The sequence below is a fragment of the Candidatus Allofournierella merdavium genome, from assembly GCF_944382735.1.
Classification (GTDB): domain Bacteria; phylum Bacillota; class Clostridia; order Oscillospirales; family Ruminococcaceae; genus Allofournierella_A; species Allofournierella_A merdavium.
In genome coordinates this window covers 1-56,555 of record NZ_CALWND010000011.1, presented here as the reverse complement: position 1 = coordinate 56,555, position 56,555 = coordinate 1, and the positions used below count along the sequence as shown (strand labels likewise).

52 protein-coding genes and 2 tRNA genes (1 of these 54 running past the window's edge) are annotated in these 56,555 nt (G+C 62.7%); 32 read left to right on the top strand and 22 right to left on the bottom strand.

Features of this window, described 5'->3' with window-relative positions; all coding sequences use genetic code 11:
* The 12 genes from ACH2A7_RS10260 to udp form a co-directional block, all read left to right on the top strand.
* Window positions 1-607, top strand: the 3' portion of a protein-coding gene (locus ACH2A7_RS10260; protein ID WP_394961818.1) for a YeiH family protein. It extends 404 nt beyond the left edge of the window; 607 of the gene's 1,011 nt are visible here — the last part of the coding sequence; the start codon falls outside the window, past its left edge; its stop codon occupies window positions 605-607.
* A gap of 125 nt (window positions 608-732) precedes the next feature.
* Window positions 733-1,608, top strand: a complete 876-nt coding sequence (locus ACH2A7_RS10255; protein WP_394961817.1) for a YitT family protein — start codon at window positions 733-735, stop codon at window positions 1,606-1,608.
* Window positions 1,609-1,901: 293 nt separating this feature from the next.
* On the top strand, window positions 1,902-2,567 hold the full coding sequence (locus ACH2A7_RS10250) for a Rhomboid family protein (protein WP_394961815.1): 666 nt from the start codon (window positions 1,902-1,904) through the stop codon (window positions 2,565-2,567).
* A 99-nt stretch (window positions 2,568-2,666) separates the two neighbouring features.
* On the top strand, window positions 2,667-2,990 hold the full coding sequence (locus ACH2A7_RS10245) for a cyclic-di-AMP receptor (RefSeq protein WP_394961814.1): 324 nt from the start codon (window positions 2,667-2,669) through the stop codon (window positions 2,988-2,990).
* Entirely contained in the window at window positions 2,990-3,895 is a 906-nt protein-coding gene (locus tag ACH2A7_RS10240) for a hypothetical protein (RefSeq protein WP_394961813.1), read from the top strand. Before ACH2A7_RS10245 ends, ACH2A7_RS10240 begins: the two co-directional genes overlap by 1 nt.
* A 194-nt stretch (window positions 3,896-4,089) precedes the next feature.
* A complete protein-coding gene (locus ACH2A7_RS10235; protein ID WP_394961812.1) occupies window positions 4,090-4,938 on the top strand; it encodes a stage 0 sporulation family protein in 849 nt (282 codons plus the stop codon).
* 195 nt (window positions 4,939-5,133) lie between these two features.
* Window positions 5,134-5,304: a DUF362 domain-containing protein gene (locus tag ACH2A7_RS10230; RefSeq protein WP_394961811.1), complete on the top strand. Its 171-nt coding sequence runs from the start codon at window positions 5,134-5,136 to the stop codon at window positions 5,302-5,304.
* A gap of 118 nt (window positions 5,305-5,422) precedes the next feature.
* The gene (locus ACH2A7_RS10225; protein WP_394961810.1) at window positions 5,423-6,127 is read left to right on the top strand and encodes a tRNA1(Val) (adenine(37)-N6)-methyltransferase; all 705 of its coding nucleotides are present in this window, start codon (window positions 5,423-5,425) and stop codon (window positions 6,125-6,127) included.
* A 5-nt stretch (window positions 6,128-6,132) separates the two neighbouring features.
* Window positions 6,133-6,981 carry a 16S rRNA (cytidine(1402)-2'-O)-methyltransferase gene (rsmI, locus tag ACH2A7_RS10220; protein WP_394961809.1) on the top strand — a complete coding sequence of 283 codons (849 nt, stop codon included), beginning with the start codon at window positions 6,133-6,135 and terminating at the stop codon, window positions 6,979-6,981.
* Entirely contained in the window at window positions 6,978-7,466 is a 489-nt protein-coding gene (locus tag ACH2A7_RS10215) for a YfcE family phosphodiesterase (RefSeq protein WP_394961807.1), read from the top strand. The genes rsmI and ACH2A7_RS10215 overlap by 4 nt, the downstream gene beginning before the upstream one ends.
* Window positions 7,459-8,193 carry a biotin--[acetyl-CoA-carboxylase] ligase gene (locus ACH2A7_RS10210; RefSeq protein ID WP_394961805.1) on the top strand — a complete coding sequence of 245 codons (735 nt, stop codon included), beginning with the start codon at window positions 7,459-7,461 and terminating at the stop codon, window positions 8,191-8,193. The genes ACH2A7_RS10215 and ACH2A7_RS10210 overlap by 8 nt, the downstream gene beginning before the upstream one ends.
* A 1,357-nt stretch (window positions 8,194-9,550) precedes the next feature.
* Window positions 9,551-10,336 (top strand): uridine phosphorylase, encoded by a 786-nt coding sequence (udp, locus tag ACH2A7_RS10205; protein WP_394961804.1) that lies wholly within the window; start codon window positions 9,551-9,553, stop codon window positions 10,334-10,336.
* A gap of 87 nt (window positions 10,337-10,423) precedes the next feature.
* On the opposite strand, the gene ACH2A7_RS10200 is transcribed toward udp, so the two are convergent.
* The 7 genes from ACH2A7_RS10200 to ACH2A7_RS10170 all read right to left on the bottom strand — a co-directional run bounded on the left by ACH2A7_RS10200 (window position 10,424) and on the right by ACH2A7_RS10170 (window position 17,694).
* Complete coding sequence (locus tag ACH2A7_RS10200; RefSeq protein WP_394961803.1) at window positions 10,424-11,071, bottom strand: nuclease-related domain-containing protein; 648 nt, start codon at window positions 11,069-11,071, stop codon at window positions 10,424-10,426.
* A 158-nt stretch (window positions 11,072-11,229) separates the two neighbouring features.
* Window positions 11,230-11,306, bottom strand: a tRNA-Arg gene (locus tag ACH2A7_RS10195).
* A gap of 354 nt (window positions 11,307-11,660) precedes the next feature.
* Complete coding sequence (locus tag ACH2A7_RS10190; RefSeq protein WP_394961801.1) at window positions 11,661-13,442, bottom strand: ABC transporter substrate-binding protein; 1,782 nt, start codon at window positions 13,440-13,442, stop codon at window positions 11,661-11,663.
* Window positions 13,443-13,542: 100 nt separating this feature from the next.
* Window positions 13,543-14,583, bottom strand: a complete 1,041-nt coding sequence (locus tag ACH2A7_RS10185) for an ABC transporter ATP-binding protein (protein ID WP_394961800.1) — start codon at window positions 14,581-14,583, stop codon at window positions 13,543-13,545.
* Window positions 14,580-15,689 (bottom strand): ABC transporter ATP-binding protein, encoded by a 1,110-nt coding sequence (locus tag ACH2A7_RS10180; protein ID WP_394961798.1) that lies wholly within the window; start codon window positions 15,687-15,689, stop codon window positions 14,580-14,582. The genes ACH2A7_RS10185 and ACH2A7_RS10180 overlap by 4 nt, the downstream gene beginning before the upstream one ends.
* A gap of 7 nt (window positions 15,690-15,696) precedes the next feature.
* Window positions 15,697-16,764, bottom strand: coding sequence for an ABC transporter permease (locus tag ACH2A7_RS10175; protein WP_394961796.1), 1,068 nt, complete (start codon window positions 16,762-16,764; stop codon window positions 15,697-15,699).
* Window positions 16,765-16,779: 15 nt separating this feature from the next.
* Window positions 16,780-17,694, bottom strand: coding sequence for an ABC transporter permease (locus tag ACH2A7_RS10170; RefSeq protein WP_394961795.1), 915 nt, complete (start codon window positions 17,692-17,694; stop codon window positions 16,780-16,782).
* A 524-nt stretch (window positions 17,695-18,218) separates the two neighbouring features.
* Between ACH2A7_RS10170 and ACH2A7_RS10165 the strand changes: the two genes are divergently transcribed.
* The gene (locus ACH2A7_RS10165) at window positions 18,219-19,289 is read left to right on the top strand and encodes a branched-chain amino acid aminotransferase (RefSeq protein WP_394961794.1); all 1,071 of its coding nucleotides are present in this window, start codon (window positions 18,219-18,221) and stop codon (window positions 19,287-19,289) included.
* Between the two features lie 222 nt (window positions 19,290-19,511).
* On the opposite strand, the gene ACH2A7_RS10160 is transcribed toward ACH2A7_RS10165, so the two are convergent.
* Window positions 19,512-21,782: an N-acetylmuramoyl-L-alanine amidase gene (locus ACH2A7_RS10160; protein WP_394961793.1), complete on the bottom strand. Its 2,271-nt coding sequence runs from the start codon at window positions 21,780-21,782 to the stop codon at window positions 19,512-19,514.
* 227 nt (window positions 21,783-22,009) lie between these two features.
* Here ACH2A7_RS10160 and ACH2A7_RS10155 point away from each other — a divergent pair, with 227 nt between their 5' ends.
* The 5 genes from ACH2A7_RS10155 to ACH2A7_RS10135 all read left to right on the top strand — a co-directional run bounded on the left by ACH2A7_RS10155 (window position 22,010) and on the right by ACH2A7_RS10135 (window position 28,244).
* On the top strand, window positions 22,010-22,828 hold the full coding sequence (locus ACH2A7_RS10155; protein ID WP_394961792.1) for an MYG1 family protein: 819 nt from the start codon (window positions 22,010-22,012) through the stop codon (window positions 22,826-22,828).
* A 14-nt stretch (window positions 22,829-22,842) separates the two neighbouring features.
* Window positions 22,843-23,715 carry a GNAT family N-acetyltransferase gene (locus ACH2A7_RS10150; protein WP_394961791.1) on the top strand — a complete coding sequence of 291 codons (873 nt, stop codon included), beginning with the start codon at window positions 22,843-22,845 and terminating at the stop codon, window positions 23,713-23,715.
* A 250-nt stretch (window positions 23,716-23,965) separates the two neighbouring features.
* The gene (locus ACH2A7_RS10145) at window positions 23,966-25,186 is read left to right on the top strand and encodes an argininosuccinate synthase (protein WP_394961790.1); all 1,221 of its coding nucleotides are present in this window, start codon (window positions 23,966-23,968) and stop codon (window positions 25,184-25,186) included.
* Between the two features lie 19 nt (window positions 25,187-25,205).
* Window positions 25,206-26,591: an argininosuccinate lyase gene (argH, locus tag ACH2A7_RS10140; protein WP_394961789.1), complete on the top strand. Its 1,386-nt coding sequence runs from the start codon at window positions 25,206-25,208 to the stop codon at window positions 26,589-26,591.
* A gap of 351 nt (window positions 26,592-26,942) precedes the next feature.
* Window positions 26,943-28,244, top strand: coding sequence for a nitrate/nitrite transporter (locus ACH2A7_RS10135; protein ID WP_394961788.1), 1,302 nt, complete (start codon window positions 26,943-26,945; stop codon window positions 28,242-28,244).
* 13 nt (window positions 28,245-28,257) lie between these two features.
* Here ACH2A7_RS10135 and ACH2A7_RS10130 read toward each other — a convergent pair whose 3' ends face one another.
* A complete protein-coding gene (locus tag ACH2A7_RS10130; protein ID WP_394961787.1) occupies window positions 28,258-29,112 on the bottom strand; it encodes a MerR family transcriptional regulator in 855 nt (284 codons plus the stop codon).
* A gap of 101 nt (window positions 29,113-29,213) precedes the next feature.
* On the opposite strand from ACH2A7_RS10130, the gene dhaL reads away from it, so the two are divergent.
* Genes dhaL through ACH2A7_RS10105 form a run of 5 tightly spaced genes read left to right on the top strand, consistent with a single transcriptional unit; the run spans window position 29,214 to window position 34,533 of the window.
* Window positions 29,214-29,846: a dihydroxyacetone kinase subunit DhaL gene (gene dhaL, locus ACH2A7_RS10125; protein WP_394961785.1), complete on the top strand. Its 633-nt coding sequence runs from the start codon at window positions 29,214-29,216 to the stop codon at window positions 29,844-29,846.
* A gap of 29 nt (window positions 29,847-29,875) precedes the next feature.
* Window positions 29,876-30,883 carry a dihydroxyacetone kinase subunit DhaK gene (locus ACH2A7_RS10120; RefSeq protein ID WP_394961784.1) on the top strand — a complete coding sequence of 336 codons (1,008 nt, stop codon included), beginning with the start codon at window positions 29,876-29,878 and terminating at the stop codon, window positions 30,881-30,883.
* Window positions 30,884-30,914: 31 nt separating this feature from the next.
* The gene (locus ACH2A7_RS10115) at window positions 30,915-31,760 is read left to right on the top strand and encodes a class II fructose-bisphosphate aldolase (protein ID WP_394961783.1); all 846 of its coding nucleotides are present in this window, start codon (window positions 30,915-30,917) and stop codon (window positions 31,758-31,760) included.
* Between the two features lie 36 nt (window positions 31,761-31,796).
* Window positions 31,797-32,960, top strand: a complete 1,164-nt coding sequence (locus ACH2A7_RS10110) for an iron-containing alcohol dehydrogenase (RefSeq protein WP_394961782.1) — start codon at window positions 31,797-31,799, stop codon at window positions 32,958-32,960.
* A gap of 46 nt (window positions 32,961-33,006) precedes the next feature.
* Window positions 33,007-34,533, top strand: coding sequence for a BCCT family transporter (locus ACH2A7_RS10105; RefSeq protein WP_394961781.1), 1,527 nt, complete (start codon window positions 33,007-33,009; stop codon window positions 34,531-34,533).
* Between the two features lie 106 nt (window positions 34,534-34,639).
* Here ACH2A7_RS10105 and nifU read toward each other — a convergent pair whose 3' ends face one another.
* On the bottom strand, window positions 34,640-35,071 hold the full coding sequence (nifU, locus tag ACH2A7_RS10100; RefSeq protein ID WP_394961779.1) for a Fe-S cluster assembly scaffold protein NifU: 432 nt from the start codon (window positions 35,069-35,071) through the stop codon (window positions 34,640-34,642).
* Window positions 35,058-36,245 (bottom strand): cysteine desulfurase NifS, encoded by a 1,188-nt coding sequence (gene nifS, locus ACH2A7_RS10095; protein ID WP_394961778.1) that lies wholly within the window; start codon window positions 36,243-36,245, stop codon window positions 35,058-35,060. The genes nifU and nifS overlap by 14 nt, the downstream gene beginning before the upstream one ends.
* A 173-nt stretch (window positions 36,246-36,418) precedes the next feature.
* On the opposite strand from nifS, the gene ACH2A7_RS10090 reads away from it, so the two are divergent.
* The 4 genes from ACH2A7_RS10090 (at window position 36,419) to ACH2A7_RS10075 (ending at window position 38,421) form a co-directional block, all read left to right on the top strand.
* A complete protein-coding gene (locus tag ACH2A7_RS10090) occupies window positions 36,419-36,841 on the top strand; it encodes an RrF2 family transcriptional regulator (protein ID WP_394961777.1) in 423 nt (140 codons plus the stop codon).
* A 651-nt stretch (window positions 36,842-37,492) separates the two neighbouring features.
* Window positions 37,493-37,584, top strand: a tRNA-Ser gene (locus tag ACH2A7_RS10085).
* Between the two features lie 66 nt (window positions 37,585-37,650).
* The gene (locus ACH2A7_RS10080) at window positions 37,651-37,815 is read left to right on the top strand and encodes an antitoxin VbhA family protein (RefSeq protein WP_394961776.1); all 165 of its coding nucleotides are present in this window, start codon (window positions 37,651-37,653) and stop codon (window positions 37,813-37,815) included.
* 9 nt (window positions 37,816-37,824) lie between these two features.
* Entirely contained in the window at window positions 37,825-38,421 is a 597-nt protein-coding gene (locus ACH2A7_RS10075) for a Fic/DOC family protein (protein ID WP_394961774.1), read from the top strand.
* A gap of 46 nt (window positions 38,422-38,467) precedes the next feature.
* Here the strand turns inward: ACH2A7_RS10075 and ACH2A7_RS10070 are convergent, their stop codons facing one another.
* The 8 genes from ACH2A7_RS10070 to ACH2A7_RS10035 form a co-directional block, all read right to left on the bottom strand.
* A complete protein-coding gene (locus tag ACH2A7_RS10070; RefSeq protein WP_394961773.1) occupies window positions 38,468-39,655 on the bottom strand; it encodes a tyrosine-type recombinase/integrase in 1,188 nt (395 codons plus the stop codon).
* Window positions 39,656-39,825: 170 nt separating this feature from the next.
* On the bottom strand, window positions 39,826-41,199 hold the full coding sequence (locus ACH2A7_RS10065; RefSeq protein WP_394961771.1) for a relaxase/mobilization nuclease domain-containing protein: 1,374 nt from the start codon (window positions 41,197-41,199) through the stop codon (window positions 39,826-39,828).
* Window positions 41,180-41,476, bottom strand: coding sequence for a plasmid mobilization protein (locus ACH2A7_RS10060; RefSeq protein WP_205491904.1), 297 nt, complete (start codon window positions 41,474-41,476; stop codon window positions 41,180-41,182). Before ACH2A7_RS10060 ends, ACH2A7_RS10065 begins: the two co-directional genes overlap by 20 nt.
* Window positions 41,473-42,633: an AAA family ATPase gene (locus ACH2A7_RS10055; protein ID WP_394961769.1), complete on the bottom strand. Its 1,161-nt coding sequence runs from the start codon at window positions 42,631-42,633 to the stop codon at window positions 41,473-41,475. Before ACH2A7_RS10055 ends, ACH2A7_RS10060 begins: the two co-directional genes overlap by 4 nt.
* Window positions 42,634-42,814: 181 nt before the next feature.
* On the bottom strand, window positions 42,815-43,057 hold the full coding sequence (locus ACH2A7_RS10050) for a helix-turn-helix domain-containing protein (RefSeq protein ID WP_394961768.1): 243 nt from the start codon (window positions 43,055-43,057) through the stop codon (window positions 42,815-42,817).
* Between the two features lie 1,811 nt (window positions 43,058-44,868).
* A complete protein-coding gene (locus tag ACH2A7_RS10045) occupies window positions 44,869-45,921 on the bottom strand; it encodes an abortive infection system toxin AbiGii family protein (protein WP_394961766.1) in 1,053 nt (350 codons plus the stop codon).
* Between the two features lie 2 nt (window positions 45,922-45,923).
* The gene (locus ACH2A7_RS10040) at window positions 45,924-46,862 is read right to left on the bottom strand and encodes an abortive infection system antitoxin AbiGi family protein (protein WP_394961764.1); all 939 of its coding nucleotides are present in this window, start codon (window positions 46,860-46,862) and stop codon (window positions 45,924-45,926) included.
* 148 nt (window positions 46,863-47,010) lie between these two features.
* On the bottom strand, window positions 47,011-47,616 hold the full coding sequence (locus ACH2A7_RS10035) for a metallophosphoesterase (RefSeq protein WP_394961762.1): 606 nt from the start codon (window positions 47,614-47,616) through the stop codon (window positions 47,011-47,013).
* A gap of 370 nt (window positions 47,617-47,986) precedes the next feature.
* On the opposite strand from ACH2A7_RS10035, the gene ACH2A7_RS10030 reads away from it, so the two are divergent.
* Entirely contained in the window at window positions 47,987-48,496 is a 510-nt protein-coding gene (locus ACH2A7_RS10030; protein WP_394961761.1) for a hypothetical protein, read from the top strand.
* A gap of 162 nt (window positions 48,497-48,658) precedes the next feature.
* Here the strand turns inward: ACH2A7_RS10030 and ACH2A7_RS10025 are convergent, their stop codons facing one another.
* Window positions 48,659-49,294 (bottom strand): hypothetical protein, encoded by a 636-nt coding sequence (locus tag ACH2A7_RS10025; RefSeq protein WP_394961759.1) that lies wholly within the window; start codon window positions 49,292-49,294, stop codon window positions 48,659-48,661.
* Between the two features lie 714 nt (window positions 49,295-50,008).
* Window positions 50,009-51,028: a LacI family DNA-binding transcriptional regulator gene (locus tag ACH2A7_RS10020; protein ID WP_394961757.1), complete on the bottom strand. Its 1,020-nt coding sequence runs from the start codon at window positions 51,026-51,028 to the stop codon at window positions 50,009-50,011.
* A 203-nt stretch (window positions 51,029-51,231) separates the two neighbouring features.
* On the opposite strand from ACH2A7_RS10020, the gene ACH2A7_RS10015 reads away from it, so the two are divergent.
* The 4 genes from ACH2A7_RS10015 to ACH2A7_RS10000 all read left to right on the top strand — a co-directional run bounded on the left by ACH2A7_RS10015 (window position 51,232) and on the right by ACH2A7_RS10000 (window position 56,056).
* Window positions 51,232-52,494 (top strand): extracellular solute-binding protein, encoded by a 1,263-nt coding sequence (locus ACH2A7_RS10015; protein ID WP_394961756.1) that lies wholly within the window; start codon window positions 51,232-51,234, stop codon window positions 52,492-52,494.
* Between the two features lie 74 nt (window positions 52,495-52,568).
* On the top strand, window positions 52,569-53,441 hold the full coding sequence (locus tag ACH2A7_RS10010; RefSeq protein WP_394961755.1) for a carbohydrate ABC transporter permease: 873 nt from the start codon (window positions 52,569-52,571) through the stop codon (window positions 53,439-53,441).
* A 3-nt stretch (window positions 53,442-53,444) separates the two neighbouring features.
* Window positions 53,445-54,299, top strand: a complete 855-nt coding sequence (locus ACH2A7_RS10005; protein WP_204658013.1) for a sugar ABC transporter permease — start codon at window positions 53,445-53,447, stop codon at window positions 54,297-54,299.
* 11 nt (window positions 54,300-54,310) lie between these two features.
* Entirely contained in the window at window positions 54,311-56,056 is a 1,746-nt protein-coding gene (locus tag ACH2A7_RS10000; RefSeq protein WP_394961754.1) for a glycoside hydrolase family 13 protein, read from the top strand.
* A gap of 292 nt (window positions 56,057-56,348) precedes the next feature.
* Here ACH2A7_RS10000 and ACH2A7_RS09995 read toward each other — a convergent pair.
* On the bottom strand, window positions 56,349-56,555 hold a 207-nt coding region (locus ACH2A7_RS09995), incomplete at its 5' end, for a hypothetical protein (protein ID WP_394961753.1).

Sequence of the window (56,555 nt, the reverse complement as noted above, 5' to 3'; positions counted from 1 at the left end):
CGCCACCGTCTCCCCGGTGGTGGGCGCGGACAGCAAGGACAAGGGCATCTCCATCACCATCGTCAACGTCACCGGCACCGTGCTCATGGTGCTGCTGCCGGTCATCACCGGCCTTGTCTATGGCCACGCCATGCTGCCCACCACCGCCATGATCGGCGGCGTGATGCAGTCCATCGGGCAGGTCATCGCCTCCGCCGGGCTGGTGGGGCCGGAGTTCGTGCCCGACGCCACCATCTTCAAGATCATCCGCATCGTCTTCATCGTGCTGGTGGCGCTGGTATTCTCCCGCCTCAACCCCGAGGAGGAGGGCGGCCTCTTCGCCGGCGGCAAGGCGGCGGCGGGCGTCAAGGCCGGGGTGCCCTGGTTCATCATCGGCTTCTTCATCCTGGCGGTGCTCAACACCCTGGGCGTCATCCCCGGCGTGGTGAGCCTGGCGGCCAAGCAGATCAGCGGCCAGTTCGAGATCATCGCCCTGGCGGCCATCGGCATGCGGGTCAAGTTCCGCGACCTGGTGAAGGAGGGCCCCCGGGCGCTGGGCTACGGCCTGTCGGTGGGCGCCTGCCAGGTGCTCTTCGCCCTGGGCCTCATCCGGCTGTTCCTGCTGTGAGTTTTTCCGGCGCGCGGCGCCCCGAAAGGGACGCCGCTTTTTTGTGCGCCGGCGGGCCGCCCTTTTCATTTTCCGCCCCATACGGTATAATGATGCTATATTGCCATCGGAGAGGGGGGCGGCCCATGGGGCGCGTGAACTGGAAGGAACTGGCCACCGATCTGGCCTTCGACCTGGCGGGCAGCCTGCTCTACGGGGCGGGGGTCTACACCTTCGCCCTCAAAGGCGGCTTTGCCACGGGGGGCGTGTCCGGCCTCGCGCTCATCTTCAACTACCTGTGGGGGCTGCCGGTGGGCGCCATGAGCCTGGGGCTGAACCTGCCGTTGGTGCTGCTCACCTGGCGCACCCTGGGGCGGGGCTTCTTCCTCAAAAGCCTGCGCACCATGGTCATCAGCAACCTTGTCATCGACCTGCTGTTCCCCCTCTTCCCCGTCTACGAGGGCAGCCGCCTGCTGGCCGCCGGCTTCAGCGGCGTGTTGATGGGGGCGGGGCTGTCCCTCATCTACATGCGGGGCTCCTCCACCGGCGGGTCGGATTTTGTCATCCACGCCGCCAAGCGCAAGGCGCCCCACATCAGCTTCGGCAGCCTGAGCCTTGCCATCGACGCCTCCATCATCCTGCTGGGCATCCCCGCCTTCGGCGACATCGACGCCGCCCTCTACGGCATGGTCAGCGCCTTCGCCCTCACCATCGTGATGGACAAGATCATCTACGGCGCGGGCAGCGGCAAGCTGGTGCTGGTGATCACCACCGAGGGCCAGGCGGTGAGCCGGGCCATCGACAAGGCGGTGGAGCGGGGCAGCACCCTGGTGGACGTGACCGGCAGCTACTCCGGCCTGCCCCGGCGGATGGTGATGTGCGCCTGTTCCAACAACGAGGTGTTCAAGGTGCGGCAGGCGGCCTACCGGGTGGACCCCGGCGCGCTGGTGATGATCTGCGAGGCCAGCGAGGTGTTCGGCGAGGGCTTCCGGGCGCCGGAGGGGGGGGAAAAGGCGGGCTGACCCCTCCGCGCGGTGCATCAAAAATCTATATTTCTTCCGAAATCGCGCCGCGGCGTTTACAATGTGTATAAACCCCCTCTTTCCACAGAAATGTTGAAAACTCTGTTGAAAGTGTTAAGAACCCCGGCCCAACCCATTAGTTTTCAACATTCAAAGGCAAAAATTCAAGGTCGGATAACTTTTTGTTGAATGCCGGGCCGGAAAATGCCAAAAATGCGGGTGAAAGTGCCCCACCCATCCATACAACAAAACAACAACCCGCGGCCGGGCCGCGGCAAAGGAGGATCCCAACGATGAAATGGCTGGCAAAACTGCAATACCGCTACGGCCGCCGCGCCCCCAAAAACCTGATGCTGGTGGTGGCCGGCGGGCAGATCGTGGCCTGGCTGGCGATCATGCTGTTCTACGGCGGCCTGTACGAGAAGCTGCAACTCACCCGGGCGGGCCTGGCCCATCTGGAGCTGTGGCGGCTGGTGACCTTCGTGTTCAGCCCCAGCCTCACCACCAACCCCCTGTTCTTCGCGCTGGAGGTCTACCTGATCTACATGATCGGCACCTCGCTGGAGCGGGCCTGGGGGGCCTTCACCTTTGACGTCTACTTCCTGATCGGCATGGCGGGGGCCTGGGTGGCCTGCCTGCTCACCGGCTACGGCAGCACCTCCTCCCTCTACTACTCCCTGTTCTTCGCCTTCGCCTGGCTCTACCCCGACATGCAGCTGCTGCTCTTCTTCGTGCTGCCGGTGAAGGTGAAGTGGCTGGGCTGGATCGCCGGCGCGCTGTACCTGGTGAACCTGGGCTTTCTGCTGCTCACCTTCCAGCTGGCCCAGGCGGCGGCCCTGGTGGTGGGCCTGGCGGGTTTCCTGCTCTTCTTCGGGCCGGGGGCGGTGGGCCGCCTCAGGAGCGAGGCCGCCGCCCGCCGGCGCCGCCGGGAGTGGCAGAACCAGTGGCGGGGCCGGTGACGGGCGCCGTTTTGTGTGGAAATCCGCCGCGGCGTGTGCTATAATGAAGATACAAAAACGGCGCCGCCCCTTTCCGGCGGGCCCAAGGGGGTATAATCCATGAAACTCGTCACCGCCATCGTCAACAAAGAGGACGCGAAGCAGGTCTGCAACCACCTGATCCAGGAGGGCTTTTCCGTCACCCGTCTGTCCACCACCGGCGGCTTTCTGATGGCCGGCAACATGACCCTGATGATCGGCACCGAGGATGAGAAGGTGGATCCCTGCATCCAGATCATCGCCCAGCACTGCAAGCAGCGCACCGAGGTGGTGCCCAGCACCGCCAGCTACGGCATCGGCGTGGCCACGGCCTATCCGCTGCAGGTCACCGTGGGCGGGGCCACCATCTTCGTCACCAACGTGGAGCGCTTCGAAAAGCTGTGATGCTGGAGCGCGTCGTCGGCAACGAACCCTTCAAACAAAGCGTTCAGGCCGCCCTGCAGGCAGGGCGGCTTTCCAATAGTGTGCTGCTGTGCGCCGAGGCGGGCTGCGGCGCGGGCTTTGCCGCCCGCTGCCTTGCCGCCGACTTCCTCTACCCCGCCGGGGGCGAGGGGGCCGAGGCGGTGCTGGCCGGCCGCAGCCCCGAGTGCATCGAGGTGCGGGGCCAGGGCCAGCGGGGGGAGATCCTGGTGGGCCAGGCCCGCCAGGTGCGCAGCCTTGTGTACGAGACGGCCCTCTCCGCCGCCGGGCGGGTGGTCATCTTCTACGGCGCCCACCGGATGAACCCCTCGGCGGCCAACGCCCTGCTCAAAGTTCTGGAGGAGCCCCCCGCCGGGGTGCTGTTCCTCCTCACCGCCCCCAGCGCCGCCGCGGTGCTGGCCACCATCCGCAGCCGGTGCGGGCTGTTTCTGCTGGGCCCGGTGAGCGGGGCCCAGTGCGAGGCGTACCTGCGGGAGACCTGCCCCGCCTGCCCCGACCCGGCGCTGCTGGCCCGGGTGTACGCCGGGCGCATCGGCCCGGCCAAAGCCGCCGCCGCCGACCCCGCCGCCCGCCGCAGCCTGGACGCGGCGCTGGAACTGGCGGCCGAGGTGGGCCGGCGGGATCTGTACAACACCCTGCGCCGCCTGGCGGCCTTTGAGAAGGACCGGGCGGCCGCCGGCCGCCTGCTGGAGGACCTGGCCTGCGTGGCCGCCGCCGCCCTGGAGGGGGCCGAGGGCCTGGGCCTTGGCCCGGAGGCCGCCGCCCGCTGCGCCGACGGCTGCACCGAGGCCCGCCGCGCCCTGGACCGCAGCCTCAACCAGAAGCTGCTGCTCACCGCCCTGGCGTCCCGGCTCTGCGCCGTCGGCTGAACTCTTTGCCGGGCGCGGCGCTTTTTTGCCGCCTGCCGGCCCGGCGGCCCTCTGCCGCCGCGGTGCGCGCCGCCCCGTGGGCGGACAAGCCCCGGCGCTCCCCTTCCCATTTTCGCCCTTGCCCAAAATCTGCCGCGGGCAAGGGACCTGACACCCACATCCGCCCGGCGGCCGGGCAAAAGAGAGTTGACCCCATGAAGAAAGTTATCTCAGTGCGTTTCAAGGCCAGCGGAAAGGCCTACTATTTCGACCCCACCGGCTTTGAGGTGAAGGAGGGGGACTATGTGGTGGTGCAGACCGCCCGCGGCGTGGAGTGCGGCGAGGTGGTCTCCGGCCCCCGGGATGTGCCCGACAGCCAGGTGAACCACGAGCTCAAGCCCATTCAGAGGATGGCGGACTCGGTGGACGTGCGCCGGATGGAGAAGAACCGGGCGGACGAGAAGGCCGCCTTCGCGCTGTGCACCGAGCGCATCGCCGCGCACAAGCTGGAGATGAAGCTGGTGGAGGCGGAGTATAACCTGGAGCGCAGCAAGATCGTCTTCTACTTCACGGCGGACGGCCGGGTGGACTTCCGGGAACTGGTGAAGGACCTGGCCAGCGCCCTGCACACCCGCATCGAGCTGCGCCAGATCGGCGTGCGGGACGAGAGCAAGATGAAGGGGGGCCTGGGCATCTGCGGCCAGCCCTTCTGCTGCAGCCGCTTTTTGAAGGACTTCCAGCCGGTGTCCATCAAGATGGCCAAGGAGCAGGGCCTGTCGCTGAACCCGGCCAAGATCTCCGGGGCCTGCGGGCGGCTGATGTGCTGCCTTTCCTACGAGCACAAGGCCTACGAGTACCTCAACAGCATCACCCCCATGAACGGCAGCGTGGTGCGCACGCCGGACGGCGAGGGCGTGGTCATCGAGGCCAACCCCGTGGCCGGCACCCTGAAGGTGCGCTTTGCCAGCGAGGCGCTGCCCGCCAAGGTCTACAAGCGCAGCGAGTGCGTCTATCTGCGGGGCGGCAAGCGGGCGCCCAAGGTTCCCGACCCGGATCATCCCTGAGCCTCCGCCCCGGCGGCGGGGATCGGGGTTTTCCGCCCCGGCGGAGCAATTTGCCCTTGTTCTTTTTGAAAAGTATGCTACAATATTCACAGAAAGGGGCCGGGCCCCTGGAACCCGGGCGGACGACCGGCCGCGCAGGCCGTCCCCACAGCCCGGGCTTATCCTAACGGCGCGGAGAAAAAGGAGAGAATGACCATGGCCTACAAGATCACCGATTCCTGTGTTTCCTGCGGCACCTGCGAGGGCGAGTGCCCCGTCAGCGCCATCAGCCAGGGCGACGGCAAGTACGAGATCGACGCGAGCAGCTGCATCAGCTGCGGCACCTGCGCCGGCGCTTGCCCCGTTGGCGCCATCGAAGAGGGCTGATCCAGCCTTTTCTTCGCCGGCAAAGCACAAAAAAGAGCGGCGGGGTTCCCCATCGGGCCCGCCGCTTTTTTGGTTGCGGGGCCATTTTATGCGCGAGGGCGCGGGGAGGGAGAAACGGGTGGAGGTCACGGTGGAAACGCTGGCCCGGGGCACAAAGGTGTACATCAGCCGGGCCCATCGCTTCGGCACCGACGCCATGCTGCTCTCCGGCTTTGCCCGCCCCCGGCGGGCGGAAACGGCGGTGGACCTGTGCAGCGGCTGCGGCATCGTGGCGCTGCGCTGGCACGACCTGGGCCACCGGGGCCCCTGCCGCGCGGTGGAGGTGGACCCGGCGGGCACGGCGCTGCTGGAAAGGGCGCTGGCCGAGGATGAGGCCCTGGGCCACATCACGCCGGTGTGCGCCGACCTGAACCACCTGCCCGGCGACGGCCTGGCGCACCTGGTGGCGGCCAATCCCCCCTACTTCACCGGGGGCTTTGTCAGCCCCGACGCCGCCCGGGCCGCCGCCCGCCACGAGGGCGGCTGCACCCTGGAGCAGGTGGCCGCCGCGGCGGCCCGGCTGCTGCGGGACGGCGGCCGTTTTGCCCTCTGCCACCGGGCGGACCAGCTGGCCCGGGTGTGCGCGGCGCTGTGCGCCGCGCGGCTGGAACCCAAGCGGGCGGCCTTTGTGCGCCAGCGGGCGGGCGAGGCCCCCTGGCTGGTGCTGGTGGAGGGGCAGAAGAACCGCCGCCCCGGCCTGCGCTACGAACCGGACGTGCTCATGGAGGACGAGGGCGGCCGCCCCTCGGCCCGGCTGCAAACAATCTATCGGGAAGGGATGTGAGGGCCATGGCCGGCACACTCTATATCGTGGCGACCCCCATCGGCAACCTGGAGGATATGACCCCCCGGGCCGCCGCCACCTTCGGCAGCGTGGACTTCATCGCCGCCGAGGACACCCGGGTCACCCTGAAACTGCTGAACCACCTGGGGCTGAAAAAGCCGCTGGTGAGCTATTACGAGCACAACCTCAAGGAGCGGGGCGCCTACATCCTGGGCCGCATCCAGGCCGGGGAGAACTGCGCCCTCTGCTCCGACGCGGGCATGCCCGCCATCTCCGACCCCGGCGAGGTGATCGTCACCGACGCGCTGGCGGCGGGCATCCGGGTGGTGCCGGTGCCGGCGGCCAGCGCCTGCGTCACCGCCCTGGCGGTGAGCGGCCAGGCCACCGGGCGCTTTGTGTTCGAGGGCTTTCTGCCCACCAACCTGCGCCAGCGCAAAGAGCGGCTGGAGCAGCTGGCGGGCGAGGAGCGCACCGTCATCTTCTACGAGGCGCCCCACAAGCTGCGCATGACCCTGGGCCACCTGCGGGACGCCTTCGGGGCGGAGCGCAGCATCACCCTGGCCCGGGAGCTGACCAAGCTCCACGAGGAGGTGGTCAAGACCACCCTGGGCGAGGCGGTGGAATACTACGAAAGCAACAACCCCCGGGGAGAGTATGTGCTGGTGATGGCCGGCGCCTCCCCGGAGGAGAACCGGTCCCCGGCCCCCACGCTGGACGAGGCGGCCGAAAGGGCCCGGGCCCTGATGGAAAGCGGTATGAGCGCCAGCGCCGCGGCGAAACAGGCGGCGCAGAACACCCCCTTCGGTAAGAGCCAGATCTACCGGCTGCTGACGCGGCAGGAGGAAGAAGAATGAAAACGATCCTTGTACTCTCCGACACCCACGGTTCGGCCAGCGCCTTCACCCGGGTGGCGAACAAAAACCCCAAGGCGGACGCCCTCATCTTTCTGGGGGACGGCTGCCGCGACCTGGAAAAGGTGCAGGACGCGCTGCCCATGCCGGTGTACCCGGTGCACGGCAACTGCGATTTCGGCGCGCTGGAGCCCGCCGAGGGCCTGGTGGCCTTCGAGGGGGTGCTGTTCTACTACGTCCACGGCCACCAGTACGGGGTGAAATACTCCTACGACGACCTGGCCCGCAACGCCATCGCCCGGGGGGCGGACGTGGCCCTCTTCGGCCACACCCACTGCGCGGACCTGGTGAAGCTGGACAAGGTGACCCTCTTCAACCCGGGCAGCGCGGCGCTGCCCCGCACCGGGCGGCCCACCTACGGGCGCATCACGGTGGAGGAGGGCTGGCCGCCCAAGTTCGAGCACCTGGAGATGCCGGACTATGAGTGAGCCCAGGCTGACGGCGCTGCCCGAAGCGGACAGCACCAATCTGTACTGCAAGGCCCATCTGGCCGGGATGGGCCATCTGGACGCGGTGTGGACCACCTGCCAGACCGCCGGCCGGGGCCGGCGGGGCCATGCCTGGCAGAACGCCCCGGGCCAGGCCCTCTACTACACCATCCTGTTCAAGGAGCCGCCGGCGGACCCGGCCTGCCTGTCGCTGGCCTCGGGGCTGGCGGCGGCCCGGGCGCTGGAGGACTGCTTCGGGGTGGAGTGCGCCCTCAAGTGGCCCAACGATCTGCTGCTGGGCGGCAAAAAGGTGGCGGGCATCCTCTGCGAGGGATTCGGCGGCGCCTTCGTCAGCGGCATCGGTGTGAACCTTGCCCAGAGCGAGGAATTTTTCGCGGCGGCCGACCTGCCCCACGCCGTCAGCGTGGCGGGGCATCTGGGCCGTCCCCTGCCCCCGGACGCGCCGGCGCGGCTGGCGGCGGCCCTCAGCCGCCGCTTTGCCGGGGACGAGGATATGCGGGAATTCTACCGCCTGGGCTTTCCGGCCCTGCGGGCGGCCTATCTCGCCCGCTGCGTGAACCCGGGCCGGCAGGTCTGGTTCGACGGCGGCGAGGGCGTGGCCGAGACGGTGGATGACCAGGGCCGGCTGGTGGTGGCCGCCGAGGGCGGCGCGCGCCATGTGTTCAGCGGCGAGGTGAGCGTGAAAGGCATCTACGGCCGGGTGTGACCCGGCGGTAAAAAGCGGCTCCCGGCCCGCCCGCGCCGACTTTTGCGGCGGGGGCAAAGGCACCCTCTCCCCCGCCCCCGCGAAAACGGCTCTTTGCCGCCCGGCGCCGGCGCGTGTGCCCCGCGGCGGGCGAAAAAAGTCGAAGTGCAGGATTCACAAAAAGTTAACAGTGCCTTCAAAATTCTTCCTTAACTTATGGGTATACTAAAATCACAGAACACGGAGCCGCAACCGTTGTTCTGTACATGATTCCTCCTCACACCAAAGCGATACCCCTTAACCGCCTCCCCGTGGTCCGCAAACACGGGGAGGCACTTTTTTGCCTTTTTGCGGTTTTGGCCCGGGGCGAAACCCGGCAATAAGGGGCGGCGGGTTTTTCTTTGTCACCCAGCCTGGCAGCGCGGGGAAACCACCCTTAGTGCGCCTCAGAACGGACACTTTTCTTCGTCGTGAAAAGTGTCCGAGATGCCGCGTGCGAGGGTGGTGCCCCCGCGCGGACGCGAAGAGAGCGGGGTGCGGGAATTTTTTGGCGCGGAGCCATAGCCCTCAGCAGACGCAAAAGGAGCGGCAGGCACCGGCACACTGTCCGCGACCAGCGGGCTGTGGCGAAGCCCGGTCCTCCGCACGTAGTGCGCATCGGAACGGACATTTTCCGTCGTCGTGGAAAATGTCCGAGACGCCGCGTGCGGTGCGGAGGGACCGGGCGCAGTATGTGGGCACGCGGCACAAAAGAAGTAAACGGCCCGGGGCGCGGGATTTTTTCGGCCCGGAGCGTGGGAGGCCGCGGCGCTGTCCGCCGCCGCACGCTGTGATCCGGACACTTTGCCCTGGCGGCCAAAGTGTTCGTCTCAGGCGCACTACGCGGCGGCAGCGCCGCGCCTGGCACGGATTTCATCTGGCGGTATGCCAGGCAAAACAGGCGGGCCGCGCCCCTGGCGGGGATGCTGTCCTGCACCGCTCCTCCGGCGGACGCGAAAGGAGCGGCAGGCACCGGCACACTGTCCGCGACCAGCGGGCTGTGGCGAAGCCCGGTCCTCCGCACGTAGTGCGCATCGGAACGGACATTTTCCGTCGTCGTGGAAAATGTCCGAGACGCCGCGTGCGGTGCGGAGGGACCGGGCGCAGCGAGTGTGCGCTGCCGCGCCCGGCACAGCCGGCGGCGAAGGGCTGGCCGCGCAAAACAGGCGGGCCGCGCCCCCCTCCCCCGGTTGGAATTTTGCCGAAAATCTGCTACAATGAAGGCAACTGAAACAGCGCGCCCGGCAGGGGGCGGTGGCCGGCGCCGCGCCCCCGTCCCCCGCCCGTCCGGCGCACCACACCGCCGCCGCGCCGCGGCGGCCCAAAAGGAGGAAACACCATGCAAAACTATTCCGGCGAAGAAGGCCTGCAATACCATCTGCAGATCCGTCCCGGGGACGTGGGCCGCTATGTGCTGCTGCCCGGCGACCCCAAGCGCTGCGCCAAGATCGCGGCCTATTTTGATTCCCCCCGCCTCATCGCGGACAGCCGCGAGTACGTCACCTACACCGGCACCCTGGACGGCGTGCCGGTGAGCGTCACCTCCACCGGCATCGGCGGGCCCAGCGCCTCCATCGCCATGGAGGAACTGCACAAGTGCGGCGCCGACACCTTCATCCGGGTGGGCACCTGCGGCGGCATGGAGATGAGCGTCAAGGGCGGCGACATCGTGGTGGCCACCGGCGCCATCCGCATGGAGGGCACCAGCAAGGAGTACGCCCCCATCGAGTTCCCCGCGGTGGCGAACCTCCAGGTGACCAACGCCCTGGTGGAGTCGGCCCGGCAGCAGGGCTTTACCTGCCACGCCGGCGTGGTGGAGTGCAAGGACGCCTTCTACGGCCAGCACGAGCCCGAGACCAAGCCCGTGAGTTATGAGCTGCTGAACAAGTGGCAGGCCTGGCTGCGGCTGGGCTGCCTCGCCAGCGAGATGGAGTCCGCCGCGCTGTTCACCGTGGCCAGCTGGCTGCGGGCCCGGGTGGGGTCCACCTTCCTGGTGGTGGGCAACCAGGAGCGGGAAGCCGCCGGGCTGGACAACCCCATCGTCCACGACACCGACGCCGCCATCCGGGTGGGCGTGCAGGCCATCCGCCTGCTCATCGCCCAGGACAAGGCGGAGCAGGGCTGAGCCGGGCGCATTTGCCCTCAAAAAGCGAAAAACGGGCGGGAGCATCCTTGGATGCTCCCGCCCGTTTTTGTCGTTTTAAAGGCCCTCTCAGCCCTGCTGGCGAAGGGCGGCCGCCACCGGCTCCACTTCCACCTTTTTGTCCTCCAGAAAATGCCCGCTCTTGAGCCAGGCCAGGAAGGTCTTTTCGGTGTAGTGCCCGGTGGAGCGGGGCAGGTTCAGCGCGGCGGAGGGGTTGGTGAACACCACCGCGGTCTCCACCGACACGTTTTTCAGCCTGGCGGCGAACAGCGCGTCCCGCAGCGCCCGGGCGCTCTTGCCGGCCCGGGTCATGGGGTTCTCAAAGCTGCGCCGGCCCTGGGGCAGCACCTGGGTCCACTGGGGCTCGTCGGCGCTGCCGTACACATCGCCGCCGTAGCCCAGGCATTTCACGCCCAGCACCCCGAACCAGCCCACCAGCACCACGTCCAGGTCGGCGGCGTCCCTGGTGCCCTGCACCTGCACCGGGGCGATGGCGGCGTAGCCCTCGGCGGCGGCGAAGCGGCGCACCGCCCGCACCACGCCCTCGGCGCCCTTGTGCTCGTCGTTGGGCATCTCGCCCTTCTTTTTGCCGGCCGCCGCGCCGCCCGGGCCCTTCCGGTCCTGCCGGTAGAGGTTGATCAGGAACAGGGTCAGCGCAAAGGCCAGCAGGCCCGCCCCCACCACGATGACGACAAAGAACACAACGTTCAGATCCATAAAACCCTCCCGCCGCCCGCGGGGCGGCCCGTTCAAAATCCAGTGGTACCATTGTAACAAATCGCCGCCCCGATTGCAACCGCGGCCCGCCCCCGCCTGCCGGGCCGGCAGGCCGCCCGAACGCAAAAAAACCGCCGTGAGCATTCGCTCACGGCGGTTGGTGCGCTGGAAGAGATTCGAACTCCCGACCTTCTGATTCGTAGTCAGACACTCTATCCAACTGAGCTACCAGCGCAGGTGCAAGATATATACTACCATCGGGAGGGGGATTTGTCAACACCTTTTTCCAAAAAAGTAAAAGTTTTTTTGCCGGCGCCCGCAGGGCGATGGCAGTGCGGCGCGGGGAGATCGTGTGAGAGGGCACACAGGGCGGGCAGCGCGGGGCGGGAGTGACGCACGGTCAAGGCCGCGCGGGGTCAGAGCGCCGCGGGGCGGGTGGCCACGGCCGGAGCAGCGCGGGGCCGAAGCAGCGTGCGCCGGGTGCGCGGCCTCCCCTGCCCTGTCGTTCCAACAAAAAATCCGGCCGCACCCGGAAGGGGTGCGGCCGGACGGCTCGGTTTATGCCGGGCTCAGAGGCTCAAAGGAGCGCTCAGGCCTGGGGACGGCCGAACTGGCAGTCGTTGTTGCCGGAATCGGAGGTCCACATCTCCAGCATGTTCAGAGGATCGTTGTAGTCCATCAGCCAGCCGTTGCGGGCAACGTCGTAGTTGCCGGCCTTACGGTCGTTCAGGAACACGTTCCACTCCATCTCGGAGATCTGCATGTCGATGCCCACGGCAGCCATATCGGCCTGGATGGCAACGGCCACGTCCACGTTGGAGCCCGGGGTGTTCACCAGGTAGGTGAAGCTCAGCGGGGTCTCAGCGCTCAGCATGCCGCTGTCGTCGAACTTGTAGCCGATGGACTCCAGCATCGCCTTGCCCTCTTCCACGTTGGACTCGAAGGCCTCGGCGGAGGGATCAAAGTAGTCCTTGTTCTTGAACTCCTTGCCGGTGCCGTCCAGGCAGCCAGCGGGGATGAAGGAGCCGGCGGGCACCTGATCGGCCTGGCCGATGTTGGTGACGATGTAGTCGCGGTCGATGAACAGGGCCAGAGCCTTGCGCAGGGTGGCGGCGTCCTCGGCGCTCATGCCCTCAAACATGGGGCTGTTCACGTTGAAGGACACATAGTAGGTGCCCAGGTTCTCGATCACATGGTACTCGGGGTTGCCCTCGAGGCCGGCGATCTCAGCGGTGGGCACGCCGTCGGAGAAGTCCAGGTTGCCGGCGTTGTAGGCGGCGAAGGTGGCGGTCTCATCGCTGGAGAGCATGAACTCCTGCTTCTCGATCTTCACCTCGTCGGCGCGATGGTAGTTGGGGTTCTTGGTGTAGGTCATGGAGCTGTTGTGGTTCCACTCGGTCAGAACGTAAGCGCCGTTGCAGACGAAGTTCTCACCGGGCTCCAGCGCCCAGGCGCCGGGGTTGTTGCCCTCGGGATCGGCAGCCTCAACGGCCTCCTGATACACGGGGAAGTAGGTGGGGAAGGCGCACAGATCCAGGAAGTAAGCGCAGGGGAAGGTCAGCTCGACGGTCAGGGTCTTGCCGTCCTCGGAAGCGGTCACAGCCAGCTGGGCGTCGGGGTTGACCAGGTTGCCGTCGGCGTCCATCTCGGTCATCTCGTCGTAGCCCTTGATGGGAGCGAACATGTAGCCGTAGTCAGAAGCGGTGACGGGGTCAGCGGCACGGTTCCAGCTGTAAACGAAGTCGGAAGCGTCCAGAGGCTCGCCGTTGGACCACTTCAGGCCGTCCTTCAGGGTGAAGGTGTAGGTCATGCCGTCCTCGCTGACCTCGTAGGTGTCCACCAGGTCGGGGATCTGCTCGTGGTCGGCGTTGTAGGTGAACAGGCCGGAGAAGGCGTCGATGGCCAGGATGGCGCCGTCAGCGGTGCTGTTCAGCGCGGGATCCAGCTTGTCGGGCTCGGCGGCCAGGTAGGCATGCAGGGTGTCGCTGCCGTTGCCCAGCTCGGCGAACATGAAGTACTTGTAGCCGAACGGAGTCCAGTACACGTTGGTCAGGTAGTCCTTCTGCAGGTAGATATCGGTGTAGAAGTACAGGGGCAGGAGGGCACCGGTGTCCATCAGGATGTCCTCGGCCTGATGCATCATCTCGGCGCGCTTGGTCAGATCGGTCTCGGTACGGATCTGGTCGATCAGATCGTCGTACACGCTCCAGCCGTTGACGGGATCGACAAAGTTCTCGTCGGTGGCTTCCGCCTCAGAGCCGGTGGACGCAGGCGTCGATGCAGGGGTGCTGGAAGGCGCAGGGGTCGAGCCGCAAGCGACCAGACCGAAGCACATGGCCAGCGCCAGAACAAGTGCGGTCAGCTTTTTCATGGGTATACCTCCATTTGTTTTTTTGGGCTTTAAGGCCCTATTTCAAATCACGGCCCGGCAAGAAAAACGGGTCGCAACTTGCGAAAGGAATGGCCGGAACTTATTTGTTCCAGCAGGCCACCATGTGCCCGTTCCCCCGGTCGGTGAAGGGGGGACGCTGGGCGGCGCACTGCTCGGTGGCGTAGCGGCACCGGGTGCGGAAGGGGCAGCCGGAGGGCGCCTTCAGCGGGCTGGGCACGTCCCCTTCCAGCACGATGCGCTTGCGGCTGCGGGCCAGCTTGGGGTCCGGCATGGGCACCGCCGAGAGCAGCGACTGGGTGTAGGGGTGGATGGGGTTGTTCATCAGCTCGTCCGCCTCGGCCATCTCCATCATCTTGCCCAGGTACATCACGGCGATGCGGTCGGAGATGTGGTTTACCACCAGAAGGTCATGGGCGATGAACAGGTAGGCCACCCCCAGCTTGTGCTGCAGGTCCTCGAACATGTTCACCACCTGGGCCTGGATGGACACGTCCAGCGCCGAGACAGGCTCGTCGCAGACGATGAACCGGGGGTCCACCGCCAGGGCGCGGGCGATGCCGATGCGCTGGCGCTGGCCGCCGGAGAACTCGTGGGCGTAGCGGGTGGCGTGCTCGGCGTTCAGGCCCACCAGCTCCATCAGGTGCAGCACCTTCTCCCGGCGCTCGGCCTTGGTGGAGTAGAGCTTGTGCACGTCCAGAGGCTCGCCGATGATGTCCTCCACGGTCATGCGGGGGTTCAGCGAGGAGTAGGGGTCCTGGAACACCATCTGCATCTGCTTGCGGTAGGGCAGCATGTTCACGGTGTGGGGCTTGCGCAGCCTGGCCGGGTTGCCCTTTTCGTCCACCTGGGGCTCGCCCTGGTCGTTCAGGTCGCCGGCGTCAAAGATGACCTCGCCGTTGTATTTGATGCGCCCGCCGGTGGGCTGGTACAGCTGCAGAAGGCTGCGGCCCACGGTGGTCTTGCCGCAGCCGGATTCGCCCACCAGGCCCAGGGTCTCGCCGGGCTTGATGGCAAAGGACACGTCGTCCACCGCCTTCAGGGGGGTGGTGGTGGCAAAGCCGGTGCGGATGGGGAAATACTGTTTCAGGTGCTCGACTTCCACAAGGTACTCACTGCTCATGCGTCGGCGCCTCCTTCCTCGGCGACGATGGGATCAAAGGCCCACTCGCCGCCCTCGTTTTGCACCCAGCCGGTGGCCAGCTGCACCGCCTCGGCGCTCTCGCCCGCGGCGGCCATCTCCTTGGCCTTTTCCTCCAGAGCCAGGTCGTTCAGCCAGCAGGAGGCCAGGTGATCCTTGGCCACCCGCCGCTCCATGGGCACATAGTCAAGGCACACCTTCATGGCCTTGTCGCACCGGGTGCAGAAGGCGCAGCCGGCGGGCATGTTCAGAAGGTTGATGGGGTTGCCGGCGATGGGCACCAGCCGCTCCTTCATCCGCTCGGTGCTGGGGATGGAGCGCAAAAGGCCCTTGGTGTACTCGTGGCTGGGGTTATAGAAGATCTCGTCGGCGGTGCCCCGCTCGCACACGCGGCCGCCGTACATCACGATGATCTCGTCGCACATGGTGGCGATGACGCCCAGGTCGTGCGTGACCATGATGATGGCCATGCCCAGCTTTTTCTGCAGCTCCTGCATCAGTTCCAGGATCTGCGCCTGGATGGTCACGTCCAGGGCGGTGGTGGGCTCGTCGGCGATGAGGATGTCCGGCTCGCAGGCCAGGGCCATGGCGATCATCACCCGCTGGCGCATGCCGCCGGAGAGCTCATAGGGGTACTGCTTCACCCGCTTGGCCGGCTCGTTCACGCCCACCAGGGTGAGCATCTCGATGGCCCGGGCCTTGGCCTCGGCGCGGTTCTTGTTGGTGTGCAGCCGGATGGCCTCCTCCAGCTGGTTGCCGATGGTGAACACCGGGTTCAGGCTGGTCATGGGGTCCTGGAAGATGATGGAGCAGCACTTGCCCCGGAAGCCCGCCATCTGGTGACGGTTCCACTTGGTGATGTCCTGGCCCTTGTACTCCACGCTGCCGCCGGTGATGCGGCCGTTGTCCGCCAGGATCTGCATGATGGAATAGGCGGTGACCGACTTTCCGGAGCCCGACTCGCCCACGATGCCCAGCACCTTGCCGGCGTCCAGGTTGAAGGACACGCCGTTGACCGCGTGCACCTCGCCGTTGTCGGTGGTGAAGGAGGTGTGCAGGTCTTTCACCGATAAAAGATGTTCACTCATTGCCGTTTTACCTCCTCAGCTTGGGATCAAAGGCGTCCCGCAGACCGTCGCCGAGCAGGTTCAGCGACAGAACGATCAGGCAGATCATCAGCGCGGGGAACACCAGCTGGAAGGGGTACGCCTGGAGAGCGCCGCGGGCCTCGTTGGCAAGGCTGCCCAGCGAGGGCATCGGCTGGGACACGCCCAGGCCAAGGAAGCTCAGGTAGCTCTCGGTGAAGATGGCGGAAGGCACCTGCAGGGCCACCGAGATGATGATGACCGACAGGCAGTTGGGAAGGATGTGCTTTTTCAGGATGCGGCTGGGCTTGGTGCCGATGGTGCGGGCCGCCAGCACATACTCGTTCTCCTTGATGGTGAGGATCTGGCCGCGCACAAGGCGGGCCATGCCCACCCAGTACAGCAGGCCGAACACGATGAACAGCGACAACATGTTGGTGCCCAGTTTCGCGAACACCGTGCCCGCGATGGCGGCGCCCAGCGTCTCCCGCAGCACCACCGACAAGAGGATGACCATCAAGAGGTCCGGCAGCGAATAGATGATGTCACAGATGCGCATCAGCACCAGGTCCACCTTGCCGCCGGCGTAGCCGGCGATGGAGCCGTAGAGCACGCCGATGACCATCACCAGGATGCTGGCGAACAGGCCCACGGCCAGGCTCACCCGGGTGCCGTAGATCACGCGGGCGAAGTAGTCGCGGCAGAGTTTGTCGGTGCCGAAGATGTGGGGGAACAGCTGCTCGCCGGTCTCCTCCATATACTTCTGCTCGTTCTCCGACCAGGTGAAGGGGGCCAGGTTGGCGGCGGTCTTGTCGCGCTTGCCGCCCACCTTGAGGATCTCGTCGTAGCCGTAGGGGATGACCATGGGGGCGATGATGATGGTGAGGATCAGCACCACCAGCACGATGATGGCGCCCACCGCCAGAGGGTTGCGCAGCAGCTTTTTCATGCCGTCCCGGAAGAAGGTGGTGGACTCGCTCATGACCTCCTGCTGGCTCTTCTCTTCCTCGGAGGCGGGGCTGAACTTCGCCAGGTTGATCTGGCTGCTGAACAGATGCTTTTTAAGCGGTTTATTCATGTGTGTTCCGTCTCCTTAGTCAAAAGTGATGCGCGGGTCGATGAGCTTGTACACGATGTCGGTGATCAGGTTCGCGGTCACCATCAGGATGGCCAGGAAGATGGTCACGCCCATGATGAGGGTGTAGTCCCGGTTGTTGATGGAGGTCACGAAGTACGAGCCCAGGCCGCCGGTGGAGAAGATGGTCTCCACCACCATGGAGCCGGTGATGATGAACGCCACCATGGGGCCCACATAGGTCACCACGGGGATCAGCGCGTTGCGCAGCGCGTGCTTGAAGATCACCTTGTAGCTGGCCACGCCCTTGGCCCGGGCGGTGCGGATGTAGTCCTGGTTGAGGGCGTCCAGCATGCTGGTCTTGGTCAGGCGGGTGATGTAGGCCATGGGGTACATGCACAGGCTGATCACCGGCAGCACATAGCTCTGGTTCTGGGCGCTCCAGGCGGGCACCCAGCCCAGCTTGATGGAGAAGATCAGCAAAAGCAGGGTGGCCAGCACGAAGCTGGGGGCCGAAGTGGCCAGGGTGGTGAAGAACACGATCACCCGGTCGATGAACTTGCCCCGGTTCAGCGCCGCCACCGAGCCCAGCACCACGCCGAACACGATGGCCACCGCCGCGGCGGCCAGGCCCAGCTTGGCGCTCACCTGCATGCCGGTCATGATGGTCTCGAACACGTCGCGGCCGGTCTTCAGGCTCACGCCGAAGTCATGCTGGAACAGAAGCCGGCTCATGTAGTTCACATACTGCACCGGGATGGGCTGGTCCAGCCCGTAGCGGGCTTCCAGCGCCGCCAGAACGGCGGGGCTCAGGGCCTTTTCCGAGCTGAACGGGCCGCCGGGGATGGCGTACATCGAGAAGAAGGTGATGGCGCTGACGATGAAGATGGTGAGGATCGCCAGAAGCACGCGCTTCACCACATACTTTGCCATAAGATCACTCCTTAACTGCTCAGGGCGCCGCGCGCGGCAACCGCGCGGCGCGCCGGCTGTGGCATGCAGCCGGGCGGCCGTCCTTTTCGCAAACACCACTGTGCGCAGATCACGAACAAGTGAAGCAACAAAAAAAGCGCCATTCCCCGCGGGCGGCCGCCGGCGCGTGATGTGTCCTCGCAGCGGGCACATCTGTTTCGCGCCTGCGCACCCGCAAAAAAGCCTGGACACGCTGCAACAGCAAACAAATTGTCCCTTTATTTTATCGTATTTTCACCGGTTTGTCAATTTGCGCTTTTAAAAGGCGGGTGAGTTTATCCCTTTAACAGGCTAATCCGCCAAACCGAGTTTTCATTATAATAAAAACCGCGGCCCTCGTCAAGGAAAAAACGGCATTTTTTCGCCGGCTGGCGGGATTTTCCTGTCGGGGCCGGGGGGCGCAGAGGTTTTTTTCAAAAAAAGCTTGTCTATTGTTCACCATGTTACTATAATAAAGGAAAAATCCCGGAAAGAAGGCAAGTTCCATGCTGAACATCACTGTGCAAAAGACCACGGCGCCCAAACAAAAGCCCGCCGACGAGACCAAACTCGGCTTCGGCAAGCTGTTTACCGACCATATGTTCCTGATGGACTACACCGCCGGCGAGGGCTGGCACGACGCGCGCATCGTGCCCTACGGCCCCTTCCAGATGGACCCGGCCACCACGGTGTTCCACTACGCCCAGGAGATCTTCGAGGGCATGAAGGCCTACCGCACCGCCGAGGGCAAGGTGCAGCTGTTCCGCCCGGACTGCAACGCGGCCCGCTTCAACGACTCGGCCGACCGGATGGGCATGCCCCCCATCCCCGAGGAGGACTTCGTGCAGGCGGTGAAGGCGCTGGTGGACGTGGACCGGGACTGGGTGCCCCATTCCGACGGCGCGTCGCTGTACATCCGGCCCTTCTGCATCGCCACCGACGTGGGGCTGGGGGTGCACGCGGCCAGGCATTACCGGTTCGCCATCATCTGCTCGCCCTCCGGCGCCTACTACGCCGAGGGCCTGGACCCGGTGCGCATCTATGTGGAGGACGAGTACATCCGCGCGGCGCCGGGCCTCACCGGCTTCTGCAAGTGCGGCGGCAACTACGCGGCCTCCATCAAGGCGGGGGAAAAGGCCGAGGAGCTGGGCTTCAGCCAGGTGCTCTGGCTGGACGGCGTGGAGAAGAAGTACGTGGAAGAGGTCGGCTCCATGAACATCATGTTCAAGATCGACGGCAAGGTGTACACCGCCGCCTGCACCGGCACCGTGCTGCCGGGCGTCACCCGCCGCTCCATCATCGAGCTTTTGAAGGACTGGGGCTACGAGGTGATCGAGGGCAAGCTGGCCATCGCCGACGTGATGAAGGCCGCCGACGCGGGCAAGCTGGAAGAGGTGTTCGGCACCGGCACCGCCGCGGTGGTCAGCCCGGTGAAGGAGCTGGACTGGGAGGGCAAGGTGGCCCTCATCGGCGACGGCAAGATCGGCGCCCTCACCCAGAAACTCTACGACACCCTCACCGGCATCCAGTGGGGCCGCCTGCCCGACACGAAGGGCTGGACCGTGCCGGTGGAGTGAGAAACTGTCCGCGAACAAAACACAAAAATCCCGGGGCTGTGAACAGGTCCGGTCAAAACAGACGATGGACAAAAGCCCCCCTGCCGCGGAAGCACCGCGGCAGGGGGGCTTGCTGTGAGCAAAAGGGATCACACGCCTGTGCAGGGGCCCTTTTTGTACTGTCGGCACGATCCGGGGCGGTCCACTGTTCCCCGGGGGCTTTTTTCGCGCCGTTTTCCGCCCTCAGCCGGGCACGCAGTCCAGCACCGCCTGGGCGATGGCGCCGCCCTCGGCCCACAGGCCCAGGTCGCCGGCGCAGCTCTGGTACTCGGTGGGGCTGCTCACAAAGCCGGTCTCCAGCAGCACCGCCGGGCACAGGTTGGAGCGGGTGACGTAGAAGTAGTTGTAGAACACCCCCCGGGCCTTGCGGCCGGTGGCGGCGCACATCCGGTTTACCAGGGCCTCGGCCAGGGGCCGGCCCTCGGTGTAGAACCAGTAGCACTCGGTGCCCACCAGATCGTCGGTTTCCTTGTCCAGGTTGGTGCTGTTGTGGTGCACCGAGATGAAGAAGTCGGGCGCGGCGTCGTTCAGCGCCTTGATCCGGTCGCCCAGGCTGGGGAAGGAGTCGTCGGTGCGGGTCATCAGCACGGTGGCCCCCAGCTGTTCCAGCCGGTATTTGGCCGCCAGGGCCTCCGCCAGGTTCAGGTCCTTCTCCTGGGGGAAGTCCCCCTCCGGCACCCCCACCGCGCCGGTGTCGGTGTCCCCGTGGCCGGGGTCCAGCATCACCGTCACCCCGGTGAGGGGGCCGGTGTCGGCGTCCGAGCGCTCGGGCTGGTGCTTCAGCAGCAGCTGGGCGGTGCCGTCGGCGGTGTAGCGCACATGGTAGCCCCAGAGGGGGTCCACGTCGTTGAAGACGAAGTGCAGCGAGAAGCCCCCCGCTTCGGTGGCCTCGGCGGTGACGGTGGCCCCGCCGAAGCCCAGGTCGGCGGGCATCTGGCCGCTGAAGGAGGCGGACAGGAAGGTGACGGTCAGCTCATTGCCCTCCCAGGTGTGGGTGTAGAGGGGGGTGCCGGCGCCGGTGAAGGTGAACACCTCCATGTTGCCCTCGGTGGTGCGCTCCACACCGGTGAAGGCCGCGTCGGGGGTGGAGGCGTCCAGCAGTTCGCAGTCCTTGGCCAGGATGTAGCCGCCGTTCTCCAGCTGGTAGGCGTAGGTGCGCCGGTTCGAGCGCACGAAGGACACGCTCTTTTTCACCGTGGCCACCGCCCCCTCGTAGGCGGTCATCAGGATGGAGTCGCTGTTGGTGTAGTCCTCCAGCAGGCTGGCCAGCGGCTCGGTGATGCGCAGCTTCTGGCCGGGGGCGGCGGCAACGCTGCCGTCCGGCCGGGCCGCGCCGGAGCCGCCGCCGGTGTAGGAGGAGCGGGTCACGGTGATGGTGACGGTGGCGTCGCCCTGCACGGCGGTGATGTCGTTGGCGCCCATGTTCAGGGGCACCAGCAGGCCCCACACCCCCATGTCGCCGGTGCGCTCCACCGTCTGCCCGTTCACCGTCAGGGGCTGCTCCGGGTCAGAGGTGCCGATGAGGTAGACGTTTTCGGAGTAGAGCGTCACCGCCGGGTCGGGCGAGACGATGGACAGGGCGCGGGGCACCTCCTTGGCCAGCACGTCGGGCAGCGCGTCCCCCTGCAGATACCGCAGGGTCACGGCGGCGTCGGCGCCGTCCGCCAGCAGGCTGCCCAGTTCGCCCAGCACCAGGCCGCGGCCGGCCTCCAGCTGATAGGCCGCCGCCAGCAGGGCGGGGTCGTCGTCCTTGCGCAGCAGCGCCGGGGCCCCGCTGCCCTCGGTGAGCCCCACATAGGTCAGCAGGGGCATGCTCGTCTGTGCCGCCTGGCCCGTCTCGGCGGCCGCGGCCTCGGCGGCAGCCTTCGCCCCGTCCAGGGCAGCGGCGCTGGCCGCGTCCAGGCCGTAGAGGGCCAGCTTTTCCTTCGCCGCGGCCGTTTGCAGCCATTCGGGCAGGGCCGCCCCGGCGGTCAGCAGCCCGCCGTCGTCGCCGGTGGCCAGCAGCGCCGCCTGCATCCCCCGGGCGTCCGCCTGCTTGATCAGGTAGCCCACCGGGTCGAATCTGGAGAGGAACCGGTCGTTGTCGGTCACCGCCGCGGCGGTGGCCACCGGCAGGTCCTTGCCCTTCACCCGGAAGAGCACCTGGGCCGGGTCGCCGTCCACCCGGCCGGTGAACAGCACCGTGTTGGCCCCCAGGTTCGCCGCCTCGTCCAGCGTGCTCTCCAGGTAGGCCTGCTGCTCCTCGGTGGTGCGGGCGGTGGAGAAATAACTGTTCCAGTCCTCGCCCAGCACCACCGCCCGCACGTCCGAAAGGCCGCGCATGTCCGGGCCCGCCAGCGAGCCGATGCCCCGCACCAGCGCCACCAGCAGCCACGCCAGGGCCGCCAGCGCCGCCAGGGCCGCCAGCGCCAGCACCAGGGCCAGCGCCCGCCGCTGTCTGTATCGCGTTTTCATCCAAACGTCCCCCTCTCTGTGCGCCGTATGGCGCGAACGGTGTCGATCTACAGCCCATTATAGCACAAAGGGCCGGGCGCTGGTATGAACGTTCTGTAAAAGGGGGGCGGAACATTCTGCCAGGGGCGGCGGGCTACCTTTATATATATGGGCCGGGCCGCTGTTTTTTGCCCGGGAAATGTGCTATACTGAATGGAAAACCAGCCACAGAAGGAGAGACCATTTTCATGAAGGTGCCGGCCAGAGGCTTCACCCACGGGGGAAAATTTCACGCGGACGACGTGTTCGCCACCGCGCTGCTGCGCATCCTGCGCCCGGATTTTGCGGTGCAGCGGGGCTTTGAGGTGCCGGAACACTTCGACGGCATCGTCTACGACATCGGCGGCGGCATGTTCGACCACCATGACGCCGACCGGCCCCTGCGGCCCAACGGGGTGCCCTACGCGGCCTTCGGCCTGCTCTGGAAGGTGTTCGGCCCGCAGCTGGTGGGCGAGCACCAGGCCCGGCTGGTGGACGAGAACTTTGTGCAGCCGCTGGACCTGAACGACAACACCGGCGAGGACTGCCTGCTGGCGGACGCCATCGGCGGCTTCAACCCCCTGTGGGACTCGAAGGACGACCCCGACGCCTGCTTTGCCCGGGCGGTGGACTTCGCCCAGGTCATCCTGCAAAACTGCATCGACGGGGCCAACGCGGTGAACCGTGCGGACGCGCTGGTGAAGCGGGCGCTGGAAAAGATGGAGGACGGGGTGGTGGTGCTGCCCCGCTACGCCCCCTGGAAGAACGCCCTCTACCGCACCGACGCCCGCTTTGTGGTCTACCCCAGCCAGCGGGGCGGCTGGGCGGCCCAGTGCGTCAACGACCGGCTCACCCGGCGGCCCAAGCGGCCCTTCCCCGCCGCCTGGGCGGGCCAGCCCCCTCAGGAGCTGGCAAGGCGCAGCGGCATTGCCGACCTGCGCTTTTGCCACGCCAGCCGCTTCATGATCACCGCCGACACCAAAGAGAGCGCCCTCGCCGCCTGCCGCATCGCGGACGGCCGGGGCTGAAGGGGGGCGGCCGTATGCCCGTGTGCTATGTCTACATGGTGCGCTGCCAGGGGGGCGCCCTCTACACCGGCTGGACCAGCGACCTGCCCCGGCGGCTGGCCGCCCACCAGAGCGGCCGGGGCGCCAAATACACCCGGGCCTTCGGGGCGCAGGGCCTGGCCTGGGCCGAGGCTCTGCCCGACAAGGGCGCCGCGCTGCGCCGGGAGGCGGCGGTGAAAAAGCTGCCCAAGGCCGAAAAGGAGGCCCTGGCCGCCGGCTTCGACCCCGCCCGCTTTGTGGTGCTGCGCCCGGCAAGGCCCGCCGACGCGGCCGGGGTGCTGCAAATTTTCGACTGGTACGTCAAAAACAGCACCGCCACCTTTTTGTACGAATCCCCCACCGAGGCCCAGCAGCGCCGCTCCATCGCCTCCATCCGCCGCGCCCTGCCCTTCATCCTGGCACAGAACGCCCTGGGCGAGCCGCTGGGCTACGCCTGCGCCCACCCCTGGCGCTACGGCTGCGACGCCTACGCCTGGGACACCGAGACCACCATCTACCTGGCCCCCGCCGCCCGGCGGCTGGGCCTGGGCAGCATGCTCTACCACGGCCTGCTGGCGGCCCTGGCCGAACAGGGCTACCGCAACGCCTACGCCGTGCTGGCCGACCCCAACCCGGACAGCGAGGCTTTCCACATCGCCTTCGGCTTCGTCTGCGAGGGGCGGCAGGCGTGCAGCGGCTACAAAAACGGCTGGCAGGGGGTCAGCTACTGGCTGCTGGACCTCACCGCCCCCGGCCAGCGGGACGCCGCCCCCGCCGCGCCCCCCGCGCCGCTGCCCGCCGGCCGGCTGGAGGAGATCCTGGCCGCCGTCCGCCTGGGGGCGAACTGGCGGGCCGTCGCCGGGCGGTGAGCCCGGCGCCGCCCCGCCGGGGGGCCTTTGCGCTTCGCCCCGGCGGGAAAAAACGCCCTTTTTGACAAAACGCCCAAAAGAGACCCGCCCCGGCGGGCCTCTTTTTTTTACATCAGATGCAAAAAAACACAAACGGCCCCCTTGACTTTCCCCTTTGCGGCGGTATAATAAGCCCTAACACCTGAATATTTATTCAAAATTCTGCAAGAAAAACCGGGGCTGCGGCCCGCAGAAAAGGAGACGAAACACCATGAAAAAGAAATACGACAAGGTGGTCCTGTCCTACTCCGGCGGGTTGGACACCTCCATCATCATCCCCTGGCTGAAGGAGAACTACGGCTGCGAGGTCATCGCGGTGGCCGGCGACGTGGGCCAGGGCAGCGAGCTGGAGGGCCTGGAGGAGAAGGCCCTGGCCTCCGGCGCGTCCAAGGTCTATGTGGAGGACCTGAAAAAGATCTTTGTGGAGGACTACATCTGGCCCACCCTGAAGGCGGGCGCGAAGTACGAGACCTACCTGCTGGGCACCAGCTTTGCCCGGCCGCCCCTGGCCAAGCGCCTGGTGGAGATCGCCCTGGCGGAGGGAGCCGGGGCCATCTGCCACGGCTGCACCGGCAAGGGCAACGACCAGGTGCGCTTTGAACTGGCCATCAAGGCCTTCGCCCCCCAGATGGCGGTGATCGCCCCCTGGCGCGAGTGGGACATCAAGAGCCGCGAAGAGGAGATCGAGTATGCCGAGGCCCATGACATCCCGCTGAAGATCAGCCGGGAGACCAACTATTCCAAGGACAAGAACCTGTGGCATCTGTCCCACGAGGGGCTGGACCTGGAGGACCCCGCCAACGAGGCGCCGCTGCTGCGCCCCGGCTTTCTGGAGATGGGGGTGGCCCCTGAGCAGGCGCCGGACGAGGCCACCTATGTGACCATCCACTTTGAGAAGGGGGTGCCCGCCGCGGTGGACGGCGAGGCGCTGGACAGCGTGGCCCTGCTGGAGAAACTCAACGAACTGGGCGGCAAAAACGGCATCGGCATCCTGGACATCGTGGAGAACCGGCTGGTGGGCATGAAGAGCCGCGGCGTCTATGAGACCCCCGGCGGCACCATCCTCTACGCCGCCCACGACCTGCTGGAGAGCATCACCCTGGACAAGGAGACCAGCCACTTCAAGGCCGTGGTGGCCCAGAAGTACGCCGATCTTGTCTACAACGGCCAGTGGTTCACCCCCCTGCGGGAGGCGCTGGACGCCTTTGTAAACTCCACCCAGGCCACCGTCACCGGCGACGTGAAGCTCAAGCTCTACAAGGGCAACATCACCCCCGCTTCCCTCACCTCCCCCTATACCCTCTACGACGAGCAGACCGCCAGCTTCGGCGAGGACGACGACTATGACCAGGCGGACGCCGCCGGCTTCATCAACCTGTTCGGCCTGTCCATCAAGGAGCGGGCGAAGCTGTCGAAAAACTGGAACAAGTAAGCGCGAAGGAGACACGACCATGCAGCTGTGGCAGGGGCGGTTCACCAAAGCGGTGGACAGCCGCGTAAACAATTTCAACTCCTCCATCCGGTTCGACGCCCGCATGGCCCGCCAGGACATCACCGGCAGCATGGCCCACGCGGCCATGCTCACCGGCCAGGGCATCATCCCGGAGGCGGACGGCGCGGCCATCCAGGCGGGGCTGGAGGGCATCCTGGCCGACCTGGAGAGCGGGGTGCTGGCCATCGATCCCGCCGCCGAGGACATCCACACCTTTGTGGAGGGCGAACTGACAAAGCGCATCGGCGACGCGGGCAAGCGGCTGCACACCGGCCGCAGCCGCAACGACCAGGTGGCGGTGGACCTGCGCCTGTGGCTGCGGGAGGCGGCCGGCGGCCTGAACGAAAAGATGGCCGCCCTGTGCGACGCGCTGCTGAAGCAGGCCGCCGCCCACGCGGCGGACGTGATGCCCGGCTACACTCACCTGCAGCGGGCCCAGCCGGTGACCTTCGGCCATCATCTGCTGGCCTATGTGCAGATGATGCTGCGGGACATGGACCGCCTGGCGGACTGGAAAAGGCGGATGAACTACAGCCCCCTGGGCTGCGGGGCGCTGGCGGGCACCACCTACCCCATCGACCGGGCGGCCACCGCCGCGGCCCTGGGCTTTGCCGGCCCCTGCGAGAACAGCCTGGACGGCGTGTCCGACCGGGATTTCTGCGTCGAACTGGCGGCGGACATCGCTTTGTGCATGGTGCACCTGTCCCGCCTGTCGGAGGAGATCATCCTCTGGTGCAGCTGGGAGTTCAAGTTCATCGAGCTGGACGACGCCTTCACCACCGGCTCCTCCATCATGCCCCAGAAGAAAAACCCCGACGTCACCGAGCTCATCCGGGGCAAGACGGGGCGGGTGTGCGGCGACCTGACCACCCTTCTGATGATGATGAAGGGCCTGCCCCTGGCCTACAACAAGGACATGCAGGAGGACAAGGAGGCCATCTTCGACGCGGTGGATACCCTGGACCTCTGCCTGACTACCCTGGCCCCCCTCATCGACACCATGAAGGTGCTGCCGGACAACCTGCGCAAGGCGGCCTCCGGGGGCTTCATCAACGCCACCGACTGCGCCGATTACCTCACCAAAAAGGGCATGCCCTTCCGGGACGCCTACAAACTCACCGGTCAGCTGGTGGCCATGTGCATCAAGGGGGGCCTCACGCTGGACACCCTGCCCCTGGCCCAGTACCGGGCCATGAGCCCCCTTTTTGAGGAGGACGTGTATGCCGCCATCGACCTGTCCGCCTGCTGCGCGCTGCGCCGCAGCTTCGGCGGCCCCGCCCCCGAGAGCGTGGACGCCCAGCTGAAGAGCGCCCGGGCGAAGCTGGAGGAATACCGGAACTTTTAAAACTGCATACAGCAAAGGGCCGCCGGCCGTGGAAAACCACGGCCGGCGGCCCTTTGCTGTGTATTGCGCCGGGGCGGACCGAAACCTTTCAGTAGCCAAAGACTTTGCGGAAATGGTGAAAGAAATTTGGCGAAACCACCGGAGGAACGGGCGGTGAAACTGGAATTGTGATGAAAATATCATTCCAATTTTTGTCTTTGTTGCCAAGGGTTTTCTGACCGCCGCGCCTTGACCCTTCAGTTACTGCAAGGAATACAATGAAGGCATGTTGAGAGGCAGCGGAGCCAGAAGGAGGTGGAGCGGCGCCGGGCTGCCGTCAAGGATTTTCAAAAGAGAAAGGGGTATGAAGCAATGGATCTTTCATCGGCAAAGATCAGGGTCAACCGCTGGTTGATCGTTATGTTCCTGGGCCTGACGTGGGGATTCTCCTACGAGCCGCCCTATATCCGCTATACCTATCATGAGCAGCTCACCAGCATCGTGGGCTACACCGACACCCAGCTGGGCCTGATGCTCAGCGTCTACGGCACCGCGGCGCTCATCTTCTATGTGATCGGCGGCGTCAGCGCGGACAAGTTCTCCTGCCGCTCGCTGATCGTGGTGTCGCTGCTGGGCACCGCCGTGGGCTGCGTCATCATGGCGGCCTATCCTCCCTTCTGGGTTGCGCTGGCGGTGGAGGCCCTGTGGGTGGTCACCACCATCGCCCTGCTTTGGAGCCCCGTGGCCAAGGTGGCCGCTCTGCTGGGCACCCAGCAGGAACAGGGCAAGATCCTGCCCATGGTGAGCTCCTTTGAGGGCGTGGGCGCCTTCCTGGCCACCCTCAGCAGCACCATGGTGTTCAGCCGCATGGGCGCGGAGAACAACCCCGACAGCCTGCGGGCCGTCTGGATCGTCTACGCCATCTGGGGCGTGGTGCTGGCCATCACCTCCTACCTGTTCATTCCCGCCCGCACCCTCCACGAGAACGAGCTGGGCCTGAAGCCGGAAAAAGAGGAGAAGAAGGCCCCCCAGAAGGGCGTTCTGCTCAGCGTTCTGAAAAACCCCATGACCTACATCGCCAGCTTCATCGTCATGGGCTCCTACATCGTCTACTCCTGCCTGACCTACACCCAGTCCTACCTGGTGGACATCTACGCCATGGATATGACCACGGCCTCCTACTTCAGCATCATCCGCAACCAGGTGATGAAGATCGCCGCGGGCCCTCTGTCGGTGGTGTTCATGTCCACGGCCATCCTCAAGAGCTCGCCCACCCGGCTGTGCGTGGTGGCGGGGGCGCTGTCCGCCGTGGGGCTGGTGATCACCCTGCTCATGCCGGCCAACCCCGCCGTGCTGCCCTTCCTGATGGTGCTGGCAGTGGTGCTCAGCTTCTTCGCGCTGCTGGGCAAGGCCCAGAACTTCGCCTGCACCGGTGAGACCGGCGTGGACCCCAAGTTCTTCGGCACCATGACCGGCGTGGTCTCGCTGATCGGCTACTCCTCCGACACCTGGATCTACACCGTGATCGGCCGCTGGCAGGAGACCCTGGAGCCGGTGGCGGCCTACCACCGCATCTGGTACCTGGCCATCTTCGGCTGCGCGCTGATGGCGTTCAGCGGCATCGCGCTGCTGGTGCGCATCAAGGCCCAGGGCAAAAAGGCGGCCGCCGCCTGAGCCCGGCCTTCCCTCAGCCGCGGGAGACGGGGATCTGAAGCTTGAGCGTCATGTCCCGGGCCCCCTCCCGCGTGCTGAGGAACTCGCTCACCACCTCGCAGATGTAGTCGCCGCAGACGGTGTAATCCATGCGGCGGATCTCCTCCAGCATCCGGTTGATATAGTCGATCTCCCGGCTGCTGTCGCTGCACACCATGCACAGAAAGGTGTGGGCGGGCACTGTCTCGCAGGCGTCGAACCGGTCCCGGTCGGCGTCGCTCACAAACACGAACAGCTCGGTGGTGATGAAATTCCCTGCCAGCAGGTTCTCCTGCCGCATGATGCTGCTCACGTTGTAAAAGTAGACGCTGGGCAGGTCCTGCTTGAGGATGTTGTTTTTGAACTCCCGCAGCATGTACTCGTAGTTGGAGATGGAGTCCTCGTTGTAGTAGTAGTTGATGTGGGTGTCGTACTTGTAGATGGTGCGGCTGGGGATCACCTCCAGATAGGGGGTGCCCTCCCGGGGCAGCACCGGCCGGGACTGATACTCCATCAGCTTGCGCTCGATCACCGCCTGGGTGTTCTGCAGCAGCGCGAGGGTCTGGGCGTTGTCGCTGTGGATGGCCTGGAGCCGTTCCACCAGCCAGGCGGTGTCCTCTGTCTGGATATACTGGCGGATCTCCTTCAGCGAGATGCCCAGGCTTTTCATGTGGGCGATCAGGTCCAGCTGGGCGCACTGGGAGATGTGGTAGTAGCGGTAGCCGGTCTTCTCATTGAAGGAGGTGGGCCGCAGCAGGCCGATCTGGTCGTAGTAGCGCAGGGTCTGCTCCGACACGTTGTTGAAACGGGCGAACTGCCCGATGGTCAGCTTGTTGGAAAGATCATCCATGGTCGCACTCCGATCTGTTTGAAAAAAGGTTACGTTATTATCATAAACGGTTTTTTGGTATTTGGCAATCGGCCCGCCGGGCCGTGGAAAGGAAGACAGAGATGAACAGCATTACCCAGGAAAACGTGCGCCAGCTTCTCGGCGCGATCACCCAGGCCTTCGAGGCCCACAAGGACGAGCTGTGCGCCTTCGACCGCGCCATCGGCGACGGCGATCATGGCGAGAGCATGGCCCGGGGCACCAAGGCCGGCCTGGAGGCCGCCGGCGCGCTGACCGAGGGCGCGTCGGTGTACGACTGCTTCAAGGCCTACAGCCGCGCCATGCTGGCCAGCATCGGCGGGGCCATCGGGCCCATCTTCTCCACCGTAGTCAGCGAGCTGGGCAAGGCCGCCCGCGACAGCGGCGAACTGGGCGCCGGGGAGTACGCCGCCGGCCTGAAAAACGCGGCGGACAAGGTGATGGCGCTGGGCGGCGCGGCCCCCGGCGACAAGACCCTGGTGGACGCGCTGGTGCCCGCCGCCAAGGCCGCCGCCGACGCCGGCGAGGCCACCCTGGGCCAGATCGCCCAGGCGGCCGCCAAAGCCGCCGGGGAGGGTGTGAAGGCCACCATCCCCATGCAGGCCAAGATGGGCCGCTCCCACTTTTTGCGGGAGAAATCCGTCGGCCACCAGGACGCCGGCGCCACCAGCCTGCACCTGATGCTCCAGACCATCTCCGACTTTGTGAACGCGTAACGCGAAAAAAGAAAGGAAGTTGAACCGCAATGCCTAAGGCGAAAAAGATCATCAACCGGCAGGAAGATATCGTGCAGCAGACCATCTCCGGCTATGTCCGCTACCAGCAGGACCGCATCCACCAGATCCCCGGCACCCAGGTGCTGGTGCGCAACCGCCTGGACCAGGGCAAGGTGGGCATCATCATGGGCTACGGCGCCGGCCACGAGCCCGACGCCATCGGCTACCTGGGCAGCAACTACATGGACGCCCAGGCCATCGGCGGCCTGTTCGCCGCCCCCGGGCCCTTCCCCATCTACGAAGCCCTCAAGGCCGCCGACACCGGCGCCGGCAGCCTCATCCTCATCAGCAACTGCGCGGGCGACGTGCTCAACGCCAAGATGGCGCTGGAGATGGCCGAGGAGGACGGCGTCAAGGCCAAGGGCATCCTGCTGGGCGGTACCAACGTGGCCGACCCCTACACCGGCCGCCGTGAGGACCGCCGCATGGGCGTGGCCCTGTTCGAGACCAAGATGATCAGCGGCTACGCCGGGCTGGGCCACAGCCTGGACGAGGTGATCGCCTTCGGCGATTTCGTGCTGGACAACGTGCGCGCCATCACCATCGGCATCCGCCCCGGCACCTCCCCCTCCACCGGCGACGTGATGTACGATCTGCCCGACGACGAGATCACCCTGGGCGCCGGCGGCCACGGCGAGGCGGGCGCCGACAACATCCCCATGTGCACCTCCCGGGAGCTGGCGGAGAAGGTGCTGGAGATGATCCTCAACGACAAGCCCTTCGTGCCCGGCGACGAACTGAGCTTCATCGTCAACGGCACCGGCGGCACCACCATGATGGAACTGCTCATCTTCTACAACGACGTGTGGGACATTCTGGAAAAGAAGGGCTACAAGATCTTCAAGCCCATCGTGGGCACCCTGTCCACCATCCAGGAGAGCTCCGGCATCGTGCTGGACGTCTGCCGCATGGCCAGCGAGGAGATGAAGAAGACCTGGATGCTGCCCACCGACTGCACCGCTTTCCCCAAGCTGTGAGGGCGACGGGCGATACGAGGAGAACACCACAATGGAACAGAAGATGAAAGACCTCCTGGCCGGGGCCTGGGAGGGAAAATATGCCGTGCCCGCCATCTGCGTGAGCAACATGGAGTCGGTGCTGGCCTGCTTCCAGGCCGCCCGCGCCGCCCGCTCGCCGGTGATCATCCAGTCCGCCTGGTCGGAGATGGAACCCCAGATGATCACCTACGCCGATCTGGCCGGGCTCATCCGCTGCTTTGGCGCCCGCTTTGCCGAGGTGCCCTTCGCCATCCACCTGGACCACGGCATGAGCGAGGAGGAGTGCATGGGCGCGCTGGCCGGGGGCTTTTCCTCCATCATGTACGACGGGTCGGCCGGCTCCTACGAGGACAACGTGACCGTCACCCGGCGGCTGCGCCGGGCCGCCGGCGCGGGGGGCACCCTGGAGGCCGAGGTGGGCCGCGTGGGCGGCGCCGAGGGGGGCGGCGGCGACTTTGAGATCGTCAAGAGCGACCCCGAGCAGCTGCGGGACTTTCTGGAAAAGACCGGCGCGGACGCCATTGCCGTGTCCATCGGCAACTTCCACGGCAGCCACGGCGTGCACAAGGGCGCCCCCAAGCTGGACTTCGAGCTGCTGGCCCGGCTGCACGACGTGTGCGGCGTGCCGCTGGTGCTCCACGGCGCGTCGGGCATCCCGGAGGCGGACGTGCGCAGGGCGGTGACCATGGGCATCTGCAAGGTGAACTACTACACCCAGCTTTACAACGTCTACATGGACTGCGTGCGGGACAACTGCGGCGAGACCATGGAGGAGTGCATGGGCCGCGCCACCCGGGTGCTGGCCGGCGAGATCGAAAAACTGATGGATATGTGCGGCAGCGCCGGCAAGGCGTGAGCCCCGCTCGCAAAATTCTTTGAAAGAGGTGTTTGTGTGCAGCACGAATTTTTCATTCCGACGCACATTTATTTCGGCGGCGGCTGTCTGGAGAAGCTGGGCGAGATCAAGCTGCCCGGCAAAAAGGCGATGATCGTCATCACGCCGGACGCGTGGATCGTGGACAACGGCCATCTGGCCCGTCTCCAGCGGCTGCTGGCCAAGGCCGGCGCGGAGAGCGTCGTCTACAACAAGGTCCATCCCAACCCCGGCAAGCGCCAGGTGGAGGAGGCCGCCCTCCTGTGCCGCCAGGAGAACTGCGACTTTGTGCTGGGCTTCGGCGGCGGCAGCAGCATCGACTCGGCCAAGTCCATCGCGCTGCTGGCAGCCAACGGCGGCGATTTCTGGGACTACATCGCCACCGGTTCCGGCGCGGGCAAGCCCATCGCCCAAAAGCCCCTGCCGGTGATCGCGGTGCCCACCACCGCCGGCACCGGCACCGAGGCGGACCCCTGGGTGGTGGTCACCAAGGAGGAGACCAACGAGAAGGTGGGCTTCGGCGCGCCGGAGATGTTCCCCGTCGTCTCCTTTGTGGACCCGGAGCTCATGGTGTCGGTGCCGCCCCGGCTCACCGCCTTCCAGGGCTTCGACGCGCTGTTTCACGCGATGGAGGGCTACATCGCCACCGTGGCCACCCCCATCAGCGACGTGTTCGCCCTGCGCAGCATCTCGCTGCTGGGGAAGAACCTGGTGCGGGTGGTGCAAAACGGGGCCGACCTGCAGGCCCGGGAGGCCGTGGCCCTGGCCAGCACCTGTTCGGGGGTGGTGGAGTCGCTGTCCAACTGCACCTCCAACCACTCCATCGCCCAGGCGATGGGCGCCTACCACGACAACCTGCCCCACGGCGCCGCGCTGCTGATGATCGCCAACGAGTATTTCAGCAGCTTTGTGGATGTGATCCCCGAGCGCTACGCCCGGATGGCCCAGGCGCTCACCGGCGACCCCACCGCCACCGCCGACCGCCTGCTGCCCACCCTCTATGAGATGGAGAAGGCCTGCGGCGTGGAGGCGCTGCGCATGTCCGACTACGGCATCGGCCCCGAGGAACTGGAGGTGTTCTGCACCAACGCGCTGGAGATCGCCGGCGAGCTGTTCGAGATCGAGCCGCGTCCCATCACCCGCGAGCGGGTGATGGAGATCCTGCAGCGGTCCTACCGCTGAGCGACGCCCGCGCCCGGCGGCTGCCGGGCGCACGACCCACAGGAAGGTGAGCAAACTGAAAAAAGCAATCGAAACACTGGAAAAACCGGTCTTTTTCGTGTCCGTCGCGGTGATCGCGGCGATCCTGCTGGTGCTGCTGGCCGCGCCCGAACAATGTGCCGCGGCGGTGAACGCCCTGCTGTCGACCATGACCCACGAGTGGGGCTTTTTGTACATTGCCACACACCTGGTGCTGATCGTGTTTCTCGCCTGGCTGGCCTTCGGCCGCTTCGGAAAGGTGGTGCTGGGCCGGCCGGGGGAGAAACCCGAATACGACGACTTTAGCTGGATGTCGATGATGTTCTGCACCGGCATCGCCAGTTCCCTGATGATCTTCTCCTTTCTGGAGCCGATCTATTATCTCACCCAGACGCCCTTCGGGGTGGAGCCGCTGTCCGACGAGGCCTACGAGTACGCCCATATGTACGGCCAGTTCCACTGGGGCCCCAGCGCCTGGCTGTTCTATGTGCCCGCCAGCATCGCCATCGCCTACCAGCTGTTCGTGCGGGGGGGCGAGTCGGTGCGGCTGGGGGACGTGTGCGGCCAGGTCCGGTGGGCAAAGGGCTGGGTGGCCCGGGCCATCGACGTGTTCACGGTGTTCGCCGTGCTGGGGGGCATCGGCACCTCCATGGGCCTGGGCGCGCCGCTGATCTGCCAGCTGCTGAGCAAAACGCTGGGCATCCCCAACGACACCCGGCTGCTGGTGGGGGTGCTGGTGCTCTGGTTCGCCATCTTCTCCACCAGCGTCTACCGCGGGCTGGACAAGGGCATCAAGGTGCTGAGCAACATCAACATCTACCTGGCGGTGCTCTTCGTTCTTTTTGTGATGGTGCTCACCGGCATCCCCCGGGTGCTGGACGTGGAACTGAACAGCATCGGGCTGTATCTGAACAATTTCTTCCGCATGAGCACCTACACCGACCCCTTCCGCCAGAGCGGCTTCCCTCAGGACTGGACGGTGTTCTACTGGGGGTGGTGGCTGTCCTACATTCCCATCATGGCCCTGTTCACCGCCCGCATCTCCCGGGGGCGCACCATCCGCAAGGTGGTGCTGGGCATGGTCGGCTACGGCTCGCTGGGCTGCGTGCTCAGCTTCTCGGTGCTGGGCTGCTACGCGCTGGACCTGCAGCGCAGCGGCCGGGTGGACCTGGTGGCCATCCTGGAAAGCCAGGGCAAGGACGCGGCCCTCATCGCCGTGCTGGACACCATGCCCCTGCCGGGGGTGGCGGCCATCGCCTTCGCGGTGGTGGCTGTGGTGTTCATGGCCACCACCATCGACTCCTCCGCCTTCATCCTCGCCTCGGCCACCACCCGGCGACTGCGGGGGGATGAGCAGCCGCCCCGCTGGAACCGCATCCTCTGGGCGGTGGTGTTTGTGGTGCTGGCCTTCGCCCTCACCCGCATCGGCGGGCTGGAGACCATGCAGACGGCCAGCGTCCTCACCGGCTTCCCCATGATCTTCATCTGCGTGCTGGTGCTGTATGTGCTCTACCGCATGCTGCGCGCCGACGAGGCTTCGCAGGGCGGCAAATAACGCGTTTCCTTCTCTCTCCCGAAACAGCCCTCCGGGGCAAAACAGGCCGCCGGCCGTGGAAAACCACGGCCGGCGGCCTGTTTGCTTGCTTTTTTTGGGGGGGATATCACTCGTGGGCGTGGCAGCAGCCGCAGTCGCCGGTACAGAAGGCGGCCGCGTCGTAACTGACGCCCTGGCGGTCGTAGTAGTCCTTCACGGCGGCCTTCACCGCCTCCTCCGCCAGCACCGAGCAGTGGATCTTGTGGGCGGGCAGGCCGTCCAGCGCCTCCACCACCGCCTTGTTCGAAAGCTCCAGCGCCTCCGAGAGGGGCTTGCCCTTGATCATCTCGGTGGCCATGCTGCTGGTGGCGATGGCCGACCCGCAGCCGAAGGTGATGAAGGAGGCGTCCTCAATGACGCCGTTCTTCACCTTCAGGTACATCCGCATGATGTCGCCGCACTTGGCGTTGCCCACCTCGCCCACCGCGTCGGCGTCCTCCATCTTGCCCATGTTCCGGGGATTGCGGAAGTGGTCCATCACTTTTTCAGAGTATAACATAGTCTCTCTCTCCTTTTTGCAGTTCGTCCCACACCGGGCTGCAGGCCCGCAGGTACTCTACCACCCGGGGAACTTCTTTCAGGATGTGGTCCACATCCTCGTCGGTGTTCGCCTCGCTCAAAGAAAGGCGCAACGAGCCGTGGGCTACCTCGTGGGGCCGCCCGATGGCCAGCAGCACATGGCTGGGGTCCAGCGAGCCGGAGGTGCAGGCCGAGCCGCTGGAGGCGGCGATGCCCGCGTCGTCCAGCATCAGCAACAGGCTCTCCCCCTCGATGCCCTCAAAGCAGAAGTTCACGTTGCCCGCAAGGCGCGGCGAGGCCGCCCCGTTCAGCGCCGCGTGGGGAATGGCCGAAAGCCCGGCGATCAGCCTGTCCCGCAGCGCGCTCACCTTCGCGCCGTTCTCCTCCAGATGGGCGCAGGCCTCCTCCAGCGCGGCGGCCATGCCCGCGATGGCGGGCAGGTTCTCGGTGCCCGCCCGGCGGCGGCGCTCCTGGGCCCCGCCCCGGATCAGCGGCACCACCGGCACGCCCTTGCGCACATATAAAGCGCCCACCCCCTTGGGGCCGTGGAACTTGTGGCCGGAAAGGCTGAGCATGTCGATGTTCATCGCCTTCACGTCGATGGCCAGATGCCCCGCCGCCTGCACCGCGTCGGTGTGGAACAGCACGCCGGCGGCCCGGCAGATGGCCCCCAGCTCGGCGATGGGCTGGATGGTGCCGATCTCGTTGTTGGCAAACATCACGCTCACCAGCGCCGTATCCGGCCGCAGGGCCGCGGCCAGCTCCTCCGGCCGCACCAGGCCGTCCTCGTGCACCGGCAGCAGGGTCACCTCAAAGCCCTCCTCCCGCAGCGCGTCCAGCGTGTGCAGGATGGCGTGGTGCTCAAAGGCAGTGCTGATCAGGTGGCGTTTGCCCTTTTTGGCCCCCAGGGCCGCGGCGCTGCGCAGGGCCTGGTTGTCCGCTTCGCTGCCGCCGGAGGTGAAGATGATCTCCCCCGCTTCGGCCCCCAGACACCCGGCCACCCGGGCGCGGGCGTCGCTCAGCGCCTCCTCGGCCTTCTGGCCGAAGCTGTACAGACTGGAGGGGTTGCCCCACAGCCTGTCCATGGCGTCGATCATGGCCTCCCGCGCCGCCGGCGAGACGGGCGTGGTGGCCGCGTTGTCTGCGTAGATCATAGGATGAAACTCCTTTTTTCAGAATAAAACCTATAAACCTTGTAGGTTTATGCCCTCATGATACGCTCAATTTCCTACTTTGTCAATAGGAAATTTTCCAAAGCGGCTTGCAAAGCCGGCGGCGGGTGTGGCATAATAGACGAAAAAGCGGCGGCAAAGGGAGGCGAAGGGCGATGGTGGTGTCCAGCAAGGGGCGGTACGCGCTGCGGGTAATGGTGGAGCTGGCGGCGGCCGCGCCGGGGGAATACCAGCCGCTGGCGCGCATCAGCGCGCGGCAGGGCATTTCGGAGAAGTATCTGGAGGCGATCTTCGCGCCGCTGGCCAAAGCGGGGTTCGTGGAGGGCCAGCGGGGCAAGAACGGCGGCTACCGGCTGACGAAGCCGGCGAAGGACTACACGGTGGGCAGCATCCTGCGCCTGACGGAAAAGACGCTGGCGCCGGTGGCCTGCATGGCCGAGGGCGCGCCGGCCTGCGGCCGGGCGGGGGTGTGCACCACCCGGGCGATGTGGCAGGGGCTGGACAAGCTGATCGCGGACTACTTCGACGGCATCACCCTGGAAGATCTGGCCGAGGGCAGGCTGCCGGCGCAGGGCTGAGCGCGGCGGCAGTGGTCAAAATGAACGCGGCGCAAAGGGCGGCCGGACCACACGCATCGGCGCGGAGGGCGGTGAAGGGCCGAACAAGGCGATGCAGAGACGACCCAAATGAGCGCATCGTCCGCCAAGTTGAGCGCAGGGGCGCGGCAAGGGATACGGCCCCCGTCGGGAGAGCCGGCGGGAGGAGCGGGGCGGCCCGCATGGTGCGGCGCGCCTCTGCCGGGCGCGTCCCGCCGGCCCCATGGGTCGAAAAAGCGCCCGGCTCCTCACCCGCCCCGCGGCTTTTGCCCATCCGGTCCGCGGGCCGAAAAGCGCCCGCCTCCCTGCCCACACCGTTCTGTGCGCCTTTTCCCGGCCATTTTTTTCGCTATCTTCCCCGCTTTTCCCGCCGCCTTTCGCGTTGACGCGGGCCGCCAAACCTGCTATAATACAACATGGCCTGTTCGCAAGCCGGCGAACAAGCGGTCGTACCCAGGCGCCCAAGGGCCACGGCACTCGAAAGGCCCCGGTCCACTGGTGGATTCGTCCGCCGGGTTTGGCTTCACACGGGGCTGAAAGCAGGGTGTGCGTCGAAATTTTCCGCCCGTATCTTGCATCGAAATCTTGCATTTTTCCAAAGGGCCCGCAGGATGGGCCGTTAAAATTGAATATGGAGCAGTACTCAAGTGGTCGAAGAGGCGTGACTCGAAATCTCGTAGGGTGTTAACAGCACCGCCAGGGTTCAAATCCCTGCTGCTCCGCCAGATGGGGGGCAAGGACGGAATCGTCCTTGCCCCCTGCTTTTTTAGCGAAGAAAGGGGGCGGTGACCGTGGCACCGGTCACAAAGGAAGAAGCACTGAAGAACGCTTTGGTATCCTCTGCGATGGAAGGCTTTTCCGTTTCGCCGGAAGTGGTGCGCAATTGCCGCCGCCTGTTGAACGGCGAAGTGGATGTGGATACACTGGTCAAAGAACTACTGGAACAAAAGCAGTGAGGGATCACCATGCCGTATACAGTGGACGCTGCACAGGATGGGTGCTATGAGGGTACGTCCGTTCTGATCAATAAATTTGATGTGCGGGATGAAGAAGCCCTCTCAAAGATCGAGGCAATGGTGGTACCGGCGAAGGCGGCCATGTGGGAAGCGGATCCCCAGATGGCTACCTTTGATTTTGCTCATTACCGGGCGATCCACCGCTGGCTGTTTTCCGATCTTTACGAGTGGGCAGGGCAGGTGCGCACCATCGACCTGGCAAAGAAAGGAACGACCTTCTGTCCGGCGAAGGATATTGACAGAGTGGCCCACGCTGTTTTTCGGCGGCTGCAAGAACAATCGTATTTCATCGGGCTGCAGAAGCCGGCGTTTGTGAAGCAGCTGACCGACTTTTATCAGCGGACCAATGAACTGCATCCCTTTCGGGAAGGGAACGGAAGAACACAGCGTCTTTTTCTATCACAGCTGTGCCGTCATGCCGGATATAAGATGGATTTTTCCCGTGTGGACATAGATCTTTTGATGATCGCTACCATACAGGCGGCCCAGGGGACCGACCAACTTTTGCAGCAGGTCATAGAGGACGCTGTTCAGCAAGACGAATGAGCGCCGCCGCGCGGGGCCGGGCTTTCCGGCTCCGCGCTTTTGCGTTTCACCACCGGCTCTCCGGCAGTTCCTCCGGCAGCGCCAGGGCCTTCTCCATCGTGGCGGCGCTGAGCTGCTTTGACCGGGAATCCAGGTGGGCGTAGATGTTCGCCGTGGTGGAGATGTCGCTGTGGCCAAGCCATTCCTGGATCTGCTTCATGGGCACCCCCTGCTTCAGCAGCAGGCTGGCGCAGGAGTGCCGCAGGTCGTGGAAGCGTATCTTCCGCAGGCCGTGGTCCTTCAACAGCTGCGCGAAGCTGCCGGTCACTGCGTCGGGCAGGATGAGGTTGCCCATCTCGTCCACGAACAGGTAGCCCTTGAATTTTTGGTTGTAGCAGTTGCCGCAGAGCTTCTCGTTGTGCTTTTGCTGCTCCTTCAGCGCCCGCAGCCGCTGGACGAAGCCCTCCACCAGCGGCAGGGTCCGCAGGCTGGACTTGGTCTTGGCCCGGTCCGCCCGGATGAGCTGGTGTTTCCCCTCCACGCTGGCGGAGGTCACCGTGTGGCGGATGGTCAGCGTGCCCGCCGCGAAGTCGATGGCGTCCCACCGCAGGCCCAGCACCTCGCCCCGCCGCAGCCCGTAGAAGGCCGCGAACTGGATGATGAGTTCCAGCCGGTGCCCCCGGGCGGCTTCAAAGAGCTGCTCCATCTCCTCGGCGGTGTAGTAGGAGGCCGTGTACCGCTCGGCCTTGGGCCGCTCCACCTTGTCCACCGGGTTGCCGGGGATGAGGTCCAGCTTTACTGCCTGTTTCAGCGCCTTGTGGAGGTTCGCGTGCAGTTTCAATACGCTGGTGTTCTTCAAGGATTTCCGCTCGTGCAGGTAAAAACTCTGGATGTGCCGCGCCTGCAGGCCCCCCAGCGTGAGGCCGGTGGGCTCGAAGTAGGGCACGATGTGGTCCTTCACGTTGAAGCAGTAGGACGACCAGGTGGTGGGCTGCACCGAGGAGCGGATAATCTCCAGCCAGTAGAGCATGTAATCGCTGAACAGCATATCCGGGCTCAGATCGCCCTGGCGATTTGGTATCGGCGGCGTGAAGGCCCGGCGGGCCTGCCGCAGCAGTTCGTCCGCCTTTTTCTTGTTGCCCTTCACCGGCAGCCCGGTGCCCTGCCATTTCTGCACCCGTTTGCCGTCCGGGCCGTTGTAACTGAGTACGATGTAAAAGTAGCCGTTCTTTTCGGCCAACCGGCCTGCTACCATGGACATTCCTCCTTTTGGTTGTTTGATGGGTGATTCTCCGGGTCCGACACAAGAATACCCGGAACCCGGTTTGAAAGCTATTCACAAAAGTGTACAAGGATGGGTGCCTCGATCGGGTACACATCCACCAGATTACCCGCGCCGGTTCGCCCGGCGCGGGCGTTTTGGTTTTAGCGGGTTTGGTGTTTGTCCCGGTGTTTAGGGCGGGGCTTGTCCCGCTCCTGCTGGCGGCGGTATTCCTCCCGGCAGGCAGCGGTCTTTTCCACCTTCTCGATGATGCGTTTGGCGGTTGCGTCCTCCTTGCGCAGGGCGGCAATTTGGCGGGTCAGTTCCGTCCGCCGCTGGGCCGCTTCGGGCGGCGGCTCCTTCCACCGCAGCTGCCGGGCACAGTCCGCCCGCTCTTTGCAAAGGGCGTTGATTTGCCCCGCCAGAACCTCCCGATGGGCCTTTACCTCCGCCACCGTGGAAAAGCCCCGCTGGCTGGTCAGGCGCAGCTCCTCCAGCGTCTTGTCGATGTCCCGCCACAGGGCGTTGATCTCCGGCCAGTTCACCCGGGGTGCGGGCCGTTTCGGGTAGATGCCCAGCTGATAGCAGTAATAGAGATACAGCCGGAACAGGCTGCTCCTTTGGCCGGTCAGCGGGCCTTTGCAGCGGCAGCGGCGCGGGGCTGCCCTGGGGCGCGGCACGGGCCGCAGGCTGTACTTGGGGTTGAAGTTCAGATCATAGAAGTGGGGACCGTACCGGAGATGGTTTTTGGCCAGCGCCTGCTCCAGGGCGGGCCAGTCGTACTCCGCCCCCAGCCGGCACACCCGCACCGCCCGGCCGCCGTCCAGCGAACGGAGGGTAGCGTACTTGCGCCCTTCCTCCCGCCGCCAGAGATACCCCTGCTGCCGCAGCACCCGGGCAAAGTCCCGCTCGGTGCTGGTCTGGGCCAGAGCCTTACGGATGGCCCGGCGCATCGCCTCGTACCGGGTCTGCCCCTCGCCCTCGTAGAGCGGCCGGGGCTTTTTGCTGCCGGGCTGCTGAATCACCGAGAGGGCATGTTCTCGGCACAGCTGGTCGGACACTCGGCGCATCTCCCGGTATTGATCTCGGCGCTGCTCATACTTCTTGCCGTCCACATAGGACACCGCGTTGATGACGAAGTGGTTGTGCAGGCAGTCGGTGTTCAGATGGGTGGCCACCAGCACCTGGAACCGCCCGCCCCACACCCGGCGGGCCAGCTCCACCCCAATGGCGTGGCACTGTTCCGGGGTCACCTCCCCAGGCCCGAAGCTCTGGTAGGCGTGCATCGCCACCACCCCCTCGGTCTTGCCGAACCGCTCCTGCACCGCCCGCATTTCTACCCATGCGGTCTCGGGGCGGCAGTGGATGCCGCTCACCAGCTGGGCTGTTTCCTGTAAAGTGGTCTTGGCGTCGTTCTCCGCGTAGTGCAGCGCCTGGGCCAGACCGCTGTATTCGGTCTTGTCCGGGTTGGCGGCGTAGTCCACCACCCGGCGCAGGCTGTCCCGCACCGGCCAAATTTTAGTGGTCGCCAGAGGCATCCTCCTTCCGCAGAAGGCTGTCCAGCAGCCCTTCCCGGCAGCGGCGGAACTCATTGGCAAATGCCGGGTCGTATTGCGCCAGCTGATCGGTGAGGTGCTCCAGCCGATCCAGACTGTCAAAGAAGGCTTGGGGCGGATGAAAACGGGGCGTATATCCCAGCGCCCGCTGGCGCAGATATTCCGACAGGGTCAGCCCGCACCGGCCGGCCGCTGTTTGGATTCGATATTTCTCGGCGGGGCTCACCCGCACATTGAGGCCCACGTTTCTTGTTCTCACAGGGCCACCTCCGGGAGCGCGGGGCTTGGGGCTGGCCCCATGTTGGCGAAGTGTTGCCCGGTGGCAACACAAAGCCCATGCTTGTTACCCCGAAGCGCCTCCCGTGACGACGATGACGGTGCTGACGGTGTTTCCAGGATACCCCCATCGTCCGGGGGTGTGCCGGATTTGTCGTCATCCGCGTCATCACCGTCATACCACAGCCGAAGCTGCCGGGCGCTGGCGGTGCGGCGGCTCTCGCAGCGGATGCCCAGGGGCGCCAGGTCGGTGGGATAGAACTCCACCAGCTTGCGGGTCAGCTGGTTGGGCTGCACATCGGCGATGGCGGCGGCGGCCAGCAGTTCGGTAGCGGTGCCCTGCCAGCACTTCTGTCGCTTCACAAAGTCAGCTACCGCCCACACACAGGCGGGCACGGCCTTGCGGGCCAGTTCCTCGGAGGTCTCCTCCTGCTCCAGTTCCCAGCGGCAGTCCTCCCAGCGCAGGTCCAGGGCGCGGCTCTCCATGTCCCGGCCGGTCACGTGCAGCTGGGCGTTCTGGCTCATCCGGCGGCGGCGCAGCACCCAGCTGGTGTCCGCCCCGCCCATCAGGGCCACCGAGCCGGAAATGTCATCAAAGGGGTCGCCGGTCTGGTCCTTGCGCTGGTGGTGCACCAGCAGGATGCCGATGTTGTGCCGGTCGGCCAGGGATTTCAAGGCGTTCATGTCCCGGTAGTCGCAGGCGTAGACGTTGCCGTTGGTATCGCCGGTGCGCACCTTTTGCAGGGTGTCGATGACCACCAGCCCGGTGTCCGGGCGTACGGCCAGGAACTGCTCGATCTGTTCCTCGAGACCGTGGCCCAGTCCCTCGCAGGCGGTCTGGAAATAGAGGTTGTCCGGCATTTCCTCCTCGCTCAGGTGGAACAGCCGGTTCTGGATGCGGGCGTATGTATCCTCGAGGCAGAGATACAGCACCGCCTGGGAGCGCAGCGGCCGCCCCCAGAGTTCGCCGCCTTTGGCCAGCTGCAGACACAGCCAGAGGCAAAGCCAGCTTTTACCGACCTTGCTGCCGCCCGACAGCAAAGACAGCCCGCCGGACAGCAGATCGGGAACGAGCCACCGCACCGGCGGCAGCGGGGTGATGGAAAGGGTTCGCGCGTCAATGGGTTCGAATTTCGTCAAAAGCATTTCTCCTTTTCGGTTGGTTTGTTGGATGGGGCGGACGCGGCCACAGCGGCCCCAAACAGGCCCGCAAAACGGCCTTGGCCCCGGCGCGGGGGAAAACGCCCGCACCGCCTGCCAGGCCCCGCACAGGGCGAACACCGGGCGGACAGCGGCGAAGGGCGCTTTGTGGTGCAGCGGGTCAGGACCCGGCGGCCCTGGCGGCGGGCTGCACACCGTTCTCCACCACATAGCGGACCACGTTGATCTTGGGGATTTTGTAGGCGTTGCCCAGCTTGAGGCCCCGGATGCTGCCGTCTGTCAGCAGGTCGTAGGCCGCGTGGCGGCTGATGCCCAGCATGACCTGCAGCTGGCGCACCGTCACGATGTCGGGATAGTCGGCAAACAACAGTTTGTAAAGGGTCTGGATGTCAAAATTCTTCATCGATCACCTGCTCTCAAAAGTTTTCGCGGCGCAAAAAACGCGCCTGGGCGGATAAGCGGACAGCGGACGCCGGCCGGAAGCGGCGGTACCCCTCCTTTCTGTGAGATTGATGTGTGGCGGTCAAGGATTCCTTATGCAGGATTCTTTGTTTCGGATGTGACGGGATTCCAGGGTTCCTTATGTAGGATTCCTTGTCGCGGCGGGCGGCAGAATTTGCCTGAACAAGGAACCCATCATGTAGGGTTCCTTGACGCGGTGTCTTGGCTGGGAAAAAGTCCCCTCATTATATACCAGTAGCTCAGACCCCTCAAAACGCTCACCCTTCTAAAAATAAATTTGAAAGTTTGGCGAATCTGACGGGAAGTCGACCACAGAAAAAAGCCCCCTATTATATCTTTGTGACACGGATTCCCTCAAAATTTCACTCTTCTAAAAATAAATTCGGAAGTTTGGCAAACTTGACGGGAAGTCGGCTACAAAAAAACCTCCCATTATATACCAGTAGCTCAGACCCTCAAAAACGAAACACCCCCCAAGAAAAAACGGTAAAGTTTGGCAGTTTTGACGATGCCGCGGGTCATGAAAAAAATACCCTCCATCTTATATAAGTTACAAAGACGCCTGAAAACGAAACACCTTCCAAAAAAATAAAAAATGTTTGGCCATTTTGACGGTTCCGCGCATCATGAAAAAATACCTTCTATCTTATATAAGTTACACAGACCCCTCAAAACGGCCACCCTTCCAAAAAAATTTTTTAAAGTTTGGCGAATCTGACTAAAGTCTGGCCGCAGAAAAAATCCTCCCATTATATCCTTGTAACACGGACCCCTCAAAACGGCCACCCTTCCAAAAAATTTTTTAAAGTTTGGCGAATCTGACTAAAGTCTGGCCGCATAAAAAATCCCCCCATTATATCCTTGTAACACGGACCCCTCGAAACGAACACCTTCCAAGAAAAAACGGTAAAGTTTGGCGGTTTTGACGATGCCATGAGTCTTAAAAAAATACCCTCCATCTTATATAAGTTACACAGACCCCTCAAAACGCTCACCCTTCCAAAAATAGATTCAGAAGTTTGGTGATTTTGATATATCTCATGGCCCCGGCATTTTTTCCGTCCGCAAAGAAGCCTAATTAGGCTTCCTTGTCGGGTCGAAAGAGTAAATTGTAAGCAAAAGTGGAAGCCTTATTAGGCTTCCTTTTTCTTTTTACGGAGACTTGCCAGTGACGCTCACCAGCTGCGAAATACCCTGAGCACAGTTGCCCGCTGTGGCTACACGAACAGCGCAGCGCCGGCCAAAGAAACAGCGCCTGCAGCCCACAAACCTCGCAAAACGGCCATTCCAGCCACATATCCACCATCCCAAAGCCCCCGAAGATACAGCTTGTGTTACACCCGGCATACAGAGCAAAATGCGCGGCCAAGTCATTGCCGGTCATGGGTACCCGGCGCTTTGTTCGTTCCAGTGGGTCATAGATCCTCCTTTCCGTGACCGGGAGAAGGACTGTCGAAAACCGTGTGAACAGGGCAACAAAAAAGAGCCGCATGAACAAAGACTTCGGGAAAACCCGAACACCTGCTCACACGGCCCTGGTAGTCTTGGCTTTGAAAAGCCAGCTCCTGATCACTCGTTGTTTGCTATTCAGTTGTGGATCGTCTGTTGGCTATGACCTCCAAACAAAAGTTTAGAATAACGTAGGTACAGAAAATGTCAAGGGCTTTCATGAAAACTCCTGAATTGATAAAACCAGACCATTCGCAAGTTATAATGGAACTCAATGAATTGCTTAGTCTTTATGAGAAGGCTCTAAGCATTCTTTTCACCATAAAACTGCTTGACCTCTTCCCCAAAGCTGTGTGCGGATTGCAATTCACGAAATTTTTCAGTCATGTCAATCTGTCGGTTATCTTTATCTTCATAGACCTCTACTTTATAGACTGGTTCCAAATCTGTTCCGCTGCATTTGAGTATATATACTTCTTCGTTATCATCTTTCTCAACGGCATCAACATTTGCTTTGAAAATGTACTCGTGTGTTGTGACAGCGTAACCATACCCAAACAAGGTGCCCTTACGCTCTTTATCGAAACGCATAGCAAATTCCTTGCCGGGAGAAAAATTCTCATCAATTGGTGATTCAATGCTTTTGTAAGGTATCCTGACAGTAAAATTACCCATGTTTGACCGGAGGGGGACTTTTTGAACCAGCAACAGATAGAGAAGATCTGTGTTCATTCGGTCGGCGGCTGTACCTGATTTTACATTGAATTTTGCACCCAATATAATTTCCAAAAGCCAGGCTCGATGCCAGAATGCTTGCTCGTCGTACAATCGCTCCAACAAATTTTTGTCTTGCTCACTGACTGTTTCTCGACAAAATACTTTTGCTAAATGATATGTGGCATTTAATTCCTTCCAAAGCGTTTCGGTATCGGGAGCATTAGAAAAGTTACATCGCCAGCCGAAATTGACTTTGTTGGATCCTTCTTGATATTTTATTTCAACATGTGAAACAACTTTATCAGCATCGCGAACAATGACAGTATGATCGTGATTCTCTCTACGCAAAAGATAATTGTAATCACCAAAATCAGTTGACAGGTGAAAAGGGAAACAATCCGATGGAAAAATAACAGGATCAAGAATATTGGTATACGAGTCAAACAGGTGTTTCCCGGTCTCTGTGCAAGAGTAAATATCTAACTTTTCCAATCCCGTAATCGTACTCGGTTTTCCTTGTTCAATCTTTTTCAGTCCGGTGTTTAAGAACTCTTTCTTTGACTCGGCAGAATCAAAACGCAAAACCCCTTCTATTGTTGGTTCTGTAGTGGAAAAAATTTGTTTAAGCAAATTTGCCATTCTTACCAATCCTTTCGAATCTCCTGAAGAACAAGTATTTTACTTATCAATAAACATCGCTCTTCTATTTTATCTGTCAAGAAGTTTTCGCTTGGTAACTGCAAGATCAAATTTATCGTATCTATTCTGGCCTGTTCATCAGGCACGATAATATAGCGAAGTTCGCTGTAATCAAAATCCAATCGTAATGCCTCAAAAGGCGGTTGCACAAAAAAATCGGACTGCTTGTTTAGAAAGCCTTCATTTCGCCAGCCCAGCTCATAAGGGTTTGCAATTATAGGATACAGGTCAATGGCAGCTTCTGCTGAAAGTTTTGATAAAACATCTAGACTGGGTACATAGCGCCATTCCTGTTCATCGTAGAAGTTTTTATACATTGAAATGTTTCGAGATGTTCCCTCGATTTCAAGGACACGTTCCATTTTTCCACGAAGAGGTTTTACAAATGCTAAGCGCATCAACACATCAGATGTTATGTCATCAGGTAGTTCATCCATGCTTATGGCACAGGAAAATGTTGCTTTGAGATCTCTCACATAATGGCTCTTTATATTCAGGTAATGTATCGGTTGCAGCCCATGTCGCTCGCCCCATTCTTTTGAAAAGGCGACTGCATACTTTCCGTAACATCCGGTATGACTGGTATCACATGAAACGGGTTTGCGTGTTTCCTCATCCACGACATTTGCTTCTGTTTGCAAGGTGCTTTTGTGAAGAGGAATATCACAAAAACATTTTTGCAAAACAGCTATCTCTCGAAATGAATTTCCGTCGTTCATTAAATCCAAATAGGCAACATCTTCTATACAATATCGTGGGAAAAGAGCTTTCTTTTGAAGGGCGAAATCCAAAAAACTCTGCTGCTTCATAAAATGAAACAAAGCATTAGAGCTTTGGCTATAGTCCTCATGAAAACTATCAGCATTTATTATTTCCTGCATTGTCATAACTCCTATGTACTTATGTGGGAACTATATGCCTTTTGCGGTAGAAGGGCTAATGTTTCGGCGCCGCCTCAAACTCGTGGAACAAGAAATGCATCCGCCGGATTCGCTTGTTGATGTGCCAGTGCCCGCAATACCAGGCGTCTCAGGTCAGGCGGTCGTCGATGGTATCCAACCATCGCTCGGTGGAGGCGTCCACACTGCTCTGGTCGATGCCGGGCAGAAAGGCTTCCACCGGCTCGTACTTGAAGGGGCAGGTGTGGCTCAGCACCACCGGCATCTGCCAGCCCCGGGCGGCCAGCACCTGCTCCACCTTGGCCTTGGTGGCTTCGTCGGGCTGCTCGTCCTCCCACCAGCGGAAGCCCCGCATGAGGCGGTAGTACTTGTCCACGCTGTAGGCACCGCCGATCACCAGATGCTCCCGCCCTTCCAGCGTGTAGACCTCGCCATCCACGGCGAACAGAACGTGAGGGTACTCCGGCTGGATATACACCTGGCCGCCGTTCCAATCCTGCAACACATAGCCGGGCACATGGGCGGGCCGGCACTCATGGTTGCCGTGGATGCACAAAACTGTTGGGCCGCAGGCGTTGAGCGGCTCCTTGACGTAGATATCCCGCTCGTTCAGATAGTAGTTGGCCCCCACGTCGCCCAAGATCACCAGGGTGTCCGCGGGCTGCAGCCGCATCTGCCGACAGAACTCCACGATCTCTGCCACGTCGCCGTGGGGATCGCCCGTGTAGAACACCATACCGCTCACTCCTTTTTTCCATTATAGCAGAGAGCCGGTCCTATAGTGCGGACTATCAGAAAACAGGGGCTTGAAATCACACAACTTTATCCGCTCGACTAACGGAAAGCAGCAAAAGTTGTGCAGAATTGAGGTTGGACTGGAGGGTATACGCCGGGCATTCTAATAATCATTTGACAACGATTATTAGAATGATAATTAGATAGCAGAATACATATTGTGCGGTAATGGTACGCCTTTTACTGCAGAGTATGTTCATGTCGCACGAGCTTTGTTGACCGCTGTCGTAATATGGAACATAATATTATTGCTTAAGTAAATAGTGCACACGGATTACGTGACAATTTTCTGCTAATGTCTATAAAATATTATGGCACCATTGGAACAAAAATCGCCGCATCATGGTGCTTCAAAAGATAAGCTGCATAAACTGTGCGGATGCACAAGACCTACAAAACCAACTAAAAATGGAGCCCGGAAGAAAAATATGCAAGAGCAACCACTTACACAACAACAGGCAATAGCAATCTCATTAATAAAGACCGATTTGAGATTTCTTTTTACTATCGTAAAAAACAGCGAGCGTTTCAAGTCGAATTATTGGCTTTCTTTTATGCCATATATGGGGATAATAATTGACGGCGTGGAAGATTGGCTCCAGGCCTATAATCAGAGCAGTAAATACAAGATCACAGCGCCTACTTTCAAAAAAGAGGAGCAACAGTTCTATGAAGAAATGCGTTCTGCAATCAAAATGTGGGGCATGGAGTACGATGAGTTATATCAAAAACTAAAGATTTTATATGAAGAAAGCGATCGGTATTTCTCTTCTCTTTGCCGTCCAATTGCGAAAGAACTTCATCTGTATGATATCATCTAACGGGAGCTTAATTTTGAAGCTGCACGATGATGCATGTGAGCAACTGGAACAGCCGCAGGATGAAAGCTGCGCATAGCGTTTTGGCCCCAAAACCAGCGCAAAGTCAGCCGGCAGGCGACACTTAGAATCAGGCGGGAAAGGGGCAGTTCCCCAAGGTACGAATCACGGTTTCTTCCGTAGCTTTCTTGGCTTCGGCGCCACCGCGGCGATCATGGCGTAATGTTCCTTGCTCTTTCTTGTGATGCTGTTGTAATCCTCCGAGGTGAGGAACTCCAGCAGCCACTCTTTGGGCACCTTATAGGTGTGTTGATACGGGAAGGACTTTAACCTCCCCTCGGTGCACCAGCGGCTGACGGTGCGGGAGGCGTAGCCGGTGACGCGGGAGATCTGGCGGGCGTCCAGCACGTCGGGCTGGCGGGCCAGCAGGTTCTCGTACCAGCGGCGCACCCGCTGACGGGTGGCGTCGGTGAGCAGGAGCGCACCGTTTAAGCCGAAGGCTGGGGGCTTGTGGTTCGGGTAGTTCTTGTACCAGCCGCTGGGCGGGGTGTAGTAGGCCGGCTCGGCCAGGCGGCGGCGCAGGTAGGCGGCCACGTCCGCCTTGGCGATCTTGTAGCAGCGGGTCTGCTTGCCGGTGTTCTCGCAGGGTACCAGGCCGCTCTGCAGCAGGTAGATGGAGGTGCGGGTGCCGATGCGGCAGGCCTTGCGGAAGTCGGTGCGGCCCATGGGGTCGGGATAAGGGGCCAGCAGGTCCTGGATCTCCCGCTCCAGGGCGTCCTGAAAGAGGTTGCTTTTCTTCATTTTTTGGGTTCTCCTTTGTTTTGAATTGGGACCCGGAGAACCACCGCGTTTTCCACCAAAACTATACAAATTGTTGAAACTTGGAAAGATACTACACAAAATCGGCCCGAAATCTTGCATTTGGCGAAATACGTTTTCCGGCGGCGGGGCGAAAATCCAGTGTTCATCCGGCAAAACGTCCCTCAATTATCTTGCATGAAATCTTGCATTTTTCCAAAAAATCTTGCCAAACGGGGCCAAAATGGGGGATGCCGGTTTGATTCGTACCAAAGCCATTTTTCGGGCTTTGGTCCCGCGAAAATGGCTTGAACTCGCCGAAAATCCGGGGACAAACTGACCAGCTCTGACCTGCTCTTTTCCGCAAGAGCCTTTCCGGCACAGGACTCGAAAGCACAGAAGCTGTCGACTTATGCCTAAAAGTACAAATTGTGTTTCCGATGCGGTATGGGAACAGGAATCAGGAACGCCGGACAGATTCCGCAGACGCCCGATAAAAGCATCTGGTTTTGCACCGCTTTCCGGGGTGGCCAGAGATGGGCGGGTGAATGCGCGAGTTCTGAACCTTGTGGTGAATAAGAGAAAACAAAAAAGGCCAGCCGGGCAATTCATGCCTGGCCGGCCTTTTTTGGTTGCTTTTTTATAAGGGGATTGCCTGGGGGTACAGCTTTCGGCGAGCCAAACGAGTTGGGATTGCTGTATGTGTCAATAGGAGGGTCACGGCCGGTAGGGCGTAGTGGCGTTGCATACCAGCCGGGGCAGGGTGGCGTAGGTCTGCACCAGCAGCTCCGGGCGCTTAAGCACCCGCAGCATCATGGCCCCCGCGGTGCGGCCCAGGTCGTGCACGTCGATCTGCACGAAAGTGGGCAGCGGGTCCAGCACGGTGGAATAAGGGTAACGGTCGAAGGTGATGAGCGCCATCTCCTCCGGGATGTTCAGCCCCTGCTTCGCGGCCACCTGGTACAGCCCGAAGGCCAGCAGATTGCTGCCGCAGATCACCGCGTCGGGGCGTTGCTGCATGCTGAGCAGTCCGAAGGCGGCGTGGTAGCTGCCTTCCAGGTCTGCGGTGGTGTGGAGGATCCAGTCCTCCCGCACCGGCACACCGGCCTCCTGCATGGCGATGCGAAATCCCCGCAACCTCAGATAAGCGATCTCATCGGTGGTGCCCTCCGCCAGGAAGCCGATGTTCCGATAGCCCCGCTCCAGAAGATGCTCTGCCGCGATCTGCCCGCCCAAAATCTGGTTGGTGTCCACCCAGCACAGCCGGGAGCCATCCCCCGGGTGACCGATGAGGATGTGGGGAAATTTGCGGCGCACCAGCAGGGCGGAGATGTTTTTGTCGATGGCGGCCCCGTGGACGATCATGCCGTCCGCCAGCTTTTGCAGAATGATCTGCTCGGCGGTGCTGCCGGGCGCCTCTTCGCGACAGGTGTCCATGATGGTCAGAGTATAGCCCTTTTCGCTCAGGGCGCTCTGCACCCCGCAGAGAATGTCGAACATGTGGGGGTTTGTATAGGCGATGTCGGCGGGCAGACTGGTCAGGTAGATGATGTTCCGGGTGGCCCGCCGTGCCAGGCTGGCCGCCCGGCTGTTGGGGGCATACTCCAGCTCCCGCATCACCTGCTCCACCCGGCGGGTGGTCTCCTCCGAGATACCGGGGTGATGGTTGAGAATTTTGGAGACGGTGGCCACCGAAACGCCTGCCCGGGCGGCCACGTCCTTGATGGTGATGGGCATGGGGTGCTCCCCTTTCCTGTGTTTGGTAAATCCATAGTATAACGGTTACCTAAAAAATGCAAGAGAATTGCCTATTAAAATTTGAAATTTCTGGACAATACTGCTAAGATTTAAGAAGAAATCAGGGCATAAATCCGGAATTTATCCCGAACAGGAGAAAAAAATCAGGTAAGCGTTTTCACATTGAAAAAGGAGGAGACACCATGAAAAAGGCAATTTCCCTTTTGTTGAGCGCGGCTCTGGCGCTGGGGATGCTGGCCGGTTGTGGCCAAACGCCCTCCAGCGCGCCCCAAAGCGGCAGCGCGGCGGCGCCCGGCAGTGAGACGGCCACGGAGCCGGTCACCATCAAGATCTGGCACGACGGCGACGAGGCCATCATGCAGACCATTGCCGACACTGTGAACTCGCAGCTTTCCGGCGACAACATCACGGTGACGTTTGAGAAAAAGACCGGCCTTTCCGACCAGCTGAAGCTGTACGGAAGCGACGCGGCAAACGGCCCGGACATGTATTTCTACGCCCATGACTCCCTGGGCACCTTCGTGACCATGGACATTCTGGCTCCCCTGTCGGAGGTAGCGGGCGCGGATGTGCTGTCAGACGCCCTGCCGATGACGGTGGAAGCCGGCCAGATCGGCGGCGAGCAATACTTCCTGCCCGTGTATTTTGAGACGCTGGTCTTTTTGTACAACAAGGCGTTGTGGCAGGGGGATATCCCCACCACCACCGAAGATCTGTATGCTTATATGCAGGCCAACACCGACACGGCGGCAGGCACCTATGCTGTGGTCAACCAGCACTCCACCGCCTACAACGTATCCCCCTTCATCAACGGGTTTGGCGGCTACATCCTGAACGAGGAAGGCCAGCCGGGGCTCAACGATCCCAAGACCATCGAAGGGGTGGAATACAACAAAAAGTTCGCAGCGCTGCAGGCGGACGGCGACTATAACACCGTGACCACCCTGTTCAATGAAGGCAAAGCAGCCGCAATCATCGGCGGGCCGTGGCTGGTCTCCGGCATCCGGGACGCGGGCATCAATTTTGGCGTGGCCTCCCTGTCCGACATGACGCTGCCCAACGGCAACCCGCTGGCGCCCTACGCCGGTGTGCAGGGAGTCGGTGTGCTGAAGACCGGCGCCGAGGCGCACCCCGAGGCCATCGGCAAGGTGCTGGCGGCGCTGGCCTCCCCCGAGGTGGGGGTGGCGCTGGCCAAGTCCTCCGGCTGCGCCCCTGCCAACAGCAAGGCCTATGAGGACCCGGAAGTGGCGGCGGACGAGCTGATCGTGGCCATCCAGAAGACGGCAGAGACCGCCCAGCCTATGCCCAACATCCCCGAGATGGGCGTGCTGTGGGGCCCGGCGGAGAGCTTCCTGGTGGCGGTGAACAAGAGCGGCGAAGATGTGGCCACTGCCGCCGAGACGGCCCAGCAGGCCGCGCTGCAGGCCATTGCCGACATGCAGTAAAATCAGAATCCGAAACCCGCGCGGGGACGGCAGGTTTGCCGTCCCCGCTTGTGGGGTAAAAAGGTGGTGGCGTTATGCGCAAAAAGCCGTGGCTGTACAGTGCTCCGGCACTTCTTCTCATCCTGATCGTGGTGGTGTTCCCCATCGGGTACACCGCCTATATCTCGCTGACCAACATGAACCTGTATCACTGGGCGGATTTCCGCGTGATCGGTTTGTCCAATTATGTGCGGGCTCTGTTCAAGTTCGATTCCGGTTTTCTGGGGGCGCTGTTTACCACATTGCTCTGGACGGTGGTGAACATGGCCCTGCAGCTGTTCTGCGGGTTTTGGATCGCCCTGGGGCTGAACGCCAAGGGTCTGCGCCTGCGCCGGCTGTATAAAACACTGCTGATGCTGCCCTGGGCCATGCCGGCCTATGTGTCCATCCTGCTGTGGCGGGTGGGCATATTCAACACCGAGTTTGGCCTGCTCAACCAGTGGCTCACGGCGCTGGGGCTGCCGAAGTACAGCATCCTGGACAACACGGTCACTGCCTTTCTGGCCTGCCTTGCGCTCAATCTCTGGATGGCGCTGCCCTTCATGATCGCCACCATTGACGGCGCATTGCAGAGTGTGGACGCCAGCCTGTACGAGAGCGCCACACTGGACGGTGCGGGCTTTTTCCAGAAAGTGCGCTTTATCACCGTGCCCGGCATCCGGGCCATCATCGCCCCCGCTGCGGTGATGACCACCTTCATCACCTTCAAGCAGTTTGACATTGTGTATCTTCTCACCCAGCAAAAGGGGTACATGACCGGAGCCAATTTGAACACCGTCATCACCTATGCCTACCAGAACGCCTTCGTTTCCAACAACTACGGCCTGTCCAGCGCGGTGAGTATGCTGTTGTTTGTGCTCATCATCCTGTTTTCACTGGCCACCAACCGAAGCCTGCGGGAGGAATGACCTATGGATAAAAACAGAAAAAAGCGGACGCTGGGCATCCTGAGGCTGACGGTGCTGAACGGGGCGTTCCTGCTGCTTTGCCTGGTAGCACTGGTGCCGGTGCTCTATGCGCTCACCCTTTCTTTCAGCGGCAGCGGCGCGGCACTCTCCTCGCGCTTTTCCTTCTGGCCCACCCAGCCCACTTTGGAAAACTATCGGGCGATTTTGTTTGACGAGCCGTTCCTTTTGTGGTTCCGCAACTCGGTGATTTTGAGCGTGGGCACCGTATTCTTTTCTATGCTCTGCGCGGTGCCGGCGGCCTACGCCTTTTCCCGCTGGCGGTTTGCAGGCCGGCGGTTTACATTGAAGCTGCTGCTGGTGCTCAATGCCTTCCCGCAGATCTTGTCGATGTTCGCCCTCTTCCGGGTGCTTAAGACCATCGGCCTGCTGAACACCCACGGAGGACTCATCCTGATCTACGCGGGCTCCATGTGCGTGTTCGCCTTGTGGAACATGAAGGGATATTTCGACACCATCCCGGTGGAGATCGAGGAGGCCTCCCGCATCGACGGCGCCAGTGACCGGCAGATGATCCTGCGCATTGTGCTCCCTTTGGCCAAACCGGCCATCGTGGTCACCTGTGTGATGGTGCTCATCACCGTGTGGAATGAGTATCTTTTCGCCACCACCTTTTTGCTGGACAGCACCAGCTACTCCCTGGCGGGCGGGCTGTATCAACTGCAATCCAACGACTACAGCCGCAGCTGGCCTCTCTTCTCGGCAGCGGCGGTTCTGGTGTCGCTGCCCATTCTGGCGGTGTTCTTTAAGATACAGAAATACATGGTCTCCGGCCTCACCGCCGGTGGCGTGAAGGGATAGGTGACGGCTTTGTGATAGATAAGGCAGCGATTCTTCATATCCCCTGTTCAGAGTATGCCTATCCCCTGGACGAGGAGACCTTCTGCGTGCGGCTGCGGGCTGGGCGCAGGGATCTGGTCAGCTGCGAACTGTATGTGGCAGATCGGGCCTGTGAGACCACCCCCATCCGCTTTGAGGGCCTGCCCATGGAGCGCATTGCCCGGGATGAGCGATTCGACTTTTTCCAAGCGGTCTTTCCCATCCGTCATACCCGCCTTTGTTACTATTTTCGCCTGCAGGGTCAGGAGGAATGGACCTATTATTACGGCGACATCTTCACCCGGGAACTGGCCGACCTGCAGATGGAGGGAAACTGGGTAGACGGGCGCAGCGAATACTTTCAGTACCCAGCCATCCTGCGCACCGAGATCGCCCGGCCACCCAAGTGGATGAACACCGCCTGTTTTTACAACGTCTTCCCGGACAGCTTCGCAGACGGCTCCGACGCGTTGGCCGGCCCGGCGAAGAGTGGCGGGCGGCTGGGCGGCACACTGCGGGGCGTGACGGAAAATCTGGAGCACATTGCCCGGCTGGGGTGTAACGGCCTGTATCTGAATCCGATCTTCACCGCAAAGAGCTACCACAAATACGACACCATCGACTATTACCATGTGGACCCCTGCTTCGGCACCGACGATGACCTGCGCTCTCTCGTTCAAAAGGCCCACAAAATGGGGATGCGGGTGGTGCTGGACGGGGTGTTCAACCATAGCGGTACCGGCTTTTTTGCCTTCCAGGACGTGTTGAAGCGTGGAGCGTCGTCGCCCTATTTTCACTGGTATGACTTCGTTCCGCCAACGGGTCCCGGGCTGGACGAGCAGGGCCACCCCAATTACGCCTGCTTCGCCTATGTGCCGGAAATGCCCAAGCTGAACACCGCCAATCCTCAGGTGCAGGCCTATTTTGCAGAGGTGGGCCGCTACTGGGTGGAAGAATTCAGGGTAGACGGCTGGCGGCTGGATGTGGCCAATGAGATATCCAAGGAGTTCTGGCGGGTCTTTCGCCGGGCGGTGAAGGCCGCTGACCCCGATTGTGTGCTTATCGGGGAGGTGTGGGAGAACGCCCGGGACTGGCTGCGGTACGATCTGCTGGACTCGGTGATGAACTACGATTTCCGCCGCCATTGCCGGGACTTCTTTGCCCTGGGCCGCATCGACGCGGCTGGCTTTGCCGCCCGGGTGACCAATATAGTGCTGCGCTACCCGGAACCCTATTTGCGCGCCCAGCTGAACCTGCTGGACAGTCACGATGTCTGCCGTTTTCTGTCCCTTTGTGGAGGCGATGAGCGACGGATGCGGCTGGCGGTGGTGTTTCAGATGCTCTTCCCCGGCACGCCCTGTGTCTTTTACGGCGATGAGGCCGGTCTGACCGGCGTCACCGAGCCGGAATACCGCCGCCCCATGGACTGGGAAAACGCGGAGGGCAGCTGGTTTGACTTTTACCGGCAGGTAGCAGGTCTGAGAGCAAAATACCTGAACGGTACCGAACGGTTCACCGTTCTCGCGGCGGCGCCTCAAAGCCGCCTGTTCGGTTATGCGCTGGAGCGGGAGGGGCTTTGCCTCACCGTCTGGCTGAATGCCGGCGACGTGCCCTGCCCGCTGCCAGAGGCGGAGGAGGCAGAGCGGCTGTGGGAACAGAATGCTTCTCATGAGGCCCTGGGGCCCTGGGGCTTTCGGGTGTGCCGGCAGGCCCGGCGGCCCACCGTTCTGAGCAACTGACACAAAACCGCATGATGGCATCTTGGATGCCGCCATGCGGTTTTTCCTGTCCTTATCCTGCGTTCAGGGCAAATGCTTTGAGAATGTGCGCTTTGCCCTTGCATGACAATATGTGTCGTTGCCGCTTCTGTATCAGCGGATGGCATTGAAGATATCCAGCTTCAGTTCCTCGTCCATATCGTATGTGTCTTCGAGAATAGCGGTCAAAATACGATGCAGTAGTTCTTTGTCTATTTTTCCTGCAGCGACCTGATAGCCGCGTTTTATTCCTTTTAATGTTCTTGGATTATAATCAGTATAGCATAAAGAACGGGTATCTTCCATGGCCTGAAATAGGATCAAGCACACAAGTGCTGGCAATCATCGTTACGTTTAGTTCTTTTTCCTCGCCCTTCTTGGCTTCGGCGCCACCGCGGCGATCATACACGACGCTTACCGTGAGTAAAACAGGCTTTGCAACGATTGAGACGAATAAATACGGGCTATCTCCCATGCTGGC

Coding starts and splice junctions, on each gene's coding strand:
- argH (WP_394961789.1), top strand. CDS start 25,206: ATGCAGCTGTGGCAGGGGCGGTTCACCAAAGCGGTGGACAGCCGCGTA.
- ACH2A7_RS10090 (WP_394961777.1), top strand. CDS start 36,419: ATGGTGGTGTCCAGCAAGGGGCGGTACGCGCTGCGGGTAATGGTGGAG.
- ACH2A7_RS10005 (WP_204658013.1), top strand. CDS start 53,445: ATGGATAAAAACAGAAAAAAGCGGACGCTGGGCATCCTGAGGCTGACG.
- ACH2A7_RS10120 (WP_394961784.1), top strand. CDS start 29,876: ATGCCTAAGGCGAAAAAGATCATCAACCGGCAGGAAGATATCGTGCAG.
- nifU (WP_394961779.1), bottom strand. CDS start 35,071: ATGTTATACTCTGAAAAAGTGATGGACCACTTCCGCAATCCCCGGAAC.
- ACH2A7_RS10155 (WP_394961792.1), top strand. CDS start 22,010: ATGAAGGTGCCGGCCAGAGGCTTCACCCACGGGGGAAAATTTCACGCG.
- ACH2A7_RS10130 (WP_394961787.1), bottom strand. CDS start 29,112: ATGGATGATCTTTCCAACAAGCTGACCATCGGGCAGTTCGCCCGTTTC.
- nifS (WP_394961778.1), bottom strand. CDS start 36,245: ATGATCTACGCAGACAACGCGGCCACCACGCCCGTCTCGCCGGCGGCG.
- udp (WP_394961804.1), top strand. CDS start 9,551: ATGCAAAACTATTCCGGCGAAGAAGGCCTGCAATACCATCTGCAGATC.
- ACH2A7_RS10040 (WP_394961764.1), bottom strand. CDS start 46,862: ATGCAGGAAATAATAAATGCTGATAGTTTTCATGAGGACTATAGCCAA.
- ACH2A7_RS10045 (WP_394961766.1), bottom strand. CDS start 45,921: ATGGCAAATTTGCTTAAACAAATTTTTTCCACTACAGAACCAACAATA.
- ACH2A7_RS10250 (WP_394961815.1), top strand. CDS start 1,902: ATGAAATGGCTGGCAAAACTGCAATACCGCTACGGCCGCCGCGCCCCC.
- ACH2A7_RS10015 (WP_394961756.1), top strand. CDS start 51,232: ATGAAAAAGGCAATTTCCCTTTTGTTGAGCGCGGCTCTGGCGCTGGGG.
- ACH2A7_RS10245 (WP_394961814.1), top strand. CDS start 2,667: ATGAAACTCGTCACCGCCATCGTCAACAAAGAGGACGCGAAGCAGGTC.
- ACH2A7_RS10230 (WP_394961811.1), top strand. CDS start 5,134: ATGGCCTACAAGATCACCGATTCCTGTGTTTCCTGCGGCACCTGCGAG.
- ACH2A7_RS10035 (WP_394961762.1), bottom strand. CDS start 47,616: ATGGTGTTCTACACGGGCGATCCCCACGGCGACGTGGCAGAGATCGTG.
- ACH2A7_RS10210 (WP_394961805.1), top strand. CDS start 7,459: ATGAGTGAGCCCAGGCTGACGGCGCTGCCCGAAGCGGACAGCACCAAT.
- ACH2A7_RS10190 (WP_394961801.1), bottom strand. CDS start 13,442: ATGAAAAAGCTGACCGCACTTGTTCTGGCGCTGGCCATGTGCTTCGGT.
- ACH2A7_RS10180 (WP_394961798.1), bottom strand. CDS start 15,689: ATGAGTGAACATCTTTTATCGGTGAAAGACCTGCACACCTCCTTCACC.
- ACH2A7_RS10185 (WP_394961800.1), bottom strand. CDS start 14,583: ATGAGCAGTGAGTACCTTGTGGAAGTCGAGCACCTGAAACAGTATTTC.
- rsmI (WP_394961809.1), top strand. CDS start 6,133: ATGGCCGGCACACTCTATATCGTGGCGACCCCCATCGGCAACCTGGAG.
- ACH2A7_RS10160 (WP_394961793.1), bottom strand. CDS start 21,782: ATGAAAACGCGATACAGACAGCGGCGGGCGCTGGCCCTGGTGCTGGCG.
- ACH2A7_RS10235 (WP_394961812.1), top strand. CDS start 4,090: ATGAAGAAAGTTATCTCAGTGCGTTTCAAGGCCAGCGGAAAGGCCTAC.
- ACH2A7_RS10170 (WP_394961795.1), bottom strand. CDS start 17,694: ATGGCAAAGTATGTGGTGAAGCGCGTGCTTCTGGCGATCCTCACCATC.
- ACH2A7_RS10065 (WP_394961771.1), bottom strand. CDS start 41,199: ATGCCTCTGGCGACCACTAAAATTTGGCCGGTGCGGGACAGCCTGCGC.
- ACH2A7_RS10025 (WP_394961759.1), bottom strand. CDS start 49,294: ATGAAGAAAAGCAACCTCTTTCAGGACGCCCTGGAGCGGGAGATCCAG.
- ACH2A7_RS10175 (WP_394961796.1), bottom strand. CDS start 16,764: ATGAATAAACCGCTTAAAAAGCATCTGTTCAGCAGCCAGATCAACCTG.
- ACH2A7_RS10145 (WP_394961790.1), top strand. CDS start 23,966: ATGAAAAAGAAATACGACAAGGTGGTCCTGTCCTACTCCGGCGGGTTG.
- ACH2A7_RS10255 (WP_394961817.1), top strand. CDS start 733: ATGGGGCGCGTGAACTGGAAGGAACTGGCCACCGATCTGGCCTTCGAC.
- ACH2A7_RS10200 (WP_394961803.1), bottom strand. CDS start 11,071: ATGGATCTGAACGTTGTGTTCTTTGTCGTCATCGTGGTGGGGGCGGGC.
- ACH2A7_RS10115 (WP_394961783.1), top strand. CDS start 30,915: ATGGAACAGAAGATGAAAGACCTCCTGGCCGGGGCCTGGGAGGGAAAA.
- ACH2A7_RS10165 (WP_394961794.1), top strand. CDS start 18,219: ATGCTGAACATCACTGTGCAAAAGACCACGGCGCCCAAACAAAAGCCC.
- ACH2A7_RS10020 (WP_394961757.1), bottom strand. CDS start 51,028: ATGCCCATCACCATCAAGGACGTGGCCGCCCGGGCAGGCGTTTCGGTG.
- ACH2A7_RS10150 (WP_394961791.1), top strand. CDS start 22,843: ATGCCCGTGTGCTATGTCTACATGGTGCGCTGCCAGGGGGGCGCCCTC.
- ACH2A7_RS10030 (WP_394961761.1), top strand. CDS start 47,987: ATGGCACCATTGGAACAAAAATCGCCGCATCATGGTGCTTCAAAAGAT.
- ACH2A7_RS10050 (WP_394961768.1), bottom strand. CDS start 43,057: ATGAAGAATTTTGACATCCAGACCCTTTACAAACTGTTGTTTGCCGAC.
- ACH2A7_RS10075 (WP_394961774.1), top strand. CDS start 37,825: ATGCCGTATACAGTGGACGCTGCACAGGATGGGTGCTATGAGGGTACG.
- ACH2A7_RS10215 (WP_394961807.1), top strand. CDS start 6,978: ATGAAAACGATCCTTGTACTCTCCGACACCCACGGTTCGGCCAGCGCC.
- ACH2A7_RS10135 (WP_394961788.1), top strand. CDS start 26,943: ATGGATCTTTCATCGGCAAAGATCAGGGTCAACCGCTGGTTGATCGTT.
- dhaL (WP_394961785.1), top strand. CDS start 29,214: ATGAACAGCATTACCCAGGAAAACGTGCGCCAGCTTCTCGGCGCGATC.
- ACH2A7_RS10010 (WP_394961755.1), top strand. CDS start 52,569: ATGCGCAAAAAGCCGTGGCTGTACAGTGCTCCGGCACTTCTTCTCATC.
- ACH2A7_RS10070 (WP_394961773.1), bottom strand. CDS start 39,655: ATGGTAGCAGGCCGGTTGGCCGAAAAGAACGGCTACTTTTACATCGTA.
- ACH2A7_RS10240 (WP_394961813.1), top strand. CDS start 2,990: ATGCTGGAGCGCGTCGTCGGCAACGAACCCTTCAAACAAAGCGTTCAG.